The sequence below is a fragment of the Chryseobacterium salipaludis genome (assembly GCF_022968825.1).
Taxonomy (GTDB): Bacteria; Bacteroidota; Bacteroidia; order Flavobacteriales; family Weeksellaceae; genus Kaistella; species Kaistella salipaludis.
This window is the reverse complement of record NZ_JALHKS010000001.1, coordinates 403,700-460,653: the sequence shown is the minus strand read 5'-3', so window position 1 is coordinate 460,653 and position 56,954 is coordinate 403,700. Positions and strand designations below refer to the sequence as shown.

General features: G+C 44.8%; 58 protein-coding genes (1 of these 58 cut by a window edge). 34 read left to right on the top strand and 24 right to left on the bottom strand.

Annotation, left to right across the window (positions count from 1 at the left end; genetic code table 11):
• Positions 1–52: 52 nt before the first annotated feature.
• Together MVI27_RS02090 and alaS are read left to right on the top strand one after the other, a co-directional pair.
• Positions 53–712, top strand: a complete 660-nt coding sequence (locus tag MVI27_RS02090) for a YceI family protein (RefSeq protein ID WP_246959030.1) — start codon at positions 53–55, stop codon at positions 710–712.
• Between the two features lie 136 nt (positions 713–848).
• Positions 849–3,506: an alanine--tRNA ligase gene (gene alaS, locus MVI27_RS02085; protein ID WP_246959029.1), complete on the top strand. Its 2,658-nt coding sequence runs from the start codon at positions 849–851 to the stop codon at positions 3,504–3,506.
• 82 nt (positions 3,507–3,588) lie between these two features.
• Here the strand turns inward: alaS and MVI27_RS02080 are convergent, their stop codons facing one another.
• The 4 genes from MVI27_RS02080 to MVI27_RS02065 all read right to left on the bottom strand — a co-directional run bounded on the left by MVI27_RS02080 (position 3,589) and on the right by MVI27_RS02065 (position 6,784).
• Positions 3,589–3,822: a hypothetical protein gene (locus MVI27_RS02080; protein ID WP_246959028.1), complete on the bottom strand. Its 234-nt coding sequence runs from the start codon at positions 3,820–3,822 to the stop codon at positions 3,589–3,591.
• A 79-nt stretch (positions 3,823–3,901) separates the two neighbouring features.
• The gene (locus MVI27_RS02075; protein WP_246959027.1) at positions 3,902–4,399 is read right to left on the bottom strand and encodes a GNAT family N-acetyltransferase; all 498 of its coding nucleotides are present in this window, start codon (positions 4,397–4,399) and stop codon (positions 3,902–3,904) included.
• Positions 4,399–5,613: a metallophosphoesterase gene (locus tag MVI27_RS02070; protein ID WP_246959026.1), complete on the bottom strand. Its 1,215-nt coding sequence runs from the start codon at positions 5,611–5,613 to the stop codon at positions 4,399–4,401. Before MVI27_RS02070 ends, MVI27_RS02075 begins: the two co-directional genes overlap by 1 nt.
• Positions 5,614–5,716: 103 nt before the next feature.
• Complete coding sequence (locus MVI27_RS02065) at positions 5,717–6,784, bottom strand: 3-oxoacyl-ACP synthase III family protein (protein ID WP_246959025.1); 1,068 nt, start codon at positions 6,782–6,784, stop codon at positions 5,717–5,719.
• Between the two features lie 105 nt (positions 6,785–6,889).
• Here MVI27_RS02065 and MVI27_RS02060 point away from each other — a divergent pair, with 105 nt between their 5' ends.
• The 6 genes from MVI27_RS02060 (at position 6,890) to rny (ending at position 11,534) form a co-directional block, all read left to right on the top strand.
• Complete coding sequence (locus tag MVI27_RS02060) at positions 6,890–7,459, top strand: hypothetical protein (RefSeq protein WP_246959024.1); 570 nt, start codon at positions 6,890–6,892, stop codon at positions 7,457–7,459.
• 9 nt (positions 7,460–7,468) lie between these two features.
• Complete coding sequence (gene ubiE / locus MVI27_RS02055) at positions 7,469–8,188, top strand: bifunctional demethylmenaquinone methyltransferase/2-methoxy-6-polyprenyl-1,4-benzoquinol methylase UbiE (protein WP_266213238.1); 720 nt, start codon at positions 7,469–7,471, stop codon at positions 8,186–8,188.
• A 1-nt stretch (position 8,189) separates the two neighbouring features.
• Positions 8,190–8,975 (top strand): type IX secretion/gliding motility protein PorT/SprT, encoded by a 786-nt coding sequence (porT, locus tag MVI27_RS02050; RefSeq protein WP_246959023.1) that lies wholly within the window; start codon positions 8,190–8,192, stop codon positions 8,973–8,975.
• 127 nt (positions 8,976–9,102) lie between these two features.
• Positions 9,103–9,405, top strand: coding sequence for a hypothetical protein (locus MVI27_RS02045; protein WP_246959022.1), 303 nt, complete (start codon positions 9,103–9,105; stop codon positions 9,403–9,405).
• 8 nt (positions 9,406–9,413) lie between these two features.
• Entirely contained in the window at positions 9,414–9,695 is a 282-nt protein-coding gene (locus MVI27_RS02040; RefSeq protein ID WP_246959021.1) for a cell division protein ZapA, read from the top strand.
• 267 nt (positions 9,696–9,962) lie between these two features.
• Positions 9,963–11,534: a ribonuclease Y gene (gene rny / locus MVI27_RS02035; RefSeq protein ID WP_246959020.1), complete on the top strand. Its 1,572-nt coding sequence runs from the start codon at positions 9,963–9,965 to the stop codon at positions 11,532–11,534.
• Positions 11,535–12,014: 480 nt separating this feature from the next.
• Here rny and MVI27_RS02030 read toward each other — a convergent pair whose 3' ends face one another.
• Both MVI27_RS02030 and MVI27_RS02025 read right to left on the bottom strand, forming a co-directional pair.
• The gene (locus tag MVI27_RS02030; protein ID WP_246959019.1) at positions 12,015–13,304 is read right to left on the bottom strand and encodes a DUF389 domain-containing protein; all 1,290 of its coding nucleotides are present in this window, start codon (positions 13,302–13,304) and stop codon (positions 12,015–12,017) included.
• Between the two features lie 143 nt (positions 13,305–13,447).
• Positions 13,448–14,656, bottom strand: coding sequence for a DUF2723 domain-containing protein (locus MVI27_RS02025; protein WP_246959018.1), 1,209 nt, complete (start codon positions 14,654–14,656; stop codon positions 13,448–13,450).
• Between the two features lie 376 nt (positions 14,657–15,032).
• Between MVI27_RS02025 and MVI27_RS02020 the strand changes: the two genes are divergently transcribed.
• Both MVI27_RS02020 and MVI27_RS02015 read left to right on the top strand, forming a co-directional pair.
• On the top strand, positions 15,033–15,932 hold the full coding sequence (locus MVI27_RS02020) for a DUF4349 domain-containing protein (RefSeq protein WP_246959017.1): 900 nt from the start codon (positions 15,033–15,035) through the stop codon (positions 15,930–15,932).
• A 293-nt stretch (positions 15,933–16,225) separates the two neighbouring features.
• Entirely contained in the window at positions 16,226–18,343 is a 2,118-nt protein-coding gene (locus tag MVI27_RS02015) for a type IA DNA topoisomerase (RefSeq protein ID WP_246959016.1), read from the top strand.
• Between the two features lie 54 nt (positions 18,344–18,397).
• Here MVI27_RS02015 and MVI27_RS02010 read toward each other — a convergent pair whose 3' ends face one another.
• The 5 genes from MVI27_RS02010 to MVI27_RS01990 all read right to left on the bottom strand — a co-directional run bounded on the left by MVI27_RS02010 (position 18,398) and on the right by MVI27_RS01990 (position 20,760).
• Positions 18,398–18,691, bottom strand: a complete 294-nt coding sequence (locus MVI27_RS02010) for a helix-turn-helix domain-containing protein (protein ID WP_246959015.1) — start codon at positions 18,689–18,691, stop codon at positions 18,398–18,400.
• Entirely contained in the window at positions 18,678–19,031 is a 354-nt protein-coding gene (locus MVI27_RS02005) for a type II toxin-antitoxin system RelE/ParE family toxin (RefSeq protein ID WP_246959014.1), read from the bottom strand. The genes MVI27_RS02010 and MVI27_RS02005 overlap by 14 nt, the downstream gene beginning before the upstream one ends.
• Positions 19,032–19,172: 141 nt before the next feature.
• The gene (locus MVI27_RS02000) at positions 19,173–19,724 is read right to left on the bottom strand and encodes a PepSY-like domain-containing protein (RefSeq protein ID WP_246959013.1); all 552 of its coding nucleotides are present in this window, start codon (positions 19,722–19,724) and stop codon (positions 19,173–19,175) included.
• A gap of 83 nt (positions 19,725–19,807) precedes the next feature.
• Positions 19,808–20,434: an HAAS signaling domain-containing protein gene (locus MVI27_RS01995; protein WP_246959012.1), complete on the bottom strand. Its 627-nt coding sequence runs from the start codon at positions 20,432–20,434 to the stop codon at positions 19,808–19,810.
• Positions 20,434–20,760 carry a PadR family transcriptional regulator gene (locus MVI27_RS01990; RefSeq protein WP_246959011.1) on the bottom strand — a complete coding sequence of 109 codons (327 nt, stop codon included), beginning with the start codon at positions 20,758–20,760 and terminating at the stop codon, positions 20,434–20,436. The genes MVI27_RS01995 and MVI27_RS01990 overlap by 1 nt, the downstream gene beginning before the upstream one ends.
• A gap of 117 nt (positions 20,761–20,877) precedes the next feature.
• Here MVI27_RS01990 and MVI27_RS01985 point away from each other — a divergent pair, with 117 nt between their 5' ends.
• The 5 genes from MVI27_RS01985 to MVI27_RS01965 all read left to right on the top strand — a co-directional run bounded on the left by MVI27_RS01985 (position 20,878) and on the right by MVI27_RS01965 (position 23,302).
• On the top strand, positions 20,878–21,240 hold the full coding sequence (locus MVI27_RS01985; protein ID WP_246959010.1) for an arsenate reductase family protein: 363 nt from the start codon (positions 20,878–20,880) through the stop codon (positions 21,238–21,240).
• 1 nt (position 21,241) lies between these two features.
• A complete protein-coding gene (locus MVI27_RS01980; protein ID WP_246959009.1) occupies positions 21,242–22,063 on the top strand; it encodes a GLPGLI family protein in 822 nt (273 codons plus the stop codon).
• 13 nt (positions 22,064–22,076) lie between these two features.
• Positions 22,077–22,505 carry a hypothetical protein gene (locus tag MVI27_RS01975; protein WP_246959008.1) on the top strand — a complete coding sequence of 143 codons (429 nt, stop codon included), beginning with the start codon at positions 22,077–22,079 and terminating at the stop codon, positions 22,503–22,505.
• 18 nt (positions 22,506–22,523) lie between these two features.
• Positions 22,524–22,709, top strand: a complete 186-nt coding sequence (locus MVI27_RS01970; RefSeq protein WP_246959007.1) for a hypothetical protein — start codon at positions 22,524–22,526, stop codon at positions 22,707–22,709.
• A gap of 170 nt (positions 22,710–22,879) precedes the next feature.
• Entirely contained in the window at positions 22,880–23,302 is a 423-nt protein-coding gene (locus tag MVI27_RS01965; RefSeq protein ID WP_246959006.1) for an Hsp20/alpha crystallin family protein, read from the top strand.
• Between the two features lie 82 nt (positions 23,303–23,384).
• On the opposite strand, the gene MVI27_RS01960 is transcribed toward MVI27_RS01965, so the two are convergent.
• The 4 genes from MVI27_RS01960 to mscL form a co-directional block, all read right to left on the bottom strand.
• A complete protein-coding gene (locus MVI27_RS01960; protein ID WP_246959005.1) occupies positions 23,385–23,831 on the bottom strand; it encodes a hypothetical protein in 447 nt (148 codons plus the stop codon).
• Positions 23,832–23,894: 63 nt separating this feature from the next.
• Complete coding sequence (gcvT, locus tag MVI27_RS01955; RefSeq protein WP_246959004.1) at positions 23,895–24,974, bottom strand: glycine cleavage system aminomethyltransferase GcvT; 1,080 nt, start codon at positions 24,972–24,974, stop codon at positions 23,895–23,897.
• Positions 24,975–25,146: 172 nt separating this feature from the next.
• Positions 25,147–25,656 (bottom strand): isopentenyl-diphosphate Delta-isomerase, encoded by a 510-nt coding sequence (gene idi, locus MVI27_RS01950; protein WP_246959003.1) that lies wholly within the window; start codon positions 25,654–25,656, stop codon positions 25,147–25,149.
• 82 nt (positions 25,657–25,738) lie between these two features.
• On the bottom strand, positions 25,739–26,137 hold the full coding sequence (gene mscL, locus MVI27_RS01945) for a large conductance mechanosensitive channel protein MscL (protein ID WP_246959002.1): 399 nt from the start codon (positions 26,135–26,137) through the stop codon (positions 25,739–25,741).
• A 111-nt stretch (positions 26,138–26,248) separates the two neighbouring features.
• On the opposite strand from mscL, the gene MVI27_RS01940 reads away from it, so the two are divergent.
• Entirely contained in the window at positions 26,249–27,787 is a 1,539-nt protein-coding gene (locus MVI27_RS01940) for an NAD(P)H-hydrate dehydratase (RefSeq protein ID WP_246959001.1), read from the top strand.
• Between the two features lie 23 nt (positions 27,788–27,810).
• Here the strand turns inward: MVI27_RS01940 and lgt are convergent, their stop codons facing one another.
• Both lgt and yidD read right to left on the bottom strand, forming a co-directional pair.
• A complete protein-coding gene (gene lgt, locus MVI27_RS01935) occupies positions 27,811–28,680 on the bottom strand; it encodes a prolipoprotein diacylglyceryl transferase (protein ID WP_246959000.1) in 870 nt (289 codons plus the stop codon).
• Between the two features lie 33 nt (positions 28,681–28,713).
• A complete protein-coding gene (yidD, locus tag MVI27_RS01930; protein WP_246958999.1) occupies positions 28,714–28,950 on the bottom strand; it encodes a membrane protein insertion efficiency factor YidD in 237 nt (78 codons plus the stop codon).
• A gap of 99 nt (positions 28,951–29,049) precedes the next feature.
• On the opposite strand from yidD, the gene MVI27_RS01925 reads away from it, so the two are divergent.
• From MVI27_RS01925 to MVI27_RS01910, 4 genes are all read left to right on the top strand, one after another.
• Positions 29,050–30,333: a replication-associated recombination protein A gene (locus MVI27_RS01925; RefSeq protein ID WP_246958998.1), complete on the top strand. Its 1,284-nt coding sequence runs from the start codon at positions 29,050–29,052 to the stop codon at positions 30,331–30,333.
• Positions 30,334–30,400: 67 nt separating this feature from the next.
• The gene (locus MVI27_RS01920) at positions 30,401–30,913 is read left to right on the top strand and encodes a Crp/Fnr family transcriptional regulator (RefSeq protein ID WP_246958997.1); all 513 of its coding nucleotides are present in this window, start codon (positions 30,401–30,403) and stop codon (positions 30,911–30,913) included.
• A gap of 57 nt (positions 30,914–30,970) precedes the next feature.
• The gene (locus MVI27_RS01915; RefSeq protein WP_246958996.1) at positions 30,971–31,510 is read left to right on the top strand and encodes a DinB family protein; all 540 of its coding nucleotides are present in this window, start codon (positions 30,971–30,973) and stop codon (positions 31,508–31,510) included.
• A 133-nt stretch (positions 31,511–31,643) separates the two neighbouring features.
• Entirely contained in the window at positions 31,644–32,204 is a 561-nt protein-coding gene (locus MVI27_RS01910; protein ID WP_246958995.1) for a hypothetical protein, read from the top strand.
• A gap of 108 nt (positions 32,205–32,312) precedes the next feature.
• Here the strand turns inward: MVI27_RS01910 and MVI27_RS01905 are convergent, their stop codons facing one another.
• Positions 32,313–33,515: a serine hydrolase domain-containing protein gene (locus MVI27_RS01905; protein ID WP_246958994.1), complete on the bottom strand. Its 1,203-nt coding sequence runs from the start codon at positions 33,513–33,515 to the stop codon at positions 32,313–32,315.
• 175 nt (positions 33,516–33,690) lie between these two features.
• Here MVI27_RS01905 and pepE point away from each other — a divergent pair, with 175 nt between their 5' ends.
• A complete protein-coding gene (pepE, locus tag MVI27_RS01900) occupies positions 33,691–34,386 on the top strand; it encodes a dipeptidase PepE (RefSeq protein WP_246958993.1) in 696 nt (231 codons plus the stop codon).
• Here pepE and MVI27_RS01895 read toward each other — a convergent pair whose 3' ends face one another.
• Positions 34,387–34,800 carry an acyl-CoA thioesterase gene (locus tag MVI27_RS01895; RefSeq protein WP_246958992.1) on the bottom strand — a complete coding sequence of 138 codons (414 nt, stop codon included), beginning with the start codon at positions 34,798–34,800 and terminating at the stop codon, positions 34,387–34,389. It lies immediately after the preceding gene.
• Between the two features lie 132 nt (positions 34,801–34,932).
• Between MVI27_RS01895 and dnaA the strand changes: the two genes are divergently transcribed.
• The 3 genes from dnaA to MVI27_RS01880 are packed head-to-tail and all read left to right on the top strand — an operon-like array spanning position 34,933 to position 37,585.
• Positions 34,933–36,387 (top strand): chromosomal replication initiator protein DnaA, encoded by a 1,455-nt coding sequence (dnaA, locus tag MVI27_RS01890; protein WP_246958991.1) that lies wholly within the window; start codon positions 34,933–34,935, stop codon positions 36,385–36,387.
• 55 nt (positions 36,388–36,442) lie between these two features.
• Positions 36,443–36,877: a low molecular weight protein-tyrosine-phosphatase gene (locus MVI27_RS01885; protein WP_246958990.1), complete on the top strand. Its 435-nt coding sequence runs from the start codon at positions 36,443–36,445 to the stop codon at positions 36,875–36,877.
• A gap of 9 nt (positions 36,878–36,886) precedes the next feature.
• Positions 36,887–37,585, top strand: a complete 699-nt coding sequence (locus MVI27_RS01880) for an SAM-dependent methyltransferase (protein ID WP_246958989.1) — start codon at positions 36,887–36,889, stop codon at positions 37,583–37,585.
• A gap of 2 nt (positions 37,586–37,587) precedes the next feature.
• On the opposite strand, the gene MVI27_RS01875 is transcribed toward MVI27_RS01880, so the two are convergent.
• From MVI27_RS01875 to metG, 3 genes are all read right to left on the bottom strand, one after another.
• Entirely contained in the window at positions 37,588–37,872 is a 285-nt protein-coding gene (locus tag MVI27_RS01875) for an addiction module antidote protein (RefSeq protein WP_246958988.1), read from the bottom strand.
• Positions 37,869–38,177 carry a type II toxin-antitoxin system RelE/ParE family toxin gene (locus MVI27_RS01870; protein ID WP_246958987.1) on the bottom strand — a complete coding sequence of 103 codons (309 nt, stop codon included), beginning with the start codon at positions 38,175–38,177 and terminating at the stop codon, positions 37,869–37,871. The genes MVI27_RS01875 and MVI27_RS01870 overlap by 4 nt, the downstream gene beginning before the upstream one ends.
• A 159-nt stretch (positions 38,178–38,336) precedes the next feature.
• Complete coding sequence (gene metG, locus MVI27_RS01865; protein WP_246958986.1) at positions 38,337–40,370, bottom strand: methionine--tRNA ligase; 2,034 nt, start codon at positions 40,368–40,370, stop codon at positions 38,337–38,339.
• Between the two features lie 136 nt (positions 40,371–40,506).
• Here metG and MVI27_RS01860 point away from each other — a divergent pair, with 136 nt between their 5' ends.
• Entirely contained in the window at positions 40,507–41,028 is a 522-nt protein-coding gene (locus tag MVI27_RS01860; protein WP_246958985.1) for a nuclear transport factor 2 family protein, read from the top strand.
• Here the strand turns inward: MVI27_RS01860 and MVI27_RS01855 are convergent.
• Positions 41,025–41,558 carry an RNA polymerase sigma factor gene (locus MVI27_RS01855; protein WP_266213232.1) on the bottom strand — a complete coding sequence of 178 codons (534 nt, stop codon included), beginning with the start codon at positions 41,556–41,558 and terminating at the stop codon, positions 41,025–41,027. The genes MVI27_RS01860 and MVI27_RS01855 overlap by 4 nt on opposite strands.
• Before the next feature lie 96 nt (positions 41,559–41,654).
• Between MVI27_RS01855 and MVI27_RS01850 the strand changes: the two genes are divergently transcribed.
• From MVI27_RS01850 to MVI27_RS01825, 6 genes are all read left to right on the top strand, one after another.
• On the top strand, positions 41,655–42,743 hold the full coding sequence (locus tag MVI27_RS01850; protein ID WP_246958983.1) for a FecR family protein: 1,089 nt from the start codon (positions 41,655–41,657) through the stop codon (positions 42,741–42,743).
• A gap of 20 nt (positions 42,744–42,763) precedes the next feature.
• Entirely contained in the window at positions 42,764–46,327 is a 3,564-nt protein-coding gene (locus tag MVI27_RS01845; protein ID WP_246958982.1) for a SusC/RagA family TonB-linked outer membrane protein, read from the top strand.
• Between the two features lie 21 nt (positions 46,328–46,348).
• Complete coding sequence (locus MVI27_RS01840; RefSeq protein ID WP_246958981.1) at positions 46,349–47,743, top strand: RagB/SusD family nutrient uptake outer membrane protein; 1,395 nt, start codon at positions 46,349–46,351, stop codon at positions 47,741–47,743.
• A gap of 31 nt (positions 47,744–47,774) precedes the next feature.
• Complete coding sequence (locus MVI27_RS01835) at positions 47,775–48,929, top strand: TlpA disulfide reductase family protein (protein ID WP_246958980.1); 1,155 nt, start codon at positions 47,775–47,777, stop codon at positions 48,927–48,929.
• 113 nt (positions 48,930–49,042) lie between these two features.
• Positions 49,043–51,034, top strand: a complete 1,992-nt coding sequence (locus MVI27_RS01830) for a protein-disulfide reductase DsbD family protein (protein ID WP_246958979.1) — start codon at positions 49,043–49,045, stop codon at positions 51,032–51,034.
• Positions 51,035–53,968 carry a M16 family metallopeptidase gene (locus MVI27_RS01825; RefSeq protein ID WP_323134585.1) on the top strand — a complete coding sequence of 978 codons (2,934 nt, stop codon included), beginning with the start codon at positions 51,035–51,037 and terminating at the stop codon, positions 53,966–53,968.
• A gap of 80 nt (positions 53,969–54,048) precedes the next feature.
• Here MVI27_RS01825 and MVI27_RS01820 read toward each other — a convergent pair whose 3' ends face one another.
• Positions 54,049–54,921, bottom strand: a complete 873-nt coding sequence (locus MVI27_RS01820) for a DUF808 domain-containing protein (RefSeq protein ID WP_246958978.1) — start codon at positions 54,919–54,921, stop codon at positions 54,049–54,051.
• 281 nt (positions 54,922–55,202) lie between these two features.
• On the opposite strand from MVI27_RS01820, the gene purM reads away from it, so the two are divergent.
• The 3 genes in view from purM to purH are tightly spaced (at most 54 nt apart) and all read left to right on the top strand, a layout consistent with a single transcriptional unit that may run on beyond the window.
• Positions 55,203–56,192, top strand: coding sequence for a phosphoribosylformylglycinamidine cyclo-ligase (purM, locus tag MVI27_RS01815; protein ID WP_246958977.1), 990 nt, complete (start codon positions 55,203–55,205; stop codon positions 56,190–56,192).
• A gap of 5 nt (positions 56,193–56,197) precedes the next feature.
• On the top strand, positions 56,198–56,767 hold the full coding sequence (gene purN / locus MVI27_RS01810; protein WP_246958976.1) for a phosphoribosylglycinamide formyltransferase: 570 nt from the start codon (positions 56,198–56,200) through the stop codon (positions 56,765–56,767).
• 54 nt (positions 56,768–56,821) lie between these two features.
• Positions 56,822–56,954, top strand: partial view of a bifunctional phosphoribosylaminoimidazolecarboxamide formyltransferase/IMP cyclohydrolase gene (purH, locus tag MVI27_RS01805; RefSeq protein WP_246958975.1) — the 5' end (the start) only. 1,385 nt of this gene lie beyond the right edge of the window; 133 of the gene's 1,518 nt are visible here — the first part of the coding sequence; it begins with the start codon at positions 56,822–56,824; the stop codon falls past the right edge of the window.

The window sequence follows — 56,954 nt, the reverse complement described above, 5'->3', positions numbered from 1 at the left end:
AGGATAAAATTTTAATTTAGTATTTTAGCATCCAACATTAATAAAACAGATAATGAAAAACACAATTAAAACTACTTTTTTATCGCTGATGGCGGGTTCGTTTATTCTGGCGGCGTGCAGTAAAGAGCAGGCGGTGACCAGTGAAAGCAACGACGTAACCACCACTACAAATGGTGCTTCCTATGCGATCGATACCACGGCCAGTAAGATTGAGTGGAAAGGGTACAAAGTGGTTAAGTCAGACCAGACCAGCCATTTTGGAACCATTATGTTCGAAAGCGGAGAGGTAACTGTGCATGACGGAATGCTGGAAAGCGGTTCCTTTGTAGCAGATATGACGTCAATGACCGCGCTTGATTTAAAAGACGATGCCGAGCAGCAAAATAAGCTGAACGGACACCTGCGCAGCGAAGATTTCTTCGAGACTGAAAAGTTCCCGAATGCTACTTTTGAAATCACCAAAGTATCAAAGCAAACGGAAGGAGATTATAATACCTTGCTGGACGGAAACCTGACTCTGAAAGGGATTACCAAGCCGGTACAGTTCCGGGCAAATGTATCGGTAACTGATAACGAAGTAACCATCGCCACGGAACCGAAAGACATCAGCCGCGAGCAGTTTGGTGTGAAATTCCAGATGCCATTGGCAAACGGAGTAATCAAGGACGAAATCAACGTTCAGATTTACATCAAGGCGCAGGAGAAAAAATAACAACAGTTTATTCTAAATGTAAAAGAGCAGGAAGCGTTTTCCTGCTTTTTTTGTGCAATTACGCCGTTGGCAACACATCCGGATATTGCTTAAAATTGATTAAATTTGCTGCTTAATTAGAGAGAATTACACAACTATGACGTCACAACAAATCCGCCGGCAATTTCTGGACTTTTTTAAATCAAAAGGGCACCGGATCGTATCCTCTGCACCGATTGTGCTGAAAGATGATCCCACCCTGATGTTTTCCAACTCCGGAATGACCCAGTTCAAAGATTACTTTCTGGGCTACAAACAACCGGCAGATGTGCGCGTGGCTGATACCCAGAAGTGCCTGCGCGTGTCGGGGAAACATAACGACTTGGATGACGTAGGCCGCGATACCTATCACCATACCATGTTCGAAATGCTCGGTAACTGGTCTTTCGGTGATTATTTCAAGGAAGATGCGATTGCTTTCGCGTGGGAACTATTGACGGATGTTTATAAAATTCCGAAAGAAAATCTGTACGTAACCATCTTTGAAGGAGATGTTACCGAGAATCTCGCGCGTGACCAGCAGGCCTATGATTTCTGGAAACAGCATATCGCAGAAGACCGTATCATCAACGGAAACAAGAAAGACAACTTCTGGGAAATGGGAGAGACCGGTCCTTGCGGCCCGTGTTCGGAAATCCATGTGGACCTGCGCTCGGAGGAAGAAAAAGCAGCTGTACCCGGAATTCAACTGGTGAACAACGATCATCCGCAGGTGGTGGAAATCTGGAACCTCGTTTTCATGGAGTTTAACCGGAAAGCGGACGGTTTGCTGGAGAAACTTCCGAAACAACACGTGGATACCGGAATGGGTTTCGAGCGTTTGTGCATGGCTTTGCAGCATAAAAAATCAAACTATGATACCGATGTGTTCACGCCACTGATTCAGAAAGTGGAAGAACTCTCCGGTAAAAAATATACAGGCGTTCTGGAAAATGACCAGGATATCGCCATTCGGGTGGTGGTAGACCATATTCGCGCAGTTGCCTTCGCAATTGCCGACGGGCAGCTGCCGTCCAACGGAGGAGCCGGGTATGTAATCCGCCGTATTCTGAGACGCGCCATTTCCTATGCCTACCGTTTTCTGGGTGCTAAAGAGCCGTTCCTGTTTCAGTTGGTGGGCGTACTCGCTGCAGAAATGGGCGACTTCTTCCCGGAGCTGAAAAAGCAGCAGCAACTGGTTACGGAGGTCGTTCGCGAGGAAGAGACTTCTTTCCTGAAAACAATTGAGCACGGCCTCAAAAGAATTGATGCTGTGATCAGCGAAACAGTGGCGAAAGGCGAGAAAATGCTGCCCGGCACCGCAGTTTTCGAACTGTATGACACGTACGGTTTCCCGGCAGACCTGTCGCGAATCATCGCGGAGGAAAAACACCTGACCGTGGATGAAGCCGGCTTTGAAGCTGAAATGGAAAAGCAAAAGCAGCGTTCGCGTAAATCATCTGCGCAGAAAGTTCATGACTGGGTGGTGCTGGAAGAAACGCCGGAAAAGTTTATTGGTTATGACCAGATGGCGGCAGAAACGTACATCACGCGCTACCGCAGGATTGAAAATAATGATGGCGATTTCTATCAGATCGTGCTCGCACAAACTCCATTCTATCCGGAAGGTGGCGGCCAGGTAGGCGACCGCGGAATTCTGATTCCGAGTTACGCGCGTGGATTTGATATTTCCAGTCCGAATGTACATGCGGTGGAAGACTCCGCGGAAATCATCGAAGTGCTGGATACGAAGAAAGAAAATAACCTGATCGTCTCTACCGTGCGTGAATTGCCAAAAGATGTTGGAGCCAGGTTTTACGCTAAGGTCAATGAGAATGACCGCCGCAATACGCAGGCGAATCACTCAGTGACCCATTTGCTTCATGAGGCGCTGCGCGATGTGTTGGGAACACACGTGGAGCAGAAAGGTTCGTATGTGGGCCCGGACTATCTGCGGTTCGACTTTTCGCACTTCTCGAAACTTTCTGAAGAAGAACTGGCGCAGATTGAAACACAGGTCAACGAACGGATTAAAGAAAATATTGCACTTGAAGAGCACCGCGAGATCCCAATGGCAGAGGCTATTGAAAAAGGAGCTATGGCCTTATTCGGTGAAAAATATGGTGACAAGGTGCGTATGATTCAATTTGGCCATTCACGTGAACTTTGCGGGGGAACACACGTGCAGAACACCGGTGAAATCGGGCACTTTAAAATTCAGGCCGAGAGCTCCACGGCAGCAGGCATCCGCCGTATTGAAGCGATTTCCCGTGATCGTGCGACTGCGTATTTCTCGGAGCTGGAAAGTAAATTTCAGGAAGTCACTGCGCTTTTAAAATCTAAGGACATCAGCAAGGCAGTGCAAAAACTCATGGAGGAAAACGCTGCTTTAAAAGCAGAAAACGATACATTAAAACGCGAAAAAGTACAGGCCGAAACTGCAGATTGGGGCAAAGATTTCCAGGAGAAAAGCGGAAAAAACCTGCTGGTGAAAAAAGCAAACCTGCCGGCGGCAGCGGTGAAGGATCTCGTTTTCAAACTAAAAAAAGAAACACCACGCGCTTTAATTGTTATCCTTTCAGAAAATGAAGGAAAACCGATGATCACGGTAGGCGTTTCTGCTGACCTTGAAAAAGAATATCAAGCGGGCGCCATTGTAAAGGACCTGGCACGTGAAATCCAAGGCGGCGGTGGCGGTAACCCCGGCTTTGCCACGGCAGGAGGAAAAAATCCGGCCGGCCTTCAAGCGGCCTATGAAAAAGCGCTTGAACTGTAATTCAGTAACTATACTATTAAATACAAAAAATCCCGACGCTCGTATGTAGAGTAGTCGGGATTTTTGTTGTCGTGTAATTTTTTTATTTATTGCCGTTACCGCGAGCGACTACTGCAATAAGAATGATCACAGCCAGTGCGATAATTACCCAGAGCAGCGGGCCAGACATGAAACCGGCATCACTTCCTTTATCAACATCCATATCTACTTTCAAGTCCGGAGCTGCGTCCTGTGCTTTTACCCAAACGGTTACCAGATTAGCCACTATAGCCAGTGCAAACAACTGCATTTTCGAGATCAAATTAGTACGTGCCATAATTTTATGTTTTTTAATGTTATTGAAAACCTTACCTTCTATAACTGTACCAAAATGAAAAATCACCTTTAAAATGACCTTATTTTAAAATACATTCCATCAAAAAATCATCCATCACGAAGCCGTTGCCAATATCAAAAACACCTTCAGCATATACCGTAAATCCCTGGCTTTTATAAAAGTGCAATGCGGGGTTGTATTTGTTTACATTTAAAATCAGCCGTGTATTACCCACAGCAAGAACTTCCTCTTTTAAATGATTCATCGCCGCAACACCAATTTTTCTTCCTTTGAACTCCGCCAGGAGATAAAGTTTGTGCAGCTTGGCTGTGCCGCTTTCTACGTTCAGTTCATAACCCATAAAACCGGCGGACTCATGATCGCAGAGAATAATTTCATAGCTGAGATTAGGATTTTTAATTTGCTTTTCTAATTCAACCACGGAATACATGGTTCCCAACATATAATCAATCTGTGCGGCAGAGAGAATTTCAGTGTACGCTGCACGCCACGATTTTTCTGCCAGCTCCTGAATCAGCGCGATATCGGCGCTGGTCGCTTTCCTGAATCTAACCATTATACTTCCGGATAAAGTTCGAAGACCGTAATTTCAGGGTTGATGCCTACGCGGCCGGGATATCCGATCACGCCAAAACCGCGGTTGACGTACAGATATTTTCCGGCGCTTTCGTACAAATCTGCCCATTTCGGATAGCGATATTGCACCGGCGACCATTTCACATTTTTCAGGTCCAGGCCGAACTGCATCCCATGCGTATGTCCGGACAAAGTGAGCTGCACATTGGAAGGGTGGTGCTTCACGATAGCATCAAAGTGAGTAGGGTCGTGGCTCATCAGCACTTTGGCAGCCTCGGCCGGAATGCCGGCAGCAGCCTTATCCAGATCTCCATACTGGGGGAAAGGTTTTTCTCCCCAGTTTTCGACACCGATGATATATAATTTTTCACCAGCGCGCTCCAGTACGACATGTTCGTTCCTCAGCAGCCGGAAACCGGCAGTCTTTTGAAGGGCGGCCAGGTGAGGGATATTCTGGGCTTTTTCTTCTGCCGACGTCCAGCTTCCATAATCACCATAATCATGATTTCCCAACACGCTCAGTTTACCGTCTTTTGCGGTGATGGTGCTGAAGAGATCAACAAAAGGTTCAAATTCAGTGGCGTAATTATTTACCATATCCCCGGTGAATAAAACGAGATCTGCATTTTGTTCGTTAATAAGGTCAATCGCTTTCTGTAATTTTTCGGGATGAAAAAAGCTGCCTGAGTGCACATCGGAAATTTGGACGATGCGGTAACCGGCAAAGTTCTGTGGCAAACCTTTGATTTTAAGTTTCACCTTCCGCGCAAAATGCCGGTATTTTCCAAAGATAATTCCATCCACAAACAACGCTGATAATACGGCGGCAGTACCTAAGCCTATAAAAGCCAGAAAGGAACGCCTTTCCGGATAATGCGTGTGCTGATTCTGCATTTTCCGGCTGGCCCAGGTTACCACGCGTAGCAAATCATCAATTAATAAAAAGACGATCACCAACAGTTTAGGCAAAAAGAAAATAAGAAATACAGAAGCGATCAGCTGTACGCGATGCTGATCGCGCTCCGTGCGGTCAAAACCGACTATTTCGTAAATCAAAAAGGCATAGACCAGCACAGTCACCACCCAATACCCGATCCGGAGTATCTGATTGGACGTGATGGTTTTAAAAGCCTGATAAATATAAAACTCCAGTAGGAAAAGAAGTCCGGTAAAAATGAGTATGTTTTTTTGCATAATATGTAAAATAGAAAAGCCGTTTCCTTTGATGATGAAAACAGCTTTAATCCTTTAGTTATGAAATGACCGCAGCATATTACGGCTGAGGTAAAGTGTTGTTTTAGGGAAAGCGATATACAATTGCATTAATATTCATGCCAGCACCCACAGAAGCAAAAACGATGTTTCCTTTTTCGGCAAATTGATGCGGCTGCATTTCACCGCGGCGGATCAGATCAAACATTGTGGGAATGGTGGCCACGGAAGAGTTTCCAAACTCCTGAATCGTCATCGGTGCGATGTCGTGATTATAATCTTTGATGCCATATAAACGGAAGAGGCGCGAAATCATCGCATAGTCCATTTTGGCGTTTGCCTGATGAATCAGGATTTTATCTATATCTTCAATGGAAAGACCGGCTTTGTCAATAGTTTCCTTAATGGCGACCGGTACATTTTTCAGCGCATATTCATAGATCTTCCGGCCGTGCATGCGGATAAACAGTTCGTCCCGGTTTTCATCTTCTTTCAGAGAAGGAGCACTTTCCAGATAACCAATTTCCTGACTGTTGTCGCAAAGAGTGGCATCTGCAATCATACCCACATTTTCCTGCTCGGTTGCTTCCACTACCACAGCGCCGGCTCCATCGGCGAAAATCATCCGGTTGCGGTCGTAAGCATCAGTTACGCGGCTTAGTGTTTCGGAACCTACCACCAGAATTCGTTTGGCGCGGCCGGCTTTAATTAACGTATCGGCCATAATCATCCCCTCAACCCAGCCCGGGCACCCGAAAATCATATCGTAATTCACGGTGTGGCGGTTTTTGATCCCCAACTTGTTTTTCAGCCGTGCAGACATAGATGGCATAAAGTTGCTGCGGCCGCTCAGGCCCACATCACCGAAGTTACTGGCGTAAATAATATAGTCCAGCGTTTCGGGATCAATTCCGGCATCTTCAATCGCTGCTTTCGCCGCGTGATAACCAAGGTCAGAATTTACCTCATGATCTTCCAGGTATCGGCGGTTTTCAATTTCAGTAATGTCAACAAATTTCTGAATTACTTCATCATTAGGCTTGTCAATCTTCAGCCCGTCTTCCCCGTAAAATACGGAATCCATAAAATGATCTCTGCCGATCACACGTGACGGAATATAACTGCCTGAACCTATTATAATTGTATTGGACATTCTGTTTTTTCTGAAAATTCGAGGCAAAGTTAGCAATTAATATTGTTCCTTCAAGAAACAAATTTATTATTAAATTTGTAGCGCTTTGTGGCTAAACTCCTGCATATGAAACTCAGTCCGTCCACCCGTGGACTCCTAATTTCTGCCGTTACCGTGCTTCTGGCCTTTGGAATTTATTTTCTGTTTTTGGCAAAGAGAAATTACTATCTGGTAGATAATCCAACCGGCCATACCTATTACTTTAAAATTAATAATGGCTCCGAGCAGATTCTGGCAGCCGGACAGTTTGTGAAAGTGGATCTGGAAGAAGGGCAAAACCACATCCGGGTGATGGATGCACAAAAAAAGGATTTATATGATTCTGCGTTTACAGTGAAAAAGAACCGCGGACTGGTGAATATTGCGCACCAGGATTATTACATTAATGAGCAGTTTTATGGCTACAACCTTGATAAAGACTCGCTGATCGCCGTGCGGCCCCAGACTAAGATTGATGGTAAGTTATACGTAAATGATCCGAAGCTTTTTAATAAATTATATACCGATGACTTTTATTATAATATTGATGAGGAATACGATAGAGTCATTAAAAACGTTCAGCAGGTAGAATCGCGCACGAAAATTTTCCGTAAAGCTGATTTCCTGAAGTACTACAAAGAATATTACCAATTTTAATTACAGGTTTTGAAACAAGTAACTCCCTATAATACACAAGCCGGCAAGAAAAAGGAGGTCGAAGATATGTTTGATAATATCGCTCCGAAATATGACCTGCTGAATCACGTGCTTTCGCTGAAGATTGATGTGCTCTGGCGCAACACCCTGGTAAAGTGGATGAAAGCCGACCAGCCGAAAAAGGTGCTGGACGTCGCCACCGGAACAGGTGATTTAGCGCTCGCGGTACAGAAGGGAACCGGTGCACATATTACCGGCCTGGACTTGTCCCAGCAAATGCTGAACGTGGGTATTGAGAAAATTAAAAAGCAGCAACTGTCCGGTGAGATCGATATGATTAAAGGCGATGCCGAACATCTGCCTTTTGAGGATAACGCCTTCGATGCAGCCTGTGTGGCATTTGGGGTGCGGAATTTTGAAAACCTGGAAAAAGGCCTGGCTGAAATCCGGCGGGTGCTGAAGGAGCAAAAAAGCGTCTATATTCTGGAGTTTTCCAAAGTGGAAGGTTTTATGGGCCCGCTGTATATGTTTTATTTTAAAAACATTCTTCCGCTCATCGGCCGCCTGGTTTCAAAGGACAACAGAGCCTATACTTATCTGCCGGATTCCGTGAATGCATTTCCTTTTGGTGAAAAGATGAAACAGATTCTGCTGAATGTGGGGTACAGCAAAGTAGAATATAAAAAATTAAGCCTGGGTATTGCTACCATTTATAAAGCGACCAAATAATATGAAAAGACAACTTTTGGGCTTGGGTGCCGCCTTGCTTTTGGGAGCCATCAACTTGTTGCCGGCGCAGCTCTTCCGCACAAAAGACCGTCCGGATAACCTGGAAAGTTTTGACATGCAAAAGTTCAGCTACGGTTTTTATCTGGCAGCCAATAACTTTGATTATAAAATTGTACAGCATCCAAAGTTCGGGATGGATGGACAAAAAAGTCTCGTCACACCGAAGTCCACCTACAGTTTTGGTGCCGGCCTGATCGGGCGCATGCGTTTGCATAATAATGTGGACCTGCGCGTGGAACCGGGTTTACATTTTGTGCAGCGGGAGATTTATTTTGACACCGATAGTAACAGACAGTATGCTGACGGTACACCCGCAAATGAGCCTTTTGATCCTAGAGATTTATCAGCGGCCGATAAACTGCGCACCATAAAATCCACGTATGTTGATATTCCGGTATTGGTAGAAATTCACGGCGACCGCTGGTATAACTCACGGCCGTATGCTGCTGCCGGAATCAATTACCTGCTCAACCTGCAGTCCAACCGCAATTCTGAGGACGATAATCAGCAGGGAATTTTCCGCAGCACCATGAGCAACTTTGCGTACTCGGGTGAAATCGGGATTCAGTTTTACTTCAACCGTTTTAAACTGACACCGGCCTTCCGCGGTACTTTTATGATCAATAATGAACTGGTGGAAGATAATCCTGACACGCCGCCGTATTGGGCGGATGCTATTTCCGTGCTCAAGAGCCGCGCTTTTATGTTTGTTTTAAAATTTGAGTAACTTAAAATAAAAATAAACCAGCCTTTCGGAACTTATTCTTCTTGGTCAAAATCATAGGAAATTATCATGTTTACTCATTTATTTTTTCTATTTTTGCTCAGGAGTTAGAATATAGTAAGCTGCCAAAATGCCTGAAGATTTAGATAAAAATTTTTCCGAGCTCGAAAAAAAAATCTTTGCGGTACAGAAAAATTACCGCCTGCTACAGGAAAAATTAGCCGAACTGGAGCGCGATTACCAGGAGATGAAAACGAAGTATGAAGAGGAGCGCCGGCAAAATCAGGTATTGGCAGAAGAACAGAGAAATATAAAACTTTACTCAGCGATATCGGGAAATCCGGAGCATAACCGGTTGATGAAACATCACCTGAACAGGCTCATCAAAGAAGTGGATTACTGTATTGCAGAGCTTCAAAACAGTGGATTGTAATGAGCAGCATGCGCAGAATTAATATCTCTATTGCCGGCCGGAATTACCCGCTGAATGTACCCGCAGATGATGAAGAAGTGCTGAGGCGCGTGGGGAAAAACATTGAAGCGATGATTAAAGATTTTGAAAAGAATTTTGATATTAGGGATAAACAGGATGCGCTGGCCATGTGCGCCCTGCGGCTGGGAACCGATGCGGAAACCACCAAAATCCTTAATGAGAAAAACATACATCAGACCACGGAACGGCTGCAGCAATACGGCCGCCTCCTGGATGAGCTGGAAAAGTAGATTATTCTTTTCCGGAAACGCTGCCTACAATAGTTCTAACACATTATAGGTAAACTCAACGCTAAACAATTACCGGACGAAAGTTCACTTAATGGCGTGCCGGCCTGCCCGGATTACAGAAAGTGAAAATCAGTCCAAATCGTGTAGATCAGGAGTTTACTCTTTATCACTGAACTGTTGTAGGTTTTTTTTGTGCAAAAAACAGAAGGGCAAGTTCCTTTCTGAAGAAGATGGATAACAAATAACATTAAAAATTAAAACAAATATATGGGAACAACCACAATACTCGTGGGCTTGGTTTGCCTGGTCATCGGTGCTGTAGCCGGCATGATGTACTGCAAAAGCTCACTCAATACCAAAGCGCGCTTTATCATTGATGATGCAAAAAAGAATGCGGAAAACCTGATCGAGAAAGCAACCGTGCAGGCAGAATCCGTGAAGAAGGAAAAACAACTGCAGGCCAAGGAAAAGTTTATGGAACTTAAAAGCCAGCACGACGCCGATATTCAGCAGCGCGAAAAGAAAATGACCGAGTCCGAAAAACGGATTAAAGATAAAGAGCATAAACTGAATGACGAACTGAGCAAAACCGGCAAACTGGAGAAAGACCTGAACCGCCAGCTCGCAGAATATGCAAAGAAAAATGAAGTGCTGGACCGCAAGCAACAGGAGCTGGAAGTGATCACGGCACAGAAAGTGGAAATCCTGGAGCGCATCTCGGGATATTCCGCGGAAGATGCCAAAAACGAACTGGTGGATGCACTGAAAGCGGAAGCTAAAACCAAGGCGCAAAGCCACGTGCAGACCATTATGGAAGAAGCACAGCTGAATGCCAAACAGGAAGCACGTAAAATCGTAATTCAGACCATCCAAAGAATCGGTACGGAGCAGGCGATTGAAAATTCGGTGTCGGTATTCAACATTGAATCTGATGAAGTAAAAGGTCGTATCATCGGCCGCGAAGGACGTAATATACGTGCGCTGGAAGCAGCTACCGGCGTAGAAATCATCGTGGATGATACCCCGGAAGCGATCCTGCTTTCCTGCTTTGATCCGGTGCGTCGCGAGATTGCCCGCCTGTCCCTGCACCGCCTGGTAACGGATGGCCGTATTCACCCGGCTCGTATCGAGGAAGTAGTCGATAAAACAAAAAAACAAATCGAAGAGGAAATCATTGAAGTAGGAAAGAGAACCATTATTGACCTTGGTATCCATGGACTGCATCCGGAGCTGGTGAAGATTGTGGGACGCATGAAATACCGTTCTTCTTATGGCCAAAACCTGTTGCAGCACTCGCGGGAGGTAGCGAATATCGCAGCGACCATGGCTGCTGAACTGGGACTGAATGTGAAACTTGCGAAACGGGCCGGTTTGCTGCACGACATCGGGAAAGTGCCGGAGCAGGAATCCGAACTGCCACACGCACTGCTGGGAATGCAATGGGCGGAGAAATTTGGTGAAAATGCAGAGGTGGTAAACGCCATCGGAGCACACCACGATGAGATTGAAATGACATCATTACTGTCACCCATCATTCAGGTAGCGGACGCCATTTCCGGCGCCAGACCGGGTGCCAGACGGCAGGTGCTGGAATCTTATATTCAGCGATTGAAAGATTTGGAAGCAGCGGCGCTGAGCTTTGACGGTGTTTCAAGTGCCTATGCAATTCAGGCGGGACGCGAGCTGCGTGTGATGGTAGAAAGCGGCAAAGTCAACGACGATCAGTCCGCGCAGTTATCATACGACATCTCTGAAAAAATTCAGAATGAACTGACCTATCCGGGGCAGGTTCGCGTCACGGTTATTCGTGAAACACGCACGGTGAATATTGCGAGATAGTTTTATATAAATAAACATGGAAAGTCCGGTAGCTGCCGGACTTTCTTGTATAAAAATATGTAGGCAAATTAGAAAGGTCTGTACAGGTTTACGTTGGTTTTATTTTAATCTTAAGCTAAAAACCAAATACATACGTACATTCTCCGAACAGGCAAAGCAGGTCGCATTACGGTCCGTCCAGTCCAGATTGAAAAAGGTAGAAACGGCAGAGTTAAGCAGAGCCTTTCGCGACCAGAAATATTTGTTGTCACATACCGGGCAGCAGAGTGGGTTGCCTTTTACTTCGAAAGTTTTTGGGCTGAGCTTTTTTAAAATGTTTCATCGTATTTCATGTTTAATGGTTATAAGCAGCAGATCAACAGCTTTGTTTTCTAAAATATTAAATTTTATACAGTTTTAAATGCCGGAACGCTGGACATTTACCAAGGCTGTCATTTTTAATTTTAAAGAATTTATAATATAAAATCTAAAATTTCTCCTTTATTTTCTTCGAAAAATTTCTACCGTATCAGTCTTCATTTTTACTTTTAACCAGGTGCGCAGTATTTCTTCCTGTGCGGTTTTTAGTGGTTTCTCGGTTTGGTATAAAGCGACGGGCATAAAATAAGCGGAATCCTGCGCGGTGAGAATTTTTTGCCTGCTTACCGAGAGTGACTGCAGCTCGGGAATAATTGCGCGTGCTTCCGGGAGGATGTTTTCAGCATCAATGCGATACTGGTCCAGTTCTGTTTTTAATTCATTTATCATGCGGTTCTGCGCCGGATCTGCTTCATTGGTTTCGATCTTTCCCGCAGATGCACGGGCCAGGAAGGCACTGTCCTGCCGAATGATTAGTTGCGTTTGATGCAAACCGTAATGCGCGAGCTTCTCATTTTCGGCTTTGATTTCTTCTCCGGTGAACTTTCTCGACAGGAAGGCCAGTTCCAGTTTTCGCGGCCCGGCCGGTGCGTAACTGGTTTTGCGATATAAAATCGTATAACCCCGGCTCTCAAATTCCTGGCTTACAAACTGGTTTACTTTTTCCTTAAACCTTTGTTCCTGGATGAACTGATAGGCGAAATACACACTGGGAACAATCATGGAAACTGTGATAACCGAAACCCAGGTGCGAATACGGCGTTCCTGTTTTTCATCTACAAATCCAATGGCCGGATATTTCAGCAGTTTCGCAATAAAGTAGGTGGCCAGACAAATAAATACACAGTTAATGGTATATAAAAATAGAGCGCCTGCAAGGAAGGTGAAATTTCCGGTTGCCAGTCCGTAACCTGCTGTGCAGAGCGGAGGCATCAGTGCGGTCGCAATTGCAACGCCGGGAATCGGATTACCTTTTTCAACGCGCGTAACTGCAATGACGCCCACCAGACCACCGAAGAAAGCAATCAGCACATCATAAATATTAGGAGCCGTGCGCGACAGAATTTCCGATTGTGCTTCTTTAAATGGGCTGACGCTAAAATAAACAAACGAAACCACCAGCCCAATCAAGGTAGAAATACCCAGGTTTTTAAGCGCTTTCCGCAATAGAACAAAATTGAACATCGCCAGCGCAAACCCGGCTCCGACAATCGGACCCATCAGTGGTGAAATAAGCATCGCACCAATTACCACCGCAGTTGAATTCACATTTAAACCTACAGATGCAATCATAATCGCGCAGGCCAGAATCCATAAATTGGCTCCCGAGAATACAATACTCGCCTGCACATTGGCCAATACTTTCTCTTTTTGTTCTTCTCCCTGCTCGAGGTTGAAAATGCGGTTCATCATCTATTGCGAATATGGGTAAAAGTAAGAAAATTAAGGAAGGTGTCTTATTGCTAGTTCGTCATTCTGATTTCTTCTCTATCAGGATTTTTTGCAAATGAAATATTTGGTCTAAACAGCATTTTTAAGAAATAGTATTTCCAGATTTATTTTTTTTCTTTCAATGTTAACCACTGTTTTGCATATCGGTACTGCCTTTCATAAAGCAGGGTGTCATTCAGTTCTCCATTTTCGTACGCCCTGGTAAATTCTTCCAACCCTGGGTTTCCGTTTAACGATGGAAATAATAAATACTTTGTGCCGCCTTTAAATCCGGTTTTTTGATTAATGCTTTTTCCAATGCTGGTTTGCTCAACAGTTTTCCAGCAAATCAAATAAATTAAAGGCATTAGTAAGACCAGGTACCCTTTATTAAATTTATTAAATCTTTCAAAACCCTTTCCTGCTGCAAGTAAAATGAAAAGGTACGGAACAAGATGGAAAACATAGGAATCTGATACATCATGTTTTAAGATAAAAAAAAGGTAGGGCACCATAACGATGGTGGTCGACCATTTGTTTGTGACATTTTTTATACCAATAACGATAAAGAAGAGGATGAATAAAAAATTGTAAACCAGAAAACCTGCGTTTCGAATGAGACTTTTTAAAGATTGTATTATATCCAGACTAAAAAATGATTTTCCCCAGGCATCATCCGTTAAAATAGCCATAAAGCTTTGATCGCCAAACATAACGGGAATAATTAGGATAGAAGCGACCGCTGCGGGAAGGACTAACAGAATGATGACTTTACGCCAGTCTTGCCGGAAATTGCAATACAGAAAATACAGATAAAATGGAACAAGTAATATGGTTTGAATATGAATGAGGAATAAAAGTCCGAAAATAATCGCGCTTGCGTATGCATCTGCTGTCTTTCTCCGCAATTGGTAGAGCAAACTTTTATATAAAAAAATACTGACAAAGAGTAAATAGAAACTGTAAACTTCAGTAATCACGGAAATTCGCCAAAAAGTAAAACTAAGACCGAACAGCAGCAGTAACAGATTGGTGGTTTTCTTTTTTAGTTCTTGCAGATCCAACCATTTAGCGATAAAATACAGCGCGGTCACGGAACATATACTGCTGAAAACGGCAAAAACGTAATGCGCGTTAAAACCAGGGAAAAGTTTATAAATCAGCGCAAGGAAGTTAACATATAAAAAATGGTTGGTGGCATTTGTTGCCAAATCAAATTCTTGCGCTGCTGTTACCGTAAAAACTAAACTGTCGCCCAGAATAGGATCAACTCCTATAGATGCAAGATAAATTATCAGCAGAAGAGATAACACGACCAATCTTTTATTATTCATAGATTCATTTTATAATAACCAGCGCATAATTACAATTAATTTTTAAAAGAAAAACGTAGCTTATCTGCGTACTGTTTTTCTCAAAAGGCACCTTATAAAATAGTTTGTGTTTTCTACAGATATTATGGACAGAAGTTTAATTTACAATTTTCGGCAAAAAAATATCATGGTTATAAAGAAACTAATTTAGTGAAACCAAACAGCAATTAGCTATACATAGCAACCTGGGCAAGTTTTATTTTATTTTACAATACACGGATATATAATGTTTTAAAACAGACAATCGAACTTTACAAGCCTTTCACAAAGCATTTACAAAGCCGTCTTCCTAATTAAGCCAAACTTTGGGGTAACAAATCTCAAAAGTTATATTGTTATGAAAACAAAGATTCAAAAAGTAATGCTGGCGGCAGCCGTTGTGGCAATTGTATATTCCTGTCAGCAAAATCAAAATGAGGCTTCTGCTGAAATTGTAGCTGATTCTGACTCTTCCTTATCGGCAGAAAATGCAGTGTCATCGGCAGCCAGTTTTAAGGTGCCCGGCCGGCAGTTTGTAAAAACGGCACAAGTCGATATGGAAGTTCAAAATGTGTACGAAGCCACGATGGCTATTGAAAAGTCTCTCGCCGGTCTGGGCGGCTTTGTGGTGCACAGCAATCTCGAAAATTTTGTGGTGAGTGAGAAAACCTACAATACTTCCGATACGGAAGCCGTAATTGTGCGCAAGTTCCAGTCGGCGAATAAAATGGAAGTGCGTGTGCCAACGGAAGAATTAGGCGGCTTCTTGAAGAGTCTCGGCGATCAGAATATTTTTCTGAATTCCCGCGTGATCAATGCTGATGATGTTACCGCAAGTATTAAATATGCAGAAATGGAAGCCGACCGGAACCGCCGAACGGCAGCGCAGATTAACCAGCTCAAACCCGGAGAAAAAAAGGTGCAGCTGACCGATGAAAATAAAACGGAGAAATACGATCAAACAATTCAAAAGGCAAATCTGGCGCATGATGTGAAATACAGCGTAGTCCAAATTGACCTGAAAGCGCCCGGCCACAGCGTTGCGCAGATTCCGGTGGTCAACACCAGTACCTCGGATCAATTGTATTCAGTCAATTTTTGGTACGATCTGAAAAACGCGCTCAGCGGTGGTTATGAGATGCTGCAACTCCTTATCATTGGTATTTTCCGTATCTGGCCGTTGGTAGCAATCGGTGGTGGACTCTACTGGTTTTACCGACGAAAACAAAAAGCGGAAACGCAAAAACAAACTGAATAACAGGGAAAAGCGCAGCAAAAAAACTGCGCTTTTTTTATTTTTAAACACCGGCGGGAAATATAAATTCAAAAGTCATATACTTATTACTTTCCTAATTTGAATGTAAAATTCATTACTTACCATTTAGAATTTGCACCAACAGCCGCAAATTCTTTCAGCTATTCTCTTTTATTTTTCCTCTTTCCTCTATCTTCTTTCTTCATTTTTTCCAATATCTTCCTCTTTCCTACCAACCTTTCCCCAATCCTAAAAATTTACGGAAATTTGCAGCGGTTCCTAAATGAAGCTGACCTATGAAATTATGTATTGCCGAAAAACCCAGCGTGGCGCGGGATATTGCTAAAGTAATTGGTGCGGATATGCCGAAACAGGGATATTATGAAGGCAATGGCTATTGGGTTACCTGGACTTTTGGGCATTTGTGCACACTCAAGGAGCCGCATGATTACGGTCCACACCTGAAAAGCTGGAATCTTTTCACTCTGCCCATCATTCCGGATTCATTTGGTATTAAGCTGATTCCCAATGCCGGGGTGGAAAAGCAGTTTTTCATTATCGAGCAGTTGGTCAATGATTGCGAAGAGGTGATCAATTGCGGGGATGCCGGCCAGGAAGGGGAACTGATTCAGCGATGGGTCCTGCAAAAAGCGCGCTGCCGCAAGCCGGTCTATCGCCTTTGGATTTCCTCGCTCACAGAACAGGCGATTCGCGAAGGTTTTAAAAAGCTGAAACCGGCGGAGCAGTATGATAATTTATATCAGGCAGGCAACGCCCGCGCAGTGGGTGACTGGCTGTTGGGCATTAATGCAACACGCTTATTTACCCGGAAATTCGGTAGCCAGAAGATGGTGCTCTCCGTGGGTAGGGTGCAGACGCCTACGCTGGCCATGTTGGTGAAACGGCAGAAAGAAATAGATGCCTTCACGGCGGAAGAATATTGGGAATTAAAAACCAAATACCGCGAAGTTTTATTTAATGCCACCATCGACCGGCTGAAAAGCCAGGAAAAAGCCGGTAAAGGACTGGAATACCTGAAGCAGCATCCCTTTGAAATTGTTTCTTTCGATATTAAAGAAGGCCGCGAAAAAAATCCACGCCTGTTCGACCTGACGGCACTGCAAGTGGAAGCCAACCGGAAATACGGTTTTTCTGCCGACAATACGCTCAAGTACATCCAGAGTCTTTACGAGAAAAAACACACCACTTATCCGCGTGTGGATACTACCTATCTCTCCGAAAGTTTGTATGACCAGGTGGGGGATATCCTGCGCAGCCTGACCATGTACGCTGATTTGACGGCACCCGTACTGGCACTGCCGATTCCAAAATCTAAAAATGTTTTTGATGATACCAAAGTCACGGACCACCACGCGATTATTCCCACGGAAATTACACCTTCTTCCACCGGAATTTCCCGTGAGGAGAAACTGGTGTATGATCTGGTAGCGCGCCGCTTCATCGCAGTATTCTATCCGGAATGTAAAATCTCTAATACGCTCGTGGAAGGAAAGGTGGGCACCATTCCGTTTAAAGCAACCGGAAAACAAATCCTCGAACCCGGCTGGCGCGAAGTGTACGCACGCGACAAAAAGGACGAAACCGATAAAAAAGAAAAAGACGAAGAACAGCTTATTCCGGGGTTTACTGTCGGCGAGCAGGGCCCACATGAACCCTTAATTCATCAGGGAAAAACAAGCGCGCCTAAACCTTACACGGAAGCGACTTTACTCCGCGCGATGGAAACTGCCGGCAAACAGGTGGAAGACGAAGAACTGCGTGAACTGCTCAAAAACAACGGCATCGGCCGGCCCTCAACGCGTGCGAATATTATCGAAATGCTGTTTCGGCGGAAATATATTGAACGTAAAAAGAAAAACCTCTTCGCCACGGCAACCGGCGTGGACCTGATTGATACCATTGAAGATGAGGTGTTAAAAAGCCCGGAACTTACGGGCGAATGGGAACTGAAGCTGCGAATGATTGAACGCGGCGAATATGAAGCGGCACGATTTAAGGAAGAGCTCATTGAACTGGTGACCAATCTGACGCGCAAAGTGATTAATGAAAAACCAAAGGTCATCGCCGTAGAGGAGTCGCAGGGTAAAGAGAAAAAAGCCGCTGCACCCAAAAAGAGTACGGCAATCGCCTGGGAGGAAACGGTTTGTCCTAAATGTGCCGCGCAGAAATTGCGTAAGGGAAAAACTGCCGTCGGCTGCGCAGATTATCAGCAATGTGGTTTTAAAATTCCGTTCGAGGTGTTTGGTAAAAAACTGTCGGAAAAGCAATTGCTGGATCTGGTGCAGAAAAAGAAAACCTCGAAGTTGAAAGGGTTCACTTCGCATCCGGCAGCCCTCATCGAGGGCGTGTTAGTATTGCAGGAAAATGGGCTGGTTGAACTTCTGAAGAAATAAGAACTGACAAAAATTAAACAGTGAACTGCTTATAAAAGATCAGTACACGATCTGTTAGTTGTCAAGTTCTACCTGAAAGCGCACATGAGCACCTAAAGCTTCGAAAACCTTTAAAACCGTCGTAAATCGAGCGTCCGTTGTACTGTTTTCTATCTTAGAGATCTGCGCTCTTCTTACTCCTACAAGTGCTCCTAGCTCCTCCTGGCTTAAGTTGCGCTCGAGGCGGGCCTGCCTGATTGCTTTTCCCAGCAAATCTAATCGCAATTCATTCTCAAAAGAATCACGTTCTTTCGAGCCTTTATTACCAATGTATTCGTTGGTTAGATCTTCTAAATCATATGTTTTCATAACCTTTACTTTTGAAATATTTCCTTCGTAAATCTTCCGCGCGCTGCAAATCGTTTTTAGAAATTTTGTCTGTTTTCTTAATAAACCCATGGGTGCAAATAACCACACTATCTTCTTTTGTTGTTTTATCCCAAAATGCAAACAGCCGAAAATAGCTTTTGTTATACTTAGTTCTGAATTCCCAGATTTCGTTTTGCAGTTTCTTCAACAAGACTTTATCATTTGTATAACGCGCTTTCCAGATATTATATAATATTTTTTTTCGAGCATTATTTTCCAAGCCATCCAGAAAAGTCTTTGCATCCTCTAAAAACTGAACGCGAAATTTATAATCGTTCATCCCGAAAAGTTTATCACAAAGTTAATTGTTTCCGAAATAGGAAACAATTGTTTTTAAGTTTATTTGGGGGGATGTGACTATTGCTTACAGAAAACAAAAAAGCAAGACGGTTACGCCTTGCTTTTTCAGTAGTTTAAAAAATTAATCAATTCTCAGGAAATTACCATCCATATCAAACTCAAGGTCGGTATCATTTAAAAGTTCCACTTTGATTTTATTCTTTGTGGATTTCCAGTCGACTTTTTTAATTTTGATATTAGGATAGTTTTTCGAAGCGTAGGCCTGAATTTTTTGCGGAACTAAAGCAGTGTGTACGCCCTGGTAGTCTTTAATTTCCTTTAAATTCCCGTCGCCGTCAAATTCCGCTTCCACGCCATTATTGAGTTTAACCTCATATTCTCTGCCGGTCGCCTTTTCGTTTTTTACTTGATACTTTGCAATGGCAATATTGGGATAATGCTGTTTCAGGAAATCATGGATTTTCGACGGTAATTCCTGTGCAGCATTGCTTACGCTGGTATCAGCGTTTGCCGGTTCTGTGGTGGCGGTTGAAGCTGCCGGAGCTGTTGTGGCAGGAGCTGTGGTGGCTTGCGTGGGGTTCATATTTTCCGCCTGATACTCGGTTGTTTTCTTTTCGCAGGCGCTCAGCGTAATAAAAGCACTGGCGGCTGCAAGGGTGAAGTAGGTTTTCATAAAGTAAGTGTTTGGTTGATAATCAGCTGCTTTCTAACAAATATAGAACCATTGTGTGAATCATAATTATTTAATATTATGTATTAATTCAACAATATGGTCCTGCTTGTTTTTTTTCTTTTGAAGAATTGTTTCACCCGTAATAACTGGGTGATAAATAAGTATAGTATGATGCCGATGATCAATGTAACCGGTATAAACCAGGAGCCTAATATTTCATAATGTTGTAACGCACTGCTCGAAGTAAATCCATACTGAAAGAATTCACCATTCTTGTAAAAGAAACCAACGTTAGCCGGGAAGAAAACCTTTGCCGGAATCAGAATCATAAAAGATACGAGCATCATATACAGAATAAAAAATATAAAATAAATGGCGCCGGAGGAAATATTTAAGATGATTGCCTGAAACACATGAACAGGGTTGAAGGTAACGGCAGCTTGCTGGAGTTTCTTTTCTGCAATAATGGGTTTTAATATAATGTCTGGCTCACCCATTCGTTGTATAATATCCGACAATACGGAAAATTCTGAATTGATTTTTTTTGCTCTTTGAAAACTTTCGTAGATGTGGCTGTTAAGTTCCATCAAAATATCCTGCCGGTCTTCTTCGGGTAATCTTTTGGAAACGGCTATTATCTTGTGTACATAACGCTCATAAAGTGCTTTGGCATTCTCACTCTCAAACTGAATTTTTTTAAAGTTCATCATTATATAATTTTTTTTAAGTTACGTTCCAGGTTTTTCCAGTGTTCTGTCATCTGTGACAATGTTTCCCCACCGGTTTCTGTCAAGAAGTAGTATTTACGTGGAATTCCGGTTTTCTGTTCAACCCACTTTGAGTTCAGCAACTCGTCTGTTTTTAATCTGTTAAGCAGCGGATAGAGGGTGCCTTCGGCGATTTCAATCTGAGTATAGTCTTTCACTTTTTCAATAAGTTCGTAACCATAACATTCATCTTCCTTTAAAATAAGAAGAATTATAAAAGAAAGTGTTCCCTTCTTAAGCTGTGACTGCCACTTTTCAATAAAATCCATACTTCAAATATATAACAAAATACATAGTATAACAATGTAAGGAAATATAATTTTCATAAATGTCGATTTTAACTATACAGAGTGCTTAGTAGATAGAATAATACCTATATTTGAAGTATGCCAACAGTATATTATCTCAAAACCTGTTCAACCTGTACCCGTATTATGAGCCGTTTCGACCTCACCGGATGGGAACTGCGCGAACTGAAAAGCCAGCCTTTATCGGCAGAAGAACTGCAGGATTTATATCAACATACGCATTCCTACGAATCTTTATTCAGTAAGCGGTCTGCCCAGATTAAAGCGCGCGGACTGATCCTGAATGATCTCACGGACAGCGACTTCCGGGCATTGCTGCTCAGCCATTATTCTTTTTTGAAGCGGCCGGTATTTGTTACTGAAAATGAGATTTTCGTCGGCAACAGCCACCATACCATTGAACGGCTGGACCAGTATTTTTACCGTAAAGACAGGGATTAAAATGAAAAATATTTTTGCGCTCGTCTGCTCGTTGCTGTTCGGCCTTACCAGCGCGCAGACCCACCGTTTTATTTATGACTTTACCTATAAAGCAGATTCCACGCAGAAAGACGGCCGCACTGTGAAAATGGTTTTGGATGTTGATGGTGACAAGACACAGTTCTATGAATTCAAAGCCCTGAAAATGGATTCGCTGAACAGAACCACCTCTGATTTTTATACATATGAATTTCCCTACGAAAAATTGGTTCGCACGACCGGCAGTTCAGCAAACCGGAATTATCAGCTGAAAGGCAGCCAGTACTATACTTGGGATTCAACTGATCCGATTACGTGGAAAATAACGAACGACACTAAAGATAGAGATGGTTTCAAAGTGCAAAAAGCGGTTGCTCAATTCGGTGGACGGCAGTGGACTGCCTGGTTTACCGCCGATCTGCCATTTTCAGAAGGTCCTTATAAATTTACGGGCCTGCCCGGCTTGGTAACAGACGTGAGTGATGCTGAAAGCAATTTTGTATACGCCCTCAGTGCTGTTAAAAAACTAAAAGTTACCAATCCCGATATAGTGGAAACACTTTTCCGGCAGAATGCCTTAAAAATACCCTTCAAAAAATATCAGGAAATTCTGGTCACACATTATAATGATCCGTATAATAAGTACCGCAGCATGCAGGCCGGCAGTTGGGGAATTACGCAAAATGGCAAAACCATCAATACGGTGGAAGGCTTGAGTGAAATTACGCGAAACGAACAGGAACGCATCCGAAAAAACAACAACCCCATCGAGAAAGATAAAATGATCACCTACCCGGTGCGGTAAAGAAGGAAATTTTATGAAACTCATCCACTTTGACCATCTAATTTTAAAAAAGCAAATTCCTTATTTCATTCTATTAATAGTGGGACTACTTCCCCTGTTGTTACAGATGTTTGAATTAATTCAGTTTGAAAGTAAAACTGTCAATAAACTGACCTTTGTGCTGCCGTTTCTCATTATCACGTTTATACAGTCCAAAATTTTCTCGTACAAAAACATTGTGCAATGGAATAACAAAGGTGCCTCCATTAAAATAAATTCATTTTTCGGTACCTCAGTTAAGTTTTCCGCAGTTCATAGTTTTCAGTATAATAACGAAAAACTTATTCTCAAAATGCTGTACACCAAAAACAAAATCATCGATTTGGAAAATATCCGGGAAGCTGATATTGATAAACTTTATACAATCCTTCGACAATATTTACGAGAAGAATCTATTATTTAACTGAATTAAAATACAAAGATGAAAAACCTGTTTACCGCTATATTTTTTATTTCGTATCTCGGCCTGGCGGGCGCCGCCATTGCCACGGACAAAGCAGACTATGGCCGTAAGTGCAGCCCGACCGGAAAATGCACCGCCTGTAAAAACTGTACCGGTTGCAAGCACTGCGCAAAAGATAAAGGGAAATGCAGCGTCTGCAGATAATAACCTGTTAAATTTCCCTGTAAAAGCATTGACATTTTTTCACCAAAAATGTCAAACTTTCATTTTAAATATGTCATAATGTTCTATATGGCAGTATGTTACCTATAAAAATAGCACTGGAACATTGTTTGTGGGCATCTTAACAAATCTAACCTTAAAAATGAAATGCTATGAACGGATTAATGAAACGAAGCAATTTTTTTGATGACTTCTTCACGAAGGATTTGTTTGATTTTAACAGTAACAATTTTTCTCAGCCCAATGTAACAATTCCGTCGGTCAACGTTCAGGATCTGGAAGACCGTTATGAAATTCATGTGGCAGCGCCGGGCATGGAAAAAGAAAACTTCAGTGTAAGCTTGGATAAAAACCGGCTGACTATTTCCGGAACTGCAAAGGGCGAGCAGGACGAGCAGCATCAGCATTACACGCGACGCGAGTTTAATTACAGTTCGTTTACCCGTTCCTTTGTGTTGCCCGACACGGTGGAGCAGGACGGCATTGGAGCTGAGTATAAAAACGGCATTCTGAATATTGCCGTGCCCAAAAAATCACCGGCTTCCCAACCAATGAAGACGATCGAGATTAAATAAGCAGCTCCCGGCAGCGGAGCCAAAAAAGCCGGCGGCGGGAACATTCGTTCTCGCCGCCGGTCTTTATTCTTATGAGAAAATGTTATTTCTTATTTCGTTCCAGTACGTTATAAACACCTACCGTCACCAGTGCCCCCAGCAGATAATAGCCGGCGGTCATCCATTTCTTTTTATCGGTATTGGTGGCTTTGTTGTTCCCAAGCAGTTGCTCTGCCAGTCCCAGCGTTCCCGCCGCACCCAGCAAACCGGTACCCAAAGATTTCGTCACAATCTGCGTCGGACTCGTCGACGTAGCCAGTGTGGAAAACAACACCGCATTCGACAGAATATTTCCGCCCAAAGCAGCATTGTACACTTGGTCCTCATCGCTCAATTCCACGTCCACGGCTTCCAGTGACTCCTTCACTGCTTCTTCGCCTACCTGCTCCAGGTGTGGCGCATCGTCCATACATTTTTTAAATAACTGGTGAACACCAGTCAGCGCCAGCGCACCGGCCAGTCCCGCAATACTTCTGTTAATATAAGACATAATCGTTTATTTTAATATGCACAGCCGAGTGCGAAAATGGTGCCAGCACCACGCTGTGATGTGTTACACAAACGGCGTTTTCACCACCTTCGCCGGAACTTGTTTGTTGCGGATGGCAATAAAAATATCATCTCCCGGCTTGCTGAATTCCGTATTCACATACGCCAGACCGATGCCGATATTCTTCATCGGGCTCATGGTACCACTGGTTACGTGGCCGATTTCAGTACCGTTTTTATCCACGATTGCATAACCATGACGCGGGATCGCGCGTTCCTGCATTTCGAAGCCCACCAGCTTTTTCTTCAGGCCTTCTGCTTTTTGCTGTGCAAAACGTTCTTTGTCCACAAAATCCGTGTCCAGTTTGGTAATCCAGCCCAGGCCGGCTTCCAGTGGGGAAGTGGTATCATCAATATCGTTTCCGTAGAGGCAAAACCCTTTCTCCAGTCTCAGCGTATCACGCGCCGCCAGTCCACAAGGAATCATTCCGTATTCTGCACCGGCTTCCATCAGCGCATCCCACAGTTGTTCTGCCGCTTCATTTTTAAAATAAATCTCAAAACCGCCGCTGCCGGTATATCCGGTGTTGGAAATAATGACATCCTCTACACCGGCCACAGTTCCGGTCGTAAAATGATAATAGGGTAAATCGCTCAACTGCACCTCGGTCAGTCTCTGCAAAATAGAAGTGGCTTCCGGGCCCTGAATTGCCAGTAGCGACATTTCATCGGACACGTTGCGCAGCGTCGCGCCAAATTTCTCATTATGCTTTGTGAGGTGATTCCAGTCTTTTTCAATATTGGAAGCATTCACCACCAGGAAATATTTTTCATCTCCCATTTTATAGATGATCAGGTCATCCACAATTCCGCCCTCGCCGTTCGGCCAGCAGGTATATTGCGCCTTGCCGTCATGCAGCGTTTCGATGTTGTTCGTCCCTACATATTGCAGCAAATCCTTGGCTTCAGGCCCTTCCACATAAAACTGTCCCATGTGCGACACGTCAAACAGTCCTGCTTTTTCGCGCACCGCAAAGTGTTCCTGCGTGACACCCGCATATTGCACCGGCATTTCAAAACCGGCAAAATCTACTATTTTTGCGCCCAGCGCCTGATGCTTATCAAATAAAGCCGTCTTTTTCATATAACTTATAATTAGATTTTTCTTGTTAGGAGCAGGCAGGGTACGCCTCTTTTAAAGTACAGTCCCGCTTTCCGCTCATACTCCTCGCGCCCGCGCCTGCCCAGCTGCCTGCTGCGGGGTACCCGCTGCAATCGGGGCTATTGTGGTCGCCTCGTGCTGTACCTGCAGTTTTTTATAAATGATGTTTGTATTCGTTCAGGATAATCTTAAACCATTCGGTGAACTGTTCCGGGTGCGCCGCCATTTCACGATCCAGGTCTTCCATAGTGATAAAACGGATTTCGGAAACTTCTTCCGGATTAAGCTGGAAAGCGCCGTTATACGTTCCGGTGAACACATGATCCAGCTCGTGTTCCCAGAGATTGCCGCCCACTTCTGCTTTATAAATAAAAAAGAAACGGTGAGTGAGTTCCGCCTCAATACCCAGTTCTTCCTGTAGCCGGCGGTGCGCTGCCTCTTCATAAGTTTCACCATCGCGCGGGTGGGAGCAAACCGCATTGGTCCATTGGCCGGGTGAGTGGTATTTGCTGTCGGCGCGGCGCTGAAGCAGAAGTTCGCCGGTATCATTAAATAAAAATACCGAGAAAGCGCGGTGTAGCAGGCCGCTTTGGTGTGCCTGCATCTTATCCATCAGGCCCAGGACTTCATCCTGTTCCGAGATTAAAACAACTTGTTCTTCCATCCTTACAAAAGTAGCGTTAATTACGCGATTGCCGAAATATTATTCCGGTGCGTAAGGAGCAAACGTTGTGTTTGTTTTTCGGTTAAGGTGTTTGTTTTTCCTTCAGGATATCGCGGATCTGCATCAGCAGTTCTTCCTGGGTGGGCTGTACCGGTTTGGCCGGCTCTTCCGCTTTCTTGGCTTCGGCGCTGCGCTGCAGGCTGTGGGCACCTTTCATGAGCCAGAACAGCACCACGGCAATACACAGAAAACTGATCACCGCTGACAGGAAGTTTCCGTACGCAACGCCGTTCCAGCTCAGCTTGGCAATGTTTTCTGCGCCGGCTGCCTTCAGCGCAGGATTCAGCAGCAAAGGTGTGATGACATCTTCCACCAGCGACGAGACAATTTTGCCAAACGCTGCCCCGATAATCACACCCACCGCCAGGTCCATGACATTTCCCTTGAAGGCAAACGCCTTAAATTCATCTAAAAGTTTCATTCTGTTTATTCTTAAAAACGAGGGCTAAGATATTTATTTTAATTAAAAAAATCGCATGGTGTACGGCTGGTGAACTTCTTGTATTTTTAAACTGACCTTAAAAATAAAAAGATGAACAACCGTGCAGAAACAATAAAAGAGAACTGCTACCCGATTTACAGCGCCATTCAAATCCGCAACTGGGAGGACACTGTGATGAAGGAAACGCACTGCACTGAAATTGATTTGGTGCAACAAGCCGCAGCGGCCTTTACCGACAAATTTCTGCAGCAGTTCGGAAAAGAAAAACCTGTGCAGATGCTTTGCGGTAATGGCAACAACGGAGCAGATGGCTGGGCGATTGCTGCGCTGCTTAAAAGGGAAGGGGTAGCAGTTTCAGTTTTTGCAGATTCCGGCGCGAAACAAAGCAATGCCGCGGAATATTACCGTCAGCAATATAAAGCACATGACAACACAAATATTTATCCCCTGGAAAACTTTCCAGCGTCCTCCAATGCGTCCGCGCTGTTGATTGATGCGCTTTTTGGCCTCGGACTCAATCGGCCGTTCACCGGAATGTTTGCAGTGGTTATCAAGGCAGCAAATAATTCCACTCAATATAAAATAGCGGTCGATCTTCCGTCCGGGATGTCTGCTGATACTGTTCCTGAAAAAGAGTCAGCTATTTTCTGTGCAAATGAAACCTTTACTTTCCAGTCACTCAAGAAAACCATGCTGCAGCCGGAAACGGCGCCGCTGTACGGCAAAATTACCTTGCTGGATCTAGGATTTGAAAGAAGCCTCGCGCCGCAAACTTATTTGTTTGCTTTCAATCAGCAGGCGGCAGAAAATATATACCGGCCGCGGCCGTCTTTTTCTCACAAAGGCACTTTTGGCAAAGTGCTCATAGCTGCCGGCAGTTACGGCAAAATGGGCGCTGCCGTTCTGGCAACGCGCGCCGCGCTGCATACCGGCGCGGGCCTGACGACAACATTGGCACCTTCCTGCGGGCATGAAATCCTGCAAATATCTTGTCCCGAAGCGATGTTTACTGCCGGCGGTGAAAAACATCTCACTACCATTGAGCCAGGGGAGGAACTGACCGTTGCCGTCGGGCCCGGTATTGGCACAGAACCCGAAACGGCAAAAGCACTGGAGAAATTTCTAAAAGGATGGAAAAAGCCCTGCGTGCTCGATGCAGATGCTTTAAATTTAATTGCAAAAGAACCGGAGCTTCTTAACTACATCCCTGCCCAAAGCATTCTGACGCCGCATCCGAAGGAATTTGAACGGCTATTTAGCCCGACAGAAAATTCAATGGAGCAGCAAAAACTGGCTTCCGAAAAAGCGGCGGAACATCAGTTAATCATTATTCTCAAGGGACATCGCACACAGGTTATTCTGCCGGATGGTACTGTTTGTTATAACACGACTGGCAATGCCGGCATGGCAAAAGGCGGAAGCGGTGATGTGCTGACCGGAATGCTCGTTTCTTTACTGGCACAAAATTATTCGCCGGCAGAAACTGCTTTGTTCGGTGTCTGGTTGCATGGCGCTGCCGGCGACGTTGCAGCTGCCCGTTATTCTCAGGAAGCCATGCTGCCCGGAAATCTGATCGATTCGATAGGAGAAGTATTCCGGCAGCTTGCAAAGAAAAAATCCACCTTGTGAGAAGTGGATTATACTATTATTAATTATTCCGGTTTTTCGTTTTCTGCTTCGGTAATCGTCCGGTTTTTAGAGGTGTACATGATCACAAAGCCGGCCAGCATAAACGGAATCGAAAGTACCTGTCCGGTGTTCAGGCCGCCCAGCTGAATAAACTCATCGCCTTGCGGTTCTTTCAGGAATTCCACAAAGAAACGTACTGCCCAAAGGATGATGAAGAATAAACCAAACAGCCAGCCTTGCTGGTATTTTTTGCGTGTGTACCGGTAAAGGATCCAAAGCAAAATAAAGAGCAGAAAATAGCCGGTCGCTTCAAATAACTGGGTGGGATATCGCGGCACGATAGCGCCGTATTCCGAACTTTGTTGCGGAAAGAGAATGGCAAAAGGTGAGTCCGCCGGTGCCGGTTTCCCGATAATTTCGGAATTGAAAAAGTTTCCCATCCGCACAAAAGCACCGCCCAGCGCCACCGGAATTCCGATGCGGTCGTACACCCAGAACGGATTTTTGCGGATAATTTTATAAGCGTAATAAAGTGTCGTGAAAATTAAAGCAATGGTTGCTCCGTGGCTTGCAAGTCCCATAAATCCGGTAAACTCCAAAGTAGGCTTGGTCCGGATAGGCAGAAAGACAGACCAGAAATCTTCCTTAAAAAGTTCCGGCTGATAAAAAATCACATGTCCCAGCCGGGCTCCCAGAATGGTTCCGATTAATGTCCAGGTAAAAAGCGGCTCTACATATTTTTCATTTACATTGTCGATTTTGTAAATTTTGGTCATCAGCATATAACCCAACCCGAACGCCAGAATGAACATCAGACTGTAATAGTGAAGTGTGATCGGCCCCAGAGGTATGCCGGTAGACGGGTCCCAGGTAGTGTAGAGCAATGTGAGCATATAATAGTTTCTTTTATTAAAATTTAGGAATGATTACATTTTTTTCGGTGGAACCGGGTCGTACCCTTCGCCGCCCCATGGATGGCAGCGTGCAATACGTTTGGTTCCCAGCCAGAGTCCTTTGATGAGGCCGTGGCGCTGCAGCGCGGTCACCATATACTGCGAACAAGTGGGTTCGTAGCGGCAGCTTTTCGGCAGCAGTGGCGAAATCGCGCCCTGGTAGAACCGCACCAGCAGAATCAGCGGGAATGTGAGAATCCTGTTCAGCATAGGTGCAAAAGTAACCAAATAGTTGCAAATCTTCCGGCAAGGCGGCATAAATTTAGAATTCCTGAGAGTTCACTTACCTTTGTACTTTAGACTATCAGAATGCAGAATAGCAATACGCCTTTGGCAGAAATCCTGCGCCCGAAAACGCTCGACCAGGTGGTAGGCCAGCAGCATCTCACCGGCCCGAATGGCCCGATCCGGAAAATGCTGCAAAACGACACCCTGAATTCGCTGATTTTCTGGGGGCCGCCCGGTACCGGAAAAACCACATTGGCTGAAATTATCTCCGAAACTTCAGGCAGACGGTTTTATAAGTTATCCGCCGTTTCCAGCGGCGTGAAAGATGTGCGGGAAGTCATCGAGGATGCGAAGAAACAGCACTTATTTTCTGGAAAATCACCGATTCTTTTTATTGATGAAATTCACCGTTTTAATAAATCGCAACAGGATTCGCTATTGCACGCGGTGGAAAAAGGCTGGGTAATTCTGATGGGCGCCACTACCGAAAATCCGAGTTTTGAGATTGTGTCCGCCTTATTGTCCCGTTCGCAGGTTTATATTTTAAAAGCGCTGGACTACACGCAACTGGAAGAATTGCTGACCACGGCTTTAGAAAAATACAATCAGCTGCACTGCTCGCAATTCACGATTACCGAACATGAAGCGCTGATTCAGTATTCCGGCGGGGATGCGCGTAAACTCATCAATGCCGTAGAGAATGTGCTGAACCAATATCTGAACACCAAAACCCAGCAAATTGGTAATGAAGAAGTGCTGGAGGTGCTGCAGGAGAATATGGCGCTTTATGACAAAAACGGCGAGCAGCATTATGACATTATTTCGGCTTTTATTAAGTCCATTCGCGGTTCCGATCCAAATGCTGCAGTGTACTGGCTGGCACGGATGCTGGCCGGCGGTGAGGATATTAAATTTATTGCGCGGCGGCTCGTGATTCTCGCTTCCGAAGATATTGGTTTGGCCAATCCAAATGGCCTGATGATGGCCAACGCCTGTTTCCAGGCGGTAAACGTGATCGGTAATCCCGAAGCGCGCATTATCCTGAGCGAAACAGCAGTCTATCTTGCCGTGTCACCCAAGAGCAATTCCACCTACACAGCCATCAACGAAGCTTTGGCTTTCGTGAAAAAAACCGGAAACCTGCCCGTGCCTTTGCACCTGCGCAATGCGCCTACCAAACTGATGAAAGATTTGGATTACGGCAAAAACTACGGTTATGCACACGCGCACGAAGGCAATTTCGTGGATCAGGAATTTCTGCCGGAAGAAGTCAGCGGTACCCGTTTCTACACACCGGGCCGCAACTCCACCGAAGACAAGATCGCGAAACAGCTGGAGGAAAAGTGGAAGGGGAAGTATAAATGATACATTTATTTTACAATGTTTTTAGGCTTCTTAAAAGCAACGAATATATTTTACAAAAGCTGTATTGATGATTACAGATGAACTCAAAAATATGGCCGGTAAAACAGTAACCTTTGCAAGAAACTATTACCTGAAAACCGGAGGAACAGCAGATGGAAACTTGTATTACATTATAAAAGGTAGTCTGCGGATGTACATCGTCAATGACAATATAGAAAGGACCGTGCGTTTTGCATATGACGATAATATTCTCGTTGCGTTGGATTCCTTTCTGACCGGCAGGCCTTCTGATTTATATATTCAAGCCTTAAAGAAAACTGCAGTTAAGATTATCACAAAGGAAGATCTTTTACAAAAGCTAAAGGATCCAACCTTCCGTGAAAAATGGATCCTACTACTTGAGGAACTCGCACTGCAGCAATTTGAACGGGAGATGGATTTACTTAAAGATAACCCTGCAGAGCGTTACAAAAGCGTACTTGACCGAAGTCCACAGTTGTTTCAACATATACCTTTAAAATATATAGCTAATTACATAGGTGTAACAGCAGAAACATTGTCACGGCTTCGGAAATCTTGACTGTAATCAAGAATTATTTCATACATCAGCTGTAGATTGCAAAAAAATATCATCCCTATGAAAACAGTGGCTTGCCTTTATGAATTGCAGCAAACAGTAAATGAAATAACAGAAAGCATACAACGGCTTCAGACTTACCCTGAGGATATTTTATGCAAAAGGAAAACTGCTGGTAGTTGGAATGTTTTGGAATGTTTAAAGCATTTAACACTTTATGCAGAACATTATTTGCCAGAAATTGAAAGTGCATTAGAGCAGTCAACAGATCCTGCTGACGATTTTTTAAAGTCAGGGCTGCTTGGCAGGTATTTTATTAAAATGATATTATCGGACAGAAAAATGAAACCGATGAAAACACTTGCTCAAATGGATCCGCTTAATTACACAGTGAACAAGGATATAATCCATACCTTTCTTCTGCAGCAGTATTCTTTGCAGAAAATTTTAAAACTTGCGGAGGATAAGAATTTAAATAGGATTAAAATTACCACGTCTTTTTCAAGCCTGATAAGATTGCGGTTGGGCGATTTCCTGCAGTTTTATGTATATCATATGAAACGGCATATTGGGCAAATCGAAGAAATTCTGGCGGATTAAAGGTTGCGAGCGCTGATATTTGCAGATCTTTCTGTACAATAATTTAGATTTTAAAATTAAATTTAAAGTACGGTTAAATTATTACATTTAGCTTTATACATTTAAGGGAAAATTTCACGGAAAATATTCTTTCATGCGCAAGATTATATTTATTGCCTTCTGTTCAGCGATTGTGTTAGTGCTGGTTGCAGTAGTATGCTATCCAACAATTCGCACTTATATTGCACAGAATGAATGTCTCGACAAAGGTTGCAGTTGGAACGAAAAAACAAGTAATTGCAACTGCGAGATAGAACAAAAAAAGCTAAAAGCATTTACTAACAAGATAGCGCCAGTCCGGCGAATTTTAGTAGAAGAAAAATCGGATACCGCGCGAAGAAACGAAAGCAGAGCTGACCATAATTTAAATATAAGCAAAAAAATCGTACCGGTTAACAATTCTTTACTCTTCAAAATATGGACCGCAGATCCTCAGGCGCCACATGCTGATTTTGTTATAAAACCTCATGAGTTTTATGTAGTCGACTTTGACGGAAACGGTTCCCGTAAATATAAAGTGGATGGCAATCAGCTTTCTGTCTTCTATGACAGCCACGTTCAAAAGGGAAGCATTCTGTCGCTAACACATCAGCAGCTGGTTATTTTATGGGAGGGAGCTGCAGAGCCTGTTACCTACACGGAATGGAAAAATTAGAGGTTGGTTTACACAGGATATGGTGACGCTGAAAACCGTATGTGACGAAAGCGTAAACAAAACATTTTTCCGAAAAATCATAAATAAAACAAAATAACAGACACTTCTCTATTTCAAAGCGCGTTCAACTTCCTCAATAAATGCCGCCCGTCTTGCTGAAAGTTCCTTCGAGCCGGCTGCCGGCCAGGCTGCATTCTGGGCAATCACTACCTTGGTGGCCGGATTGATGTAAATCATCTGCCCGAAAATTCCAAATGCGGCATAACTTCCGTTCGGGAAACGCCACCACAAATACCCGTAACCACTACCGTCTTTTCCGGTCGGAATTAAAAGCGAAGTGGCATTTTGCAGGTATTCATCAGCCAGGAAGGGGTGATGTCCGTTCGTATCGCGATAGAGCATCGCTTCGCCCAGGCGCGCAAAATCCCGCAAGGTAGCTGAAAGGCCGCTGCCACCGATATTCTGTCCGCTGCATTCGTCGGCGAGCCAGTACGCACTGTGTTCCATGCCCCACGGCTGCCAGATCTTTTCGGATAAATAGGCCGCCAGGTTTTTACCGGTCGCTTCCTGAATCAGAATGCCCAGCAAATCAGTTTCGCCGGTACTGTAATTAAATGCACTGCCGGCCGGCTGCGCAGATTTTAGTTTTTTCATATAACTGATAATGTGCGCTTCCTTTCCGTGGCACGGCTCGCGGTACATTTGAGCCACATCGGAATGCGCATCAGCGTAATCTTCATTCCACGCAATGCCGGAGGTCATGGTGAGCAGCTGGCGAACGGTTACTTTTCCGTAATCTTCGTTTACAAAGGCTTTAATGTACTTTTCCAGCGGATCATCCATATTTTGAATAGAGCCATCTTTGAGCGCTGCACCCAATAGCATCGAGGTGACTGATTTTGCCACAGAGAAGGACGTCCACTTTGTACTTTGGTCCGCGTTCGGGCCATATTTCTCCAGCCGTATTTTTCCGTTCTTTAAAACAACGACTCCTGCAATATGATTTTCTTTAAAGTATGTGTCTAATTTATCACCGCCCATTGTCTTTTCAAGTGAAACTCCCTTGGACAAGGGTTTTGTTGTTTTGCCGGTCGGTACTTCAAAGCTTGGAAAAATGGTGTGCATCTGCGGAAAGCGATCGTTTTTTTCCGGTTGTGTCCAGAACAGCAGGCTTTCCATTTTCTGTCCCATCGTCTGACCGGGAATGGTTTGCCGTTCCCGTGCCGCATTAAATTTGGCTGCGCCAGGCTGTTGCGCGCGGAAACAAACGGCTGTAACAAGTATAAAAAATAAAGTTCTGGTGAACGTCATATTTATCATTTAAGGTAAGGAAAATTCAAATTAAAAGAAGCAAAAATACAGTTTTATAAATCTTTGCAGCGCACAGAATCCGGTTCCGAAATGTATTTGCGAACAGCCGGCTATGGTCTGGCGCAGCATTGTGTACTGATTTCTTACCTTTGTCTCTACACTTACATTTCAATTTATGAATATTTTGCTGGCTTCTACTTCCACACTCTACGGTGGGAAATATCTGGACTATTTGCGCGATGAACTTCCGGTTTTATTTCGCGGCGTTTCTGAAATTTTATTCGTTCCTTTTGCCCGTCCGGGCGGGATTTCTCACGAAGCGTACACGGAAAAGGCGGGAAGCTTTTTCGCAGAGCTGGGCCTCTCTGTGCGCGGTCTGCATGAATTCGAAGATATGGCGGCCGCCATCACCAATGCGGAAGCTTATTTTACCGGTGGTGGAAATACCTTTCTGCTCGTCCGCACTTTGCATGAACATGGTTTGATGAATGTGCTGGCAGATGAAGTAAAGAGGGGAAAACCATACCTGGGCACCAGCGCAGGTTCCAATATTGGCGGGCTGAATATGAAAACGACCAATGATATGCCGATTGTATATCCGCCAAGTTTTGACTGTATGGGCTTGGTTCCGTTTAACCTGAATCCGCATTACCTGGACCCGAATCCGGATCTGCAGCACAATGGCGAAACCCGCGAAACCCGCATTCTGGAATTTTTAACGCAAAACGATACAAAAGTGGTCGGGTTGCGGGAAGGAAACTGGATCCGCCGCGAAGGAAATCACATGACGGTGCAGGGCAGCGAAAGCACCCGGATTTTTGAGCGCAATAAAGAACCGTATGAAATCGAACCAGGAAGTGTATTGAGTTAGTTACTGATTTTCGAAGTAAGGTTTCATTAACTCTAATAAAAACTCAGGGCAACGCGTCACTTTTCCGGTCACCGCATCGAGGAAAAAGAGGGTTGTGCTGGCTTCGGTAATTTTGATTCCCTCGGGATTATACACTTCGTATTCAAATAAAATTTTGACACCGGGCAGGGTGCGGATGGTGGTATGAATCTGCAGCTCCTGATCATAAAAAGCCGGCTTCAGATATTTGATTTTATAGTCCGCCACGGGCAGCCAGATGCCGCGCTCTTCGATCTCCGCATAGGACATTCCGAGGGTGCGGAACAGCTCCACACGGGCCACCTCAAAGTAGGTTGCATAGTTGCCGTAATACACATATTTCATGGAATCGGTTTCGCTGTAACGTACTCGTATTGAGTGTTTTGTGTGAATCATAGGCGGTTGTATATAATCATACAAATATATTTTGAAATAACCAATACCGCAAAAACTTTTTTTTAAGGATATAAAAGCTCATATTTGTCTTCCCGTGAAATTTAACGAAAGAAGGACTAATTGCAGCAGAAAATGGATGATAATTTAACTTTGATTTGGGGACGGTGTCTGCAGTTTATGAGAGACAATCTCAATGCTGCGGAAGACAGTTCGGACCTGAAAAAACTTGAAAATTCCTTTGATTTATTATTTGACAATGTGCAGCCCGTGTCATTGGTCAATAATAATCTTACGCTGCTGGTTCCCAGTGATTTTTATAAAGAATATATTGAGGATAATTATCTTTCGTTGCTGTCCGCTGCGCTGAAAAAGAACATCGGTCGTGGCGTAAAACTGTGGTACAGTGTCATGGAAAATAAACCGGCCGCCCAGGAAAAGCAGGTCACCATGAACATGAAGGGGAAGAGCGTAGCCACACCACGCGTGCAGGAAACCATTCCGCCGCAGTTCGCCACCAATGTTGTCAATCCTTTTACCGCGCCGGAACCTAAGAAAGTTACCATTGATTCCAACTTGAAAGCTGATTTTTCTTTCGACAGTTATGTGGAAGGCGAGAGCAATAGTTTTGCGGCAAAGGTAGCACGCTCGATCGCCAAGCGTCCGGGTGCTACGGCTTTTAACCCCTTGTTTTTATACGGTGGGTATGGTGTCGGAAAAACCCACCTGGGACATGCCGTAGGTCTGGAAGTGAAAAACTCTTTTCCCGATAAAGTTGTTTTATATCTTTCGTCCGAAAAATTTATTCAGCAGTTCGTTGCTGCCGCCAAAGCGCATAAGCAAACAGAATTTGCCAATTTTTACCAAATGGTGGATGTGCTGATTATCGATGATATTCAGTTCCTCTCCGGTAAAAAATCTACCCAGGACAGTTTCTTCCACATTTTTGATTACCTGCACCAGAACGGAAAGCAGATTATCCTGACTTCTGATAAAGCGCCGGTGGACATCCTGGATATTCAGGACCGGATTGTTTCCCGCTTTAAATGGGGTTTAAGTGCCGAAATTAAATCGCCGGACTTCGAGACGCGACGTAAAATTATTGTCGATAAATTAAGCCGCGACGGAATTGAACTGACCGAAGATATGCTGGATTTTCTGGCCTCGGAAGTGAAGACCAACGTGCGCGAACTCATCGGTGTGATCAATTCGGTGATTGCCTATTCCACGATTTACAAATCGGATTTGTCGCTGGAACTGCTGAAGGAGACGATTAATAAAATTGCCTCTAATCAGAAGAAGGTGATCAATATTCCGTACATTCAGGAAGTCGTTTGCGAATATTTTGGCATCCAGCGCGAGCAGTTGCTGTCTAAAACGCGCAAACGTGAAATCGCTTTGCCGCGTCAGCTGGCCATGTATTTTGCAAAAGAATACACCAATGCGACCTATAATAAAATCGGTGAAGAAATGGGCGGTAAAGACCACTCTACGGTGATGTACGCCTGCGACACGATTAAGGATGTTTCCAAGATTGATAAAGAGGTCAAGAAATATGTGAAAGACCTCACCGAAAGAATTAAACAATAATGAAATAAACATAAAAGGAACGGTGCGGTTCCTTTTTTTATATAAAAAAACGACTATGAAGATACTGATGGTTTGTTTAGGCAATATTTGCCGCAGTCCGCTGGCAGAGGGAATCCTGCAATCAAAACTACCGGAAGGGTACACCGTGGATTCTGCCGGCACAATTGATATGCACCAGGGGCAGGTCCCTGACCACCGTTCCATTAAAGTAGCAGACCAGTTCGGCCTGGACATTTCCGCGCAGCAGTCGCGGCCGTTTACGGTAGAAGATTTTGATGCGTATGACCGTATTTACTGCATGGACCGCAGCAACCTGAATGATGTCTTAAAATTAGCACGTAATGAAGAAGACCGCCGAAAAGTGGAATTAATTTTACCCGACGCAGAAGTGCCGGATCCGTATTGGGGCGAACATGCTGACTTCGAAGATGTGTACAAACTACTGGATGACGCGTCCAAAAAAATAGCAGCTGAACTGCTGCAATCATAAGTTCTGCCCATGTTGTTTCTGATTCCTGCCTACCTTTCCGAAAAGTCGCCGCTCACCCATTTTGCGCCGGTCATCCAAGAGTATATCATGAAGACCGATTATTTTTTCGTGGAAAATGAAAAAACCTCGCGGCGTGTCATCAAATTTTTCGCGCCGGAGAAGAAACAGCCGGACCTGAAATTATTTCTGCTCAATAAGCATTCGGCGGCAGAAGACCTGCATGAAGCCAGAGAGCTGATGAAGAAAGGACAGGATTTCGGACTGCTTTCCGAGGCGGGCCTGCCATGTATTGCAGATCCGGGAAATATCATGGTGAAGTGGTGCCATGAGCAAAACATCCGCGTGGTGCCGGTTAACGGGCCTTCATCGATTATTCTGGCGCTGATTTCGAGCGGATTTAATGGCCAGCAGTTTACTTTTCACGGATATCTGCCGATTGATAAAGCCGAGAAAAAAGCTAAAATCCAATGGCTGGAAGCGCAGGTACAAAAGACAGGTTATACGCAGATTTTTATGGAAACCCCTTACCGAAACCTCCAGCTGTTGGAAGATTTGTGCAAAATCTTATCACCCAAAACGCAGTTGTGCATCGCAGCAGATATTAATAATCCCGGAGGAGAATACATCCGTACCTTACCGATAAAACTGTGGCAAAAAGAAAAGCCGGATTTGCATAAGGTTCCGGTGGTGTTTGTGTTGGGAAATTAGAGCTAAACGGCCGTTGGATTTATCTGTAGTTGTCCGCCAATTGCTTTTAACACTTTCATGATGGTCGTAAACTGAGGCTTTGCGTCTTCGGACAATGCTTTATAAAGGCTTGGCCGGCTCAGTCCTGTTTCCTCGGCAATCTTGGTCATTCCTATAGCTTTTGCAACATTTCCAATGGCCACAATAATATCTTTATCTGTGCCTTCTTCCAGGACCGTATTAAGGTATTCTGCAATCATTTCCTGACTGTCGAGGTAATCTGTAATATCAAATGTTGTCGTATTCATTTTCTGTTTGCTTTTAAAGTATTCCAGATTTTTAGTGCTTTTTCAATATCTTTTTCCTGCGTGGATTTATCACCGCCTGTGAGGAGTATTATGATCTTTCCACTTTTTTCAACAAAGTATATTCTATATCCTTTCGCATAATTTATTCTTAATTCTTTGATGCCTTCCCGGATATTTTTATAATCACCAAAATGCTCATCCTCAGCTAACTTCTGAAGCCGGAACAAAATTTTTGCTTTTGCTTTCAGATCTTTAAGCCTGCGAAACCACTTGTCGAATTCAGCTGTCTTTTCAATTTGAAACATCTCGAAATGTATTCACCTGGATACAAATTTATACAAACTTATCTTAAAAAACCAGCTGAACATGTAGTGAAGTTCCAGAAATGGTTGTGTTAAAAGTATTATTAAAAAACGCGCGGCCGTCAGGCCGCGCGTTTCATCTTTTATTTTAAATTCAACCTATTAGCTGATTTCAATTCCATTTTCTACCGGAACTTCAGGCGTTACAAAAGCCAGTTTTCCGTCAGGTTTTGTCGTGAGCAGCAGCATGCCCTGCGATTCAATCCCACGGATTTTGCGCGGTGCCAGATTCAGCAATATCATCACCTGCTTGCCCACACATTCTTCGGGAGTAAAGCTTTCTGCTACGCCCGAAATTACAGTGCGTACGTCCACACCGGTATCCACTTTAAACTTTAAAAGCTTGTCTGCTTTTTCAACTTTCTCAGCTTCCAGAATGGTGGCGGTGCGCAGGTCCACTTTGGTAAAATCGTCGTATTGTATTTCGTCTTTCATAGGTTTTGCGTTAGGATTGGTGCGCTTGTTATTTTGTTTGGTTTGTTCCAGCTTCTGCAGCTGTGCCTCAATGGCGTTGTCTTCGATTTTGGAAAAGAGCAGTTCCGCCGGATTAATTTTGTGGCCCGGTTCGATCAGAATATGTGCTTCTTTCAATGCGGGCCAGTTAGCTGCCGGGACGTTAAACATCGTCAGTAATTTTTCAGCGCTGAAAGGCAGGAATGGTTCGCACATCTGCGCGAGTCCCACCGCAATTTGCGCTGCCGTTGCCAAGGCTTCAGCTGCTTTTTCAGGCTGGTCTTTGATTGTTTTCCATGGCTCTTCGGTCTGCAGATACTGGTTTCCGGTGCGCGCCAGATTCATCAGCGCTGTCAACGCGTTTCTGAATTCATAATGTTCCAGCGCGTGTTCAATCTCTTTTGCTGTCTGAGCAATCTGCTCCAGCATTTCCGGCTGAATTGTCGCCTCGGGAATGACACCGTCGTAATATTTATGCATCAGCACTGCCACGCGGTTAATAAAGTTGCCAAAAATGCCGACCAGTTCAGAGTTGTTTTTAGTCTGGAAATCTTTCCATGTAAAGTTATTATCCTTGGTTTCCGGCGCGGAGGAAAGAAGAGCATAGCGCAGCACATCCTGCTGTCCCGGGAAGTCCTGCAAATATTCATGTGCCCAGACAGCCCAGTTTCGGGAAGTGGAAATTTTATCATTTTCCAAGTTCAGAAATTCAAAAGCAGGTACATTTACCGGCATTTTGTAATCGCCGTGCGCTTTCATCATAATCGGGAAAATAATACAGTGAAACACAATATTGTCTTTTCCGATAAAGTGGATTAAATCTGCCTCATCGCTTTGCCAGAAGTCCTTCCAGTTCTTGCCGTTTTTCTCCGCCCATTCCTGCGTGAAAGAGATATAGCCGATAGGTGCATCAAACCAGACATATAATACTTTCCCGTCTGCACCCGGCAATGGTACCGGCACGCCCCAGTTCAGGTCGCGGGTCATGGCACGCGGCTTCAGCCCGTCATTCAGCCAGGATTTCACCTGTCCGTACACATTGGTTTTCCAGTCTTCCTGATGACCTTTAATAATCCAATCGTTCAGAAAATCTTCATATTGATTCAGTGGCAGATACCAGTTTTTGGTTTCTTTTAAAACGGGCACATTTCCGCTGAGGGCTGATTTAGGATTAATGAGTTCTGTGGGCGACAGGGTGGCACCGCACTTCTCGCACTGGTCACCGTACGCATTATCATTTCCGCAACTTGGGCAGGTTCCGGTAATGTAACGGTCCGCCAGAAACTCCTGGGCCTGCTCATCATAATACTGCTCAGAAACTTCCTCGGTAAACGCACCTTTATCATACAGCGTCCTGAAAAAATCCTGGCTCACTTCATGGTGCCGCGGCGAAGTGGTGCGGGAATATTCATCAAAGGAAATCCCCAGTTGCTCAAAAGAATCTTTGATCAGGACGTGGTATTTATCTACAATATCCTGTGGCGTTACTCCTTCTTTCTTGGCGCGGATGGTAATGGGAATCCCATGCTCATCGGAACCGCAGATGAAAGCAACTTCGCGCCCCTGCCGCCGCTGAAAACGCGCATACACATCTGCCGGAATATACACTCCTGCAAGATGGCCGATATGCACCGGGCCGTTGGCATAGGGAAGGGCTGCCGTAATAATCTTCTTTTGAGACATGCTTTTTAATTTTTTGCAAAGATAAGGGTTCTGGCCTGTCCGCGAAAACAGCAAGAAGCAACGCCTGCAGAAATCTTTATAATAAATGAAAGAATGTTAACGGAGGATGCCTTAAATTGCCATCAAATATTTCGTTATGAATCTGCGCCGGCTTTTCGTCTTCTTTTTTCTGTCTGTTGTCATAAGTTCCTGTTCTGTTTCCCCAACCAATAAATCTTCCGGTGCTGAGGCTGTAGCTCCGGTGAATGCTGTGCTGGATGACTTACACCGGCTCGCGGCGGCAGCAAACTTTAATGATTATTTCAATTTATATGCTGATGAGTCAGTGTTCATCGGGACTGATGCGACTGAAGTCTGGACCAAGGCCCAGTTTATGGCGTATGCAAAACCACACTTCGATAAAGGCCGCTCCTGGTCTTTCACCCCACTGAAAAGGCAGGTAACGCTCAGCAACGACGGCACCATCGCCTGGTTCGATGAAATGTTGGATACCCAAATGAAAATCTGCCGCGGCAGCGGTGTGCTCGAAAAGACAAAAGAAGGCTGGAAAGTGCGGCAATACGTGCTGTCCATGGCAATTCCGAATGCTTTAAGCAAAGAAGTCGTGAAACTGAAAACGCCTCTGGAAGAACCGCTGATCGAAGAAATGAAACACTAAGATTGTGAAAGCGCCTCGCGGATGCTGCGCACGGCTTTGGTCATGTGATTTTCAATCGTCTTGGTCGAGATGCCGAGTTCTTCAGCGATTTCCTTGTATTTCATTCCGCGTACTTTGCTCATGATAAAAACTTCGCGGCACTTGGGCGGCAGTTTATCAATCTCCTGCCGGATCTTTTCAAGCAGGAGCTGATTCTCCTGTTCATCTTCTATTTCATCAATCGCTTCCATAGCGGCATCTTCAATGGCGGGAAACCGGCTTTTTTTGCGCAGATACATCAGGTATTCGTGGTAGGCTATTTTATAAAGATACGCCTTGAGCGATGTTTTCAGCACAATTTTATCTCGTTGTTCCCAGACTTTCACCATCGTGCGCTGCACAACTTCCTCGGCCAGATCCTGGTCCTGGCTCATCCTCGAAATAAATTGCTGCAACTGCCCAAAGTATTCATTATAAACAACCTTAAACGCAGGTTCTGAATTATTCTTTATCGAGTTAAAAAGGGCAATATCGTTGGTTATGCCAAACAAAGCGGATAAAAATTTAAGACAAAATTATAATTTTTCAAAAAAAGATAGGGGATTATCAAAACGGCTGCATCATATCATTAAACAAAAGTAAACCTTATGAATGATAACCCGGAAATTTTCAGCATAATAACCGGTTATTTTACGGGAGAAATTTCAGACCGGCAGCGTGAAAACTTAAACGAATGGCTGAAGAACCCGGCAAATAAAGAGCTTTTTAAATCCTACGCCAAAGCCAATTATCTGGCGGCGGCCACACCATATCAGGAAGAAGAAAAAAAGATCGGAAAACTACGGACGCTTCGCCCGCTGCTTAGAATTGCGGCGGTGCTGCTGCTGTTACTGTCCGCGGCCGGAATCTGGAGATGGAGTCTGCCCGAAAAACAGGCGCCAAGCAACGAATTTGTCAGTGTAGGTATTAATGGAAATTATACCGTGCTCCAAGATGTGGAAACTTCTCAACGCATTGATGATAAAAATAAAGTACAGCTTGCCAAAGTGGAAAAAGGAACGCTGGAGTTGCTCCGGAATTCGTCGTCCAATGAAATGACCGTTCACGTACCCAACGGCAAAAACCTGAAAGTTCTTCTTTCCGATGGTTCTAAAATCTTGCTTAATGCTGGTACGCGCTTGTCCTTTGATGCTGACTTTGGCAAAAAAGGCCCGCGCGAAGTCAGCCTTTCCGGGCAGGCTTTCTTTCATGTGGCTTCGGATAAAGCGCATCCTTTTTATGTGAAAACGGATGAGTTCACCACCAAAGTACTCGGAACTAAGTTCAATGTATCTTCCTATAAGAATGAAAGACAGCCGTATGTGAACCTCGTGGAAGGCAGCATTGCTGTGCAGGGAAACAGCGGAACTTCCAAGGTGCTGACGCCCGGCCAGAAGATGACTTTTATTCCTGAAGAAAAAACAGCGGTAGTTCAGCCCGCGCGTCCGGTTCAGGATATGGACTGGCTGCACCGCGAAATCGCCTTTGATAATAATACGACCGACGAAGTGCTGACAAAAATCGAACGGGTCTACGGCCTGCAGATTATCCGCAACCGCGTGGAAGTAGAAAACTTCCATTTCTCCGGAACCTTTAAAATTGAAAATCTGGACGAAATTACCCACAGCCTGGAAGTGCTGCTCAACTGCAAAATCCGGAAAGATGGTCATAAGCTGATCCTTCTTTCTAAAAATTAATAAAAACCAATCCATTAAACATGAAGAAAACGAAGTACCGCCCAACGCGCATCCCGAATGTGCGACTGGGAATTGCTGCCAGTTTTTTGATTTTCGGTCTCTCGCAGGCGCAAATCACCGACAGCAGTCGGACTATGACGATCGAAAATGCATTTAAAAAGGTGGAACAAAAAACCGGCTACAGCATCTTTTACAAAAAAGAACTGCTGAATGCCGATGCGCGCATCAGCCTGCAGGACCACAATGGCGACATTGAGGCCTACCTGGCCGAACTGACCCGCAAAACCGGTCTGAAATTTACCGTGATCGGTAAGCAGATTATCGCCAGCGAAATCGAAGCGATGTCCGTAACCGGTACTGTTTCCGATGCGGCACAACAGGGAATTGCCAATGCGAAGATTACCAACCTGACCGGCGGAACTACTGCTACCTCCGATGCAAGCGGTAATTTCACGATTCAGGCAAAACTGGGTGACCGCCTGCAGATCAGCAATGGGGTGTATGCAGAAAATGCAACGGTTGACGGCAACGCCGTAGAGGTGACACTGCAACCACAGTTTGCCGTTACCGAAAGCGATAATGAAACCGCCATTGAAGGCGTACTGATTACTGGATACCAGAAGGTGGATCCGAACCGCGCCGCTGCTTCCTACACCACGGTGAATATGCAGAACTTCGAGCGCCGCGGAAATCCGGATATTGTCTCTTCTCTGGAAGGACTCACGCCGGCACTTACGGTATATTCTGATCCCTCAAATCCAGGCTCCAAATTGTTTAACCTGCGTGGCGTGGCCACCCTTTCCGGAAATACCAAGCCCCTGATTGTAGTGGATGGCTTCCAGTATGATGGCGATCTCAGCAGCATTAACCCTTATGAAGTGGAAAGCATTACTTTACTGAAAGATGCGGCCTCTGCTTCGATCTATGGTGCTAAGTCCAGCAACGGGGTAATCGTAATTTCTACCAAGAAAGGCCGCAAAGGCGATACGGTGTTCCGCTATACAACCAATTATTCCATCAGTGATAAAATTGATCTGGGATATGCCATGAACCGCGTAAACTCTTCGCAACTGGTAGATGCCCAAAGTGCTTACCCAAGATCTGTGATTGAGTCCGGTGGTTTGCTCACGGATTATGAAAGTGAATTCAATGATCCGTATAATTTCTTCGGAAACATGTTTGCTTATGCTAAGAACGAAGTGTATTTATTGTATGCAAGTTATCAGCAGGGGCGTATCACCGAAGCGGAACTGAATGCGCGCCTGGCGTTGCTTCGTACCCGCGACAATACCAATGATATCCGTAAGCTGTATCTGCAGACCCCGATGATTGCGCAGCACAACCTGTCTGCCTCCGGTGGTACGGAAGGATTTAAGTACCGTACGTCCTTAAATTATACCAAGCAGTTTGGAAACATTAATGGTTCGGAAGACAATAAAGGAATTTTCGACTTTGTTACCGAAGCCCGTCTTTCGCCAAGATTAACCCTTGATCTGGAAACGAATTTCTCTTTGCAGAAAGAAGATTCAAAACCAATTGACTTCTACAACGTGAATCCGGATGATCTGAGCAGTGTTTTTGATATCAGCTCCTACCAGAATTTCTATGGCCCGGACGCTTCCGCACTGGCTGTGTATAAACCTTTCAACTATGACACCACATATAGTTTTGGTGGAAAGGAGCCGTATGAAATTCAGCGTTTGAAGGATTTGGGTTTATATGATGAAACCTATCGTCCGGCTGCTGACTTTGGAAAGTATACTAACACCACAGATACCTGGACCTCCCGCGTGCAAGGGCTTTTCAATTATAAAATCACCAATGACCTGAAACTGAACTTCGGCGGACAGTTCATGCGTAACAGCTTCACCAACCGGCGTATCGCTGATGGTGATTCCTGGGAAATGGCCTCTTTGCTGAACAATACCACCACCATGCTGGAATACACCGGCGGGGTGAAGGAAATGCTGTTGCCGGAAGGTGGCCGCATGATTGAGACACGTACCGACCAGACGAACTATTTGCTTCGTTTGCAGGCAGATTATGACAAGCGTTTCGGCGATCACTATCTGAGTGCCATTGCAGGTTCTGAAGTCCAGCGCCAGCACACGACCAGCACCGTAACAGATAAGTTCGGGTACAACCGAGCGAGCAATACTTTCGTGCCGGTGAATAAGCAACTGGCTTCTCAGGATCTTATTTTCTTTGTGTACAATCCGGGAGAATATATCGAAGGTATTCGCTTCTTTGATGAACTTGTGGACATTGATGACCGTTTTGTTTCCTTCTATGCCAATGCGAATTATTCCTTTAAGAATAAATATATCCTGACTGGTAGTGCGCGTATTGATCAGTCCAACTTCTTCGGAACGGATCCTAACTACCGGTACAAACCATTCTGGTCCGTGGCTGCGAAATGGCGTTTGGGGAATGAAGAGTTTGCCGGAAACGGTAAGCAAACCATTGACCTGCGTGCTTCTTATGGGGTGAATGGTAACATTGCCAATAAGTACGGACCCTATGATGTGGGCCGTATCGTGCAAGGTTCTATCACCAATTATATTCCGGGACTGCAGATTGAGAACTATAAAATCTCTGACCTGCGCTGGGAACGTACTGATATCCTGAACGTGGGAGCTGACTTGTCTTTATTAAACAAGCGTCTCAACCTGAACCTGGATTATTACCGAAAAGATTCTCATGACCTGTTATCGATTATCGAAGCGGATCCGACTTTGGGAGCTTCACCGGTATTCAAGAACACGGCCTCTATCATTAACAACGGATATGAAGCGTCTTTAACTTCACGCAACGTGGATACGGAAAACTTGCGTTGGGATACTCAATTCAACTTCCGCTATAACAAAGGAAAAGTAACGGAGTCTTATACCAATAATACCGAAGTGCGCACCGTGCTGGGCCGCGTGCAGAATGTGAAAGGCTTTGAACCTAATTCTATTCTGGTGCTGGATTATGCCGGCCTGGATGACGAAGGGTACGGTTTGATCCGTAAAGCAGACGGTTCACTGGTTCGCGTGAATGATGATACTTTCAGTGTGCGATTTGCGCAGAGCGACCTGATTTCCGGTGGAACTACCTTGCCGAAGTATACCGCTTCCCTGAACAATAACCTGTTCTATAAAGGATTCGGTTTATCATTTATGTTTGTGTATCAGGGTGGCTTCTCCCTGCTGAAGGATAGCTACAACGGAGAGTCTGTAATGGATGAAATTGCGATGATCAATAAAGATGCAGCCAACGCCTGGGCAGCGCCGGGTGATGAAGCCTTTACTGATGTTCCGCGCCTGAACAGTACCTTCCCGTACTCGTACGTGGCATATTCTACAAAGAATATCGTGGATGGTGACTTCATTCGTTTGAGAGACGTGATCCTGAGCTATACCATTCCACAGGAAATGAGCAAAAGCTTTGGTTTCTCTGAGTTCACAGTTAACCTTCGCGGAAATAACCTGGCACTTTGGACCAAAAACAAAGAAGGAATTGATCCGGAATCTCACGGCCTTGGAATGCGCTATTACAAAATTCCGCGCACGGTGAGCCTTGGTTTAAATGTTACTTTCTAACCTATTAATTTTAAAAAGACAATGAAAAAATATCTCACTCTGCTCGCCGGTTCGCTGCTGCTTTTTTCCTGCCGCGATTACCTGGACGTAGTACCCAAAGGATATGTGATCCCGACCTCGGTGAAGGAGTATGAATTGCTGCTGATCGGTGGTGACAACGGGCCGCACCGTACCAAAAATGAAACGGTTCTGCACCTGACCAATGATAACTTCTTCCTGACTTCTCAGGAAGTAGGGGATACCAACAATACCGGCAACATCAATTTTGCGCTGTATTCCTGGAGCAATTACCGCTTTTCGGATTCTTCCGTTCCCAATCCTGCCTGGAATGACGGATACAAGAATATTTATACCTATAACAAAATCATCAATGAAATTGATGAAGCTACTTTTGAAGTAGGAGATACCGAAGAAAAACGCCGGCGCGTGAAAGCACAGGCGTATTACGGCCGCGCGTATGAATACCTATTTCTGGTAAATACCTTTGCCAAGCAGTACAATCAGTCCACAGCCGGTTCTGATCCGGGTGTTCCGCTGGTTTTGCAGGCAGATGTGACCCAGACTTTGCCGTCCCGCGGAACGGTGGAAGGAGTGTATAACCAAATCCTGAGCGATCTGGGTGAAGCAGTGAAATATCTGCCGGAGGAATCTCAGATTCAATTGCTGCCGACATTGGGTGCGGGTTATGCCCTGATGGCGCGAACCTATCTGTATCAAAGTGACTACGCTAATGCAAAAAAGTATGCGGAAATGGCGCTGGAAGAAAAATCTGATCTGGTAGATTATACCCAGCCGGATTTCAGCAATTATTCCCTGTCACTGAAATATGCTGAGCAGTACACACAACATTATATGGCGCTGCCCGGCAGCGGTTTCCTGAATGATGAAATGGTGTCACTTTTCGAAGAAAGTGGTTTTGATGACAAGCGTCTGTCTGAGCAGTTTATTCCGAGAGAGGTAACCGAAGACGGTCAGGTGGTTGGCGTACGCTACACGATGGGATCCTATGATTACAATTACCGAGGTTCCACTTCCGTTTCGGTGCCGGAAATGTACATTACGCTGGCAGAAGCCGAAGCGCGTTTGGGCAATCTCGGGACAGCCGTAACCTTGCTGAATACACTTCGCAATAACCGCGTGGATGGCAACGTGGAACTTACGCTGGGAGATTTCGCGGGTCAGACCGATCTGGTGAAATTCTGCTTAGAGGAACGCCGACGTGAAATGGTGTATACCAATACACGCCTTTTCGACCTGAAACGTGAAAATCTGGAAAGTGCTTACGCGAAAACAACCGTGCACAAAGTGGTAGGAAATAACCCGTTGGAAATTACAGCTGAACCCAACAGCGGCAAGCTCATTTTGCCTATTCCTGCGCAGGTGCTGAAGTTCAACCCGAGCATGCCACAGAATTAAAAAATTATCAATCAGAAATTTAAAATAAAAAATGAATAAATTTAAAGGAGTATTTCTTGTTATGTCGCTGGTCGCTTTGCTACTCGCGTCCTGTAACAAGGAGAAATCAGATTATCAGGTAACGGTAACAATGCCGGCCGAAATTCAGGTAGACTCTCTGTACCTGGTAAACTACGAGGGTGAAAAAATGCAGGGTGCGGCACCCAATGCAGAAAAGCAATTCGTATTTAAAGGAAAAGCCAAAGAGATTGTGCCAGCCGGAATTCTGCATGAAAAATCCAATCTCTATATTCCCTTCATTCTTGAAAATGATGATATTACGATCAATGTAAAGGATAAACAAAAAACCACTGATATCAAAGGGGGTAAAATTCATGAGCTTGTATATAAATACGAGAATAATCCGGAATACCAAAAGCTGGATGCCGAGCGTAAGGAACTGATGAAAAAGCATTTCACCAACCTGGACATGAACGACGAAGCGAAGGTGGAAGAAGCCCGCAAAATCGTGAATACAGTGGCTGATAAAATGTTTAAAATCAAAAATGCGAGCCTTAAGGAAGTAATGGAGGGAAACAATCCTGCCATCGCCAAAGCAATTGCAGCAACCATGTACAGCGACCGCGAATACACCGCTGATAAAATGCTGGCGAACCTGGAGAAATATAAAAAAGAAACTGGGGAGAACGGCTATATTACGTATTACGAGAAAATGATGAAGGAATATCAGCAGATGGAAGAAAACGCCAAAAACGCTTCCGTTGGAAATAAGTATATGGACATCTCCGGGAAAGACCGTGATGGAAACGTAATCAAACTATCAGACCTGGTAGCGAAAAATAAATACACCATCCTGGAATTCTGGGCCAGCTGGTGCGGACCGTGCCGTGGTGAAATTCCGAACCTGAAAGCAGCCTATGGCAAATACAAGGACAAAGGACTGGAAATCTATTCCGTTTCCCTGGACTCCAAAGAAGCTGCCTGGCTGAAAGCAATGGACGAGGAAAAACAAAACTGGCCAAACGTGCTGGTGGAAGGTGAGTTCCGCAACCCTGAAGTAGCAAAATACGGTATCGTGGGAATTCCTGCTTCTTACCTGATTGATCAGAACGGGACCATCGTGGCATCCAATGATGAACTTCGTGAGTTCGCGCTGGACCGCACACTGTCTCAGCATCTTAAATAACATATAAAAACGAAACTGCCGGCTGCAGGAATACGGGTGACTTCATATCGCTTTTTTTCACTGTAACCCGCTCCTTCTTCCGGCAGTTTTTTATTTCCAAGATTTTTACTCTAATGAAGAAATTACTCCTGATCTTTATGGCCTTGGTAAGCTATCTGTTTACCGCGCAGGTCAAGGATCCCGTGAAGGTAGATTTTAAAATCAATTCTCTGGGCGACGATGTTTATGAAGCTGTATTTCACGCCAAGATCGACAATGGCTGGCACATTTATTCCAAAGACCTGCCGCCCGATTCCGGGATCCCAACGGAAATTACGGTTTCCGGCGACGGGGTGGAACTCGTGGGCAGCGTTGAAGAACGCGGTGAGAAGATAGATGAATATTCAGAAGCCTTCAAAGCACGTATTGTCTATTATTCCAATACGGTGGATATTGTTCAGAAATTTAAACTCACTGATCCGTCCAAAGTCACTGAAGTTGAGGCAGAAATTTATTACCAGACCTGTGATGATAAAATCTGTCTCGCGCCCAATACACTGGTGTTCCAGAAGAAAATTGAGAACGGACAGGTCGTTGAAGCTGCCGCTGCTGCCGCTGAAAATGCCGGTACCGGCGATGATCTGCGTCTTTCTAATCTGAAAGTGGATTCACCACTCACCGACTGCGGAATTGCCGCACAGGAAAGCTCTGAAAATTACTGGTCTTACCTGCTGCTAGGTTTTATCGGTGGACTGATTGCTTTGCTCACCCCTTGCGTTTTCCCGATGATTCCGCTCACAGTCTCCTTCTTCACGAAAAGTGCCGATAAAGGTGCCAACGGAAAAGGGAAAAAAGATGCGTTATTATATGGTTTCTTTATCCTGTTGATTTTCGTTCTGCTGAGTGTGCCTTTCCATTTGATTGATGGTATTGCCGGAAATATATTTAATGAAATATCTACCTCAGTCTGGCTGAATATCTTCTTCTTTGTTATCTTCCTGTTCTTTGCGGGAAGCTTCTTCGGATATTATGATATTACGCTGCCAAGCGCGATTGCCAATAAATCCTCCCGCGCGGAAGAAGCAGGCGGACTGATTGGTATTTTCTTCATGGCACTCACGCTGGTCATCGTTTCTTTTTCCTGTACAGGTCCTATTTTGGGCAGTTTGCTGGGAAGCGCCGTGACGGGTTCGTCTGATGTGCCCATGCTGCTGACCTTTGCACTGGCAGGCTTTGGTTTTTCCTGGGCAATTGTCTTTGGCTTGTTAGCACTGTTCCCGCAGGCATTGCAGTCTTTGCCGAAGTCCGGCGGCTGGATGAATACCGTGAAAGTAGTTTTAGGATTTATCGAACTGGGCCTGGCGCTGAAGTTTTTATCAAAAGCAGACCTGGTTACAAAAACCTTCTTGCTGAAGCGTGAATTGTTTATCGTTCTGTGGATCATCATCACCATTGGGTTGGTGCTGTATCTGTTCGGATTAATCAGATTTCCGCATGACGCCCGCAAACCTAAAATCAGCACCGGCCGTAAAATTTTCGGTTTGATCAGTGTTGCATTTTTAGTGTATTTAATTCAGGGGCTTATCCCTTCTGAAAAGCCGAAGCTGCAGATGCTCTCCGGTATTTTGCCGCCGCTAAATGTGAGTTATTTCCACGATGCAGATGAAGGTCTCTTCGGACTTGAGCCAAAACATGACTTTGATGCTGCGCTGGCCGAAGCTTCCAAACAAAACAAACCGATCCTGATCGACTTCACCGGCTACGGTTGCGAAAACTGCCGTAAGATGGAAGAATTCGTCTGGAACCAGCCGGATGTTTTGCCTTTGCTTCAGAACGAATTTATTCTCGCTTCTCTGTATGTGGATGATAAGGAAGCGCTGCCCGAAGCAGATCAGAAAATGATTGACATGGGCAATGGTAAACTGAAGAAGATGAAATCCATCGGCGACAAATGGAGTTTGTTCCAGCAGATTAACTTCAATAATAATTCCCAGCCACACTACGTATTGCTAACACCGGAGGGTCAGTTGATCAACACGCCGGTTTCCGGATATATGCCGAAAGAAGATTTCCGGAATTTCCTGCAATGCGGCTTGGATTACTTTAAAAATAATTATAATAAATAAATGAAACTTATCTCAAAATTCAGCATGTTGTCGCTGTTAGTGGGCTTTTTTATGCAGCTCAGCGCGCAGCAGCAGCATGAATGGAAAACAGCAACTTCCGGCGGCTACACGTATCGGTATGTGACCAATGACCCGATGCAGGCGCGCTTTTATACTTTAAAAAACGGCCTGACCGTCATCCTGAGTCCCACCAAAAAAGATCCGCGCGTGCAGGCATTCGTCGCCGTGAAAGCGGGAAGCAAAACCGACCCGTCCACGCACACCGGTCTTGCGCACTATCTGGAGCACCTGATGTTTAAAGGAACAGATAAATACGGATCTCTAAACTGGGCAAAAGAAAAACCGGAACTCGATAAAATCGATGCGCTGTACGAGCAGTACAACAAAACCAAAGATGAAAGCCGCCGCAAGCAGATTTATCATCAGATTGATTCTATCTCCGGCGTAGCTTCCAAATATGCCATTGCGAATGAGTATGATAAATTAATGTCCTCCATGGGCGCACAAGGCACCAATGCCTGGACCAGTTTTGAGGAAACGGTGTACACCGATGATGTTCCCGGCAATTCATTAAATAAATACCTGGCCGTGCAGGCAGAAAGATTGCGCAATCCGGTATTCCGTATTTTCCATACGGAGCTGGAAGCCGTGTACGAAGAGAAGAACCGCAATCTAGATAATGATGGCGCGCGTGCTTTCGAAACCATGCTGGAAAATATGTTCCAGAATCATAATTACGGGCAGCAGACCACCATCGGTGTGGTGGAACACCTGAAGAATCCATCGTTGCTGGAAATCCGCAAATATTTTAATAACTACTACGTGCCGAACAATATCGGACTGATTTTATCGGGTGATTTTAATCCCGATCAGGTCATTGCTGATATCGATCGCGATTTTTCTTTCCTGAAAAACAAGCCGGTGCAGCCGTATAAATTTACACCCGAAAAAGCACTGGAGCAGCCGATCATTAAAGAAGTAACCGGCCCGAATGCGGAGAAACTGATGCTCGGCTACCGTTTGCCAAATAATAAGGACAAAGACATTCTGATTGCCGAACTCGTGGGCGAAATTTTAAGCAATGGCCGCGCAGGATTATTGGATTTAAACCTGGTTAAAAAACAGAAAGTACTGTGGGCCTCCGTGAGTGTGATGCCACTGATTGACTACGGAATTTTCACCGTTCAGGCCGCACCCACAGAGGGCCAGACACTGGAACAGGTACAGGCGCTCCTGATGGAGCAGATTGCTAAACTGAAAGCAGGTGATTTTGATGAAAGCCTGATTACCTCCATCGTCAATAATATCAAGAAAAGCGAAATCACAGAAAGCGAGCATTACAGCACGCGGGCCAATGCTCTGATGGAAGCGTTCACCAGCGAACTCGATTGGCGCGACCAGATTGCGGCTACTGAAACCATGTCTAAAATTACCAAACAGCAGGTAGTGGACTTCGCGAACCGTTATTTTAAAAATAATTATGTAGCGGTCTATAAAAGACAGGGCGAAAGTCCGGCAATGGCTAAAATTGAAAAACCGGCCATCACACCGGTAGAAACCAATGCTGATAAGCAAAGTGCTTTTGTAAAAATGATTGAGGAAATGCCGTCCACTAAGATTGAGCCTTTGTTCCTGGATTATGATAAAGATATTAAGCACAGTACCTTAGGCAAAGCAGAAATTCTGTATGTACCTAATACCACAAACCAGTTATTCCGCCTGCGCTACCGTTATGATATCGGCAAGAATAACAACCTGAAACTGGACCTTGCCGCGAAATATCTGCAGTTCCTGGGCACGAACAAAAAGTCTGCGGAACAAATCTCGAAAGAGTTTTACGATATTGCGGGCAGTTTCAGCATTTTCACCGGCGAAGATTTTACCCTGGTTACCATCGAAGGTTTGCAGGAGAATTTCACCAAAGCGGTGGCTTTATATGAAGACCTGGTGCGCAATGCAAAGCCCGATGCTGAAGCTTTGCAATCTTTAAAGGCACGCATGATGAAATCCCGCGGCGACCTGAAAAAGAATAAAGGTGCCATCATGCAGGGCCTGATTAACTACTCCATGTACGGCCCGGAGAATAAGTTCAACTATACCTTCACCGATGAACAACTGCAGGCTGTAACCGCGGAAGAGCTGGTTTCCATTATAAAAAGCCTTAACAGCTATCAGCAATCGGTATTGTATTATGGGCCGGAGCCTTTGGCGAAACTTCAGAAAAGTCTGAAGAAAATGCACAAAGTACCGTCCAGATTTGCCACTTCGCCGGAACCAAAAGTGTTCAGGCAGCAAACTCCGAAAACCGCTGAAGTGCTTTTTGCAGATTATGATATGGTGCAGTCTGAAACCCAGTGGACCCGCACAGCCGGAACATTTAATCCGGACCTGCAGCCCGAAGTAACTGTATTTAATAATTATTTCGGCGGTGGTATGGGTACCATTGTTAACCAGACGATTCGCGAAAGTAAAGCGCTGGCATATAGTACATATGCGGTGTTTGTGACACCAAAGAAAAAGAACGACCATTATTTCGTGACCGCTTATGTGGGTTCTCAGGCAGATAAATTCCCCGAAGCCTCAAAAGCGATGAACGAATTGCTCACCACGTTCCCACAATACCCGGAAAACCTGGCGCTGGCAAAAAGTCAGACCCTGCAGGATATTGAGAATGAGCGTATCACTCAGGATGATATCATCTTTGATTACCTCGCCGCACGCGATCTGGGCATCAATTATGATATCCGCCGTAAGGTGTACGAAAAAGCAGGTACGATTACACTCGCAGAACTGAATGAGTTCTATAAAAAGAATATTGCCGTTAGACCGTACACGTATTCTGTGGTAGCGTCCGAGAAAAATCTGTCCAAAGCAGATCTGCAAAAGCTTGGTGCTTACCGCAAATTAAGCTTGAAAGAAATCTTCGGATATTAATATAAATAAGTAAAAGTGAAAAGGAAGGCTGTCTTGGAAACAAGGCAGCCTTTCTTATTTAAATGTAAAAGTTCAGGATGTTATTGTTTTGCAAAACTGTTTTTTACTTTTTTAAATACCGTTATAATCAGTACCATGGCCAGTCCCGCTAAGATTCCCAAAATTGCCTGCTTCAGCATTCCCGGTACTTCCGGCAGCCAGTGATGAACAGCGGGAATATTATGCTCAAAGATGCCGCCCGAAACCAGTAGCAGGGCGATGGTTCCCACAATTCCAAGTGTTTTTATGACGACCGGCAATGCCTTCACCAGTAACGTGCCCAGCGAGGTGAAAAATCCTTTGTTTTTTGACTTGCGAATCAGGTGGCGTCCTGCATCATCCATCCGGACAATAAGGGCCACAATGCCATAGACGCCGACTGTAGCAAGAATGGCGACGATGGCCACCGTTACAATCTGGGTAATCAGGCTTTGATGCAATACGGACCCTAAGGCGATAATCACAATCTCCAGCGATAAAATAAAATCCGTGGCAATCGCCGATTTCACTTTGCTTTTTTCAATGGTGGCTGCATCGGCGCCGATAAGTTCTTCTTCCACTTCTTCGGCTTTTTCTGCCCGGTGGAAAATGGCTTCCACAATTTTTTCCATCCCTTCATAAGCGAGGTATAACCCACCCAGAATAAGAACAATTTGTATTGCCGGCGCGTAGATCGCCTGCAGAATAAAAGCCAGCGGAATAATAATCAGTTTATTTAAAAAAGAACCTTTGGTGATCGCCCACAGTACCGGCAGTTCACGCGAGGCCAGAAACCCTGTGGCTTTTTCCGCGTTCACCGCCAGGTCATCTCCCAGAATACCTGCTGTTTGCCGCGTGGCGATTTTCGAGGAAACAGCCACGTCGTCCATCAGTGCAGCGATATCATCCAGTACTGCAAAAAATCCTGAAGCCATATTTGTAGTTTTTATTTTTAATCTAAGTTATTAGCAAGCATAGTACCGCCCTGGCTGTGTCGCACATTTTTAAAATATAAATTTTCAGTTTTGACATAAAAGCCGTATTTTCGCAACACTTAATATTAATAAAAGTGAAGCGTACCTGCGTATCATCTCCGAACGAACCGTTCCAGGATTATGGAAATACAAGCTGCGCCGCAAAAATAAAATAAATGCAAGCCGACCGTCTGAATGATTGTCGGCCTTTTTATTTACCTTAACCAGAGAAAAAAACAGTCATGAGCAATACATATAAATCCGCCGGTGTCGATAAAGAAGAAGGCTACAGAACGGTAGATAAAATTAAATCTGCGGTTGCTGAAACCCATAACAGCCATGTGCTGAACAGCCTGGGCAGTTTTGGTGCTTTCTATGAAATTGCCGGCTACCAGAATCCCGTTCTCGTTAGCGGCACCGATGGGGTAGGTACCAAACTGAAAGTAGCGCTGGATGCGAAGAAATACGATTCAATAGGGATTGACTGCTTTGCCATGTGTGCCAATGATATCTTATGTCATGGCGCGAAACCACTGTTCTTTCTGGATTACCTGGCCTGCGGAAAGCTCGATGCTGATATCGCAGCAGAGATCGTTTTGGGAATGGTAAAAGCTTGCAAAGACAACCAGTGCGCTCTCATTGGTGGCGAAACAGCCGAAATGCCGGGCATGTACCAGCCGGGCGATTATGACGTGGCAGGTTTCTGTGTAGGTATTGTCGAAAATAACCGAATCATCGATGGTTCAGCCATTAAAGCCGGTTGCAAAATCATTGCCTTGCCGAGTTCCGGTTTTCATTCCAATGGTTTCTCGCTCGTACGCAAAATATTCACGGATTTTAATGAAGAGTTTGAAGGCAGGCCGCTGTATGAAACGCTGCTCGAACCAACGAGATTATATTATCAGCCGGTACATAAAATTCTGGAAGAAATGAAGGTGTGCGGCATTGCGCATATCACCGGCGGGGGAATTATTGAGAATATCCCGCGTGTCATTCCCGAAGGTTTGTGCGCCCGTGTGGAAACCGATAAAATTAAAATCCCTTCCGTGATGCTCGAACTGGAGCGTCGCGGAAATATTGACCGTATGGAAATGTATGGCACCTTCAATATGGGCGTGGGGATGGTTATCGTTGCAGATGAAAAGCATTACGGCAAAGTGCTGAACCTGTTGGAAGATGCGTACCTGATCGGCGAAATCACAGAAGGAGCCGAGAAAATAGAATTGGTCTAAAAACAATGAAAAAGCTGGTTATTCTGGTTTCGGGGAGTGGCTCTAATTTGCAGCGCATCATTGAGGCGGTAGCTGCAGAAGAAATTACCAACGCTGAAATCGCTCTGGTAGTGGCAGACCGGGCTTGCTATGGGATTGAGCGCGCAGCAGCACAGGGTTTCAAAACTCTGCTCATTCCTCGCGGTAAAGATTTTTCCGCACAATTGGAGGCTGCGTTGCCGGAAGATACCGCACTGATTGTGCTAGCCGGTTTCCTTTCCATCCTCAGTGAAGAATTCTGTCGCGCCCACGCAGGCAAAATCATCAATATACACCCGGCACTTTTACCTAAATATGGTGGTAAAGGGATGTGGGGCCATCATGTACACCAGGCAGTTTTAAATGCACAGGAACTACAAAGTGGCGCCACCGTGCATTACGTTACAGCCGGAATTGATGAGGGCGCTGTTATCCTCCAGGAATGTTTTACCGTGGAACCTGGTGACGATTTGGCGGCACTTGCCCGAAAAGTGCAGCAAGTGGAACACCGGATCTATCCGCAGGCCATCGAAAAAGTTTTAAACGAAACTTCTTAAAAAGAAAGATCAGCTCCGGCTGTCCATATAAAAAGTAAAAAGAAAGAAAAAGAAATGTCAAAGAAAAGAGCACTTATTTCAGTATCAGACAAAAGCGGCTTGCTGGCTTTTGCTGAATTTTTAGAAAAGCGCGGCTACGAACTCGTTTCCACTGGCGGCACCTTTCGCCATCTGGAGGAAGCGGGTT

Coding starts and splice junctions, on each gene's coding strand:
- MVI27_RS02005 (WP_246959014.1), bottom strand. CDS start 19,031: ATGAACGATTATAAATTTCGCGTTCAGTTTTTAGAGGATGCAAAGACT.
- MVI27_RS01965 (WP_246959006.1), top strand. CDS start 22,880: ATGAACGGATTAATGAAACGAAGCAATTTTTTTGATGACTTCTTCACG.
- MVI27_RS01975 (WP_246959008.1), top strand. CDS start 22,077: ATGAAACTCATCCACTTTGACCATCTAATTTTAAAAAAGCAAATTCCT.
- MVI27_RS01835 (WP_246958980.1), top strand. CDS start 47,775: ATGAATAAATTTAAAGGAGTATTTCTTGTTATGTCGCTGGTCGCTTTG.
- MVI27_RS02065 (WP_246959025.1), bottom strand. CDS start 6,784: ATGTCCAATACAATTATAATAGGTTCAGGCAGTTATATTCCGTCACGT.
- MVI27_RS01925 (WP_246958998.1), top strand. CDS start 29,050: ATGCAGAATAGCAATACGCCTTTGGCAGAAATCCTGCGCCCGAAAACG.
- pepE (WP_246958993.1), top strand. CDS start 33,691: ATGAATATTTTGCTGGCTTCTACTTCCACACTCTACGGTGGGAAATAT.
- MVI27_RS01915 (WP_246958996.1), top strand. CDS start 30,971: ATGAAAACAGTGGCTTGCCTTTATGAATTGCAGCAAACAGTAAATGAA.
- MVI27_RS02045 (WP_246959022.1), top strand. CDS start 9,103: ATGCCTGAAGATTTAGATAAAAATTTTTCCGAGCTCGAAAAAAAAATC.
- MVI27_RS01920 (WP_246958997.1), top strand. CDS start 30,401: ATGATTACAGATGAACTCAAAAATATGGCCGGTAAAACAGTAACCTTT.
- MVI27_RS02000 (WP_246959013.1), bottom strand. CDS start 19,724: ATGAAAACCTACTTCACCCTTGCAGCCGCCAGTGCTTTTATTACGCTG.
- yidD (WP_246958999.1), bottom strand. CDS start 28,950: ATGCTGAACAGGATTCTCACATTCCCGCTGATTCTGCTGGTGCGGTTC.
- MVI27_RS02030 (WP_246959019.1), bottom strand. CDS start 13,304: ATGATGAACCGCATTTTCAACCTCGAGCAGGGAGAAGAACAAAAAGAG.
- MVI27_RS01910 (WP_246958995.1), top strand. CDS start 31,644: ATGCGCAAGATTATATTTATTGCCTTCTGTTCAGCGATTGTGTTAGTG.
- MVI27_RS02070 (WP_246959026.1), bottom strand. CDS start 5,613: ATGCAAAAAAACATACTCATTTTTACCGGACTTCTTTTCCTACTGGAG.
- MVI27_RS01880 (WP_246958989.1), top strand. CDS start 36,887: ATGTTGTTTCTGATTCCTGCCTACCTTTCCGAAAAGTCGCCGCTCACC.
- MVI27_RS01830 (WP_246958979.1), top strand. CDS start 49,043: ATGAAGAAATTACTCCTGATCTTTATGGCCTTGGTAAGCTATCTGTTT.
- MVI27_RS01845 (WP_246958982.1), top strand. CDS start 42,764: ATGAAGAAAACGAAGTACCGCCCAACGCGCATCCCGAATGTGCGACTG.
- MVI27_RS02090 (WP_246959030.1), top strand. CDS start 53: ATGAAAAACACAATTAAAACTACTTTTTTATCGCTGATGGCGGGTTCG.
- lgt (WP_246959000.1), bottom strand. CDS start 28,680: ATGCTCACATTGCTCTACACTACCTGGGACCCGTCTACCGGCATACCT.
- MVI27_RS01905 (WP_246958994.1), bottom strand. CDS start 33,515: ATGACGTTCACCAGAACTTTATTTTTTATACTTGTTACAGCCGTTTGT.
- mscL (WP_246959002.1), bottom strand. CDS start 26,137: ATGAAACTTTTAGATGAATTTAAGGCGTTTGCCTTCAAGGGAAATGTC.
- MVI27_RS02040 (WP_246959021.1), top strand. CDS start 9,414: ATGCGCAGAATTAATATCTCTATTGCCGGCCGGAATTACCCGCTGAAT.
- MVI27_RS02060 (WP_246959024.1), top strand. CDS start 6,890: ATGAAACTCAGTCCGTCCACCCGTGGACTCCTAATTTCTGCCGTTACC.
- MVI27_RS01825 (WP_323134585.1), top strand. CDS start 51,035: ATGAAACTTATCTCAAAATTCAGCATGTTGTCGCTGTTAGTGGGCTTT.
- MVI27_RS01940 (WP_246959001.1), top strand. CDS start 26,249: ATGAACAACCGTGCAGAAACAATAAAAGAGAACTGCTACCCGATTTAC.
- purN (WP_246958976.1), top strand. CDS start 56,198: ATGAAAAAGCTGGTTATTCTGGTTTCGGGGAGTGGCTCTAATTTGCAG.
- MVI27_RS01980 (WP_246959009.1), top strand. CDS start 21,242: ATGAAAAATATTTTTGCGCTCGTCTGCTCGTTGCTGTTCGGCCTTACC.
- MVI27_RS01895 (WP_246958992.1), bottom strand. CDS start 34,800: ATGATTCACACAAAACACTCAATACGAGTACGTTACAGCGAAACCGAT.
- MVI27_RS01860 (WP_246958985.1), top strand. CDS start 40,507: ATGAATCTGCGCCGGCTTTTCGTCTTCTTTTTTCTGTCTGTTGTCATA.
- MVI27_RS01985 (WP_246959010.1), top strand. CDS start 20,878: ATGCCAACAGTATATTATCTCAAAACCTGTTCAACCTGTACCCGTATT.
- MVI27_RS01990 (WP_246959011.1), bottom strand. CDS start 20,760: ATGGATTTTATTGAAAAGTGGCAGTCACAGCTTAAGAAGGGAACACTT.
- MVI27_RS02010 (WP_246959015.1), bottom strand. CDS start 18,691: ATGAAAACATATGATTTAGAAGATCTAACCAACGAATACATTGGTAAT.
- MVI27_RS02025 (WP_246959018.1), bottom strand. CDS start 14,656: ATGAATAATAAAAGATTGGTCGTGTTATCTCTTCTGCTGATAATTTAT.
- rny (WP_246959020.1), top strand. CDS start 9,963: ATGGGAACAACCACAATACTCGTGGGCTTGGTTTGCCTGGTCATCGGT.
- purM (WP_246958977.1), top strand. CDS start 55,203: ATGAGCAATACATATAAATCCGCCGGTGTCGATAAAGAAGAAGGCTAC.
- MVI27_RS02080 (WP_246959028.1), bottom strand. CDS start 3,822: ATGGCACGTACTAATTTGATCTCGAAAATGCAGTTGTTTGCACTGGCT.
- MVI27_RS01885 (WP_246958990.1), top strand. CDS start 36,443: ATGAAGATACTGATGGTTTGTTTAGGCAATATTTGCCGCAGTCCGCTG.
- MVI27_RS01820 (WP_246958978.1), bottom strand. CDS start 54,921: ATGGCTTCAGGATTTTTTGCAGTACTGGATGATATCGCTGCACTGATG.
- MVI27_RS01970 (WP_246959007.1), top strand. CDS start 22,524: ATGAAAAACCTGTTTACCGCTATATTTTTTATTTCGTATCTCGGCCTG.
- MVI27_RS02015 (WP_246959016.1), top strand. CDS start 16,226: ATGAAATTATGTATTGCCGAAAAACCCAGCGTGGCGCGGGATATTGCT.
- MVI27_RS01960 (WP_246959005.1), bottom strand. CDS start 23,831: ATGTCTTATATTAACAGAAGTATTGCGGGACTGGCCGGTGCGCTGGCG.
- alaS (WP_246959029.1), top strand. CDS start 849: ATGACGTCACAACAAATCCGCCGGCAATTTCTGGACTTTTTTAAATCA.
- MVI27_RS02020 (WP_246959017.1), top strand. CDS start 15,033: ATGAAAACAAAGATTCAAAAAGTAATGCTGGCGGCAGCCGTTGTGGCA.
- MVI27_RS01850 (WP_246958983.1), top strand. CDS start 41,655: ATGAATGATAACCCGGAAATTTTCAGCATAATAACCGGTTATTTTACG.
- porT (WP_246959023.1), top strand. CDS start 8,190: ATGAAAAGACAACTTTTGGGCTTGGGTGCCGCCTTGCTTTTGGGAGCC.
- MVI27_RS02075 (WP_246959027.1), bottom strand. CDS start 4,399: ATGGTTAGATTCAGGAAAGCGACCAGCGCCGATATCGCGCTGATTCAG.
- dnaA (WP_246958991.1), top strand. CDS start 34,933: ATGGATGATAATTTAACTTTGATTTGGGGACGGTGTCTGCAGTTTATG.
- gcvT (WP_246959004.1), bottom strand. CDS start 24,974: ATGAAAAAGACGGCTTTATTTGATAAGCATCAGGCGCTGGGCGCAAAA.
- MVI27_RS01870 (WP_246958987.1), bottom strand. CDS start 38,177: ATGTTTCAAATTGAAAAGACAGCTGAATTCGACAAGTGGTTTCGCAGG.
- idi (WP_246959003.1), bottom strand. CDS start 25,656: ATGGAAGAACAAGTTGTTTTAATCTCGGAACAGGATGAAGTCCTGGGC.
- MVI27_RS01995 (WP_246959012.1), bottom strand. CDS start 20,434: ATGATGAACTTTAAAAAAATTCAGTTTGAGAGTGAGAATGCCAAAGCA.
- MVI27_RS01875 (WP_246958988.1), bottom strand. CDS start 37,872: ATGAATACGACAACATTTGATATTACAGATTACCTCGACAGTCAGGAA.
- MVI27_RS01840 (WP_246958981.1), top strand. CDS start 46,349: ATGAAAAAATATCTCACTCTGCTCGCCGGTTCGCTGCTGCTTTTTTCC.
- metG (WP_246958986.1), bottom strand. CDS start 40,370: ATGTCTCAAAAGAAGATTATTACGGCAGCCCTTCCCTATGCCAACGGC.